Source organism: Variovorax sp. YR566, assembly GCF_051992195.1.
GTDB lineage: Bacteria > Pseudomonadota > Gammaproteobacteria > Burkholderiales > Burkholderiaceae_C > Variovorax.
This window is the reverse complement of the sequence record NZ_CP197092.1, coordinates 169,589-223,306: the sequence shown is the minus strand read 5'-3', so window position 1 is coordinate 223,306 and position 53,718 is coordinate 169,589. Positions and strand designations below refer to the sequence as shown.

Below are 53,718 nucleotides of genomic sequence, written 5' to 3'. Positions count from 1 at the left end.
GCCATCCGCTGCGGCAGCGAAGTCGATGCGCTGGTGCTCATGTCGACCACGCTGCGCTTCGACGGCTGGGCCATTCCACGCACGCAGTTCCTGCTGCCGCTGGCCTTCTACACGCCGCTCGGCCGGCTCTGGCAATACCGCGAACGCCCGCCCTACGGCGTGAAGAACGAACGCGTGCGCGCCTGGATCGAGCGCGAGCTGCGCCACCGCAAGGTCTCGCGCGCCGGCAGTTCCGTCATCGGCGTGGGCCATCTGCGCGAGCACGACCGGCTCATCCGCCACGTGCGCCGCAACCTCAACAGCGTGCGATGCGACAACGTGCTCGCACTGCACGCCCAGCAGGACGAAGTGGCCAGCGTGGCCAACCTCGACATCCTCGCGCGCGGCCTGCGCTGCCGCGCCTTCCGCACTGTGGTGGTCGCCAACAGCTACCACATGATCACAATCGACAACGATCGTCAACAGGTTGTGCGCGAAACAGTGTCGTTCGTCGATGCCGTGGCGCATGGCACGATGCCCGAGCATCCGCTGTACGCCTGACACCTTCGACAACGTTCGATCACGCCCGAAAGGAAAGCATTTCCATGTCTTCTTCCAACGCTTCTTCGCCCACCTTCAACAGCATCGCCGCGATCCTGGAAACCGACTTCCGCGTCGAGCGCTCGGCCATCTCGCCGGACACCGCGCTGTCCGACCTCGGCCTTGACTCGCTCGCGCTGATGGAGTTCGTCTTTGCCGTCGAAGACGCCTTCCACCTGCGCATTCCCGAAGACCGCCTTGACCCGCGCGAAGCCGGCATCACGCTGCAGCGCCTGTGCGAAGTGATCGACACGGAAAGTGCCGGCAGCGCAGCCGCCGCCCAGCCCGCCGAAGCCACCGCATGAGCAGCGGTGCAGCCCACGCCGCACTCGCCGCTTCGGCCGCACGCGCCGCCTCCGCGCCGGTGCGCGTGAGCGGCATCGGTTTCGTCACGCCCATCGGCCGCACCGTCGAAGCCTTCGACGAGGCGCTGTTCGCGGGTCGCTCGGCCGTGCGCGCGCAGACGCTGGAGATCAAGGGCATGGACCCGATGCTGCTCGCCGTTGCCGCCTGCGACTTCGACTCGAACGGCGTGCGCAGCACCTCGCGCCTGCCGCTGGACCGCGGCACCGCCATGGCGCTGGCCGCCGCACAGGACGCCGCCAGCGAAGCCAGGCTCGACCTCGACACCATCGACCGCGACCGCCTCGGCATCTTCTGGGGCAGCGGCCTCGCGGGCGCCGGCACCTTCGACAACACCACCAGCGCGCTCTACGGCGAACAGCGCCGCATGCGCCCGACGACAGTGCTCACCGTGATGCCCAACGCCGCCGTGGCCGAACTCGCGCTGCACTTCGGCGCGCGCGGTTCGGCCATTGCCTACGCCTGTGCCTGCGCCTCCTCGGCCGTGGCCATTGGCGAGGCGATGCGCGCCATTCGCGGTGGCTGGATCGACGTTGCCATCGTCGGTGGCCACGACGCCATGCTCACGCCAGGCGTGATGGCCAGCTGGCACGCGATGCGCGTAATGGCTCCGCCGCCGGCGGATGCGCCCTCTTCGGCCTGCCGCCCGTTCTCGGGTGACCGCGCGGGCTTTGCCATTGGCGAAGGCGCGGCCGCGCTGGTGCTCGAATCCGAAGCGCATGCAGCCGCACGCGGCGCCGAGGCCGCGCCCTTCGTGCTTGCGGGCTACGCCACCAACTGCGACGGCACACACATCACCAACCCCGACGCCCCGGGCCAGGTGCGCGCGATGCGCGCCGCACTGCGCGACGCGGGCATCGAAGCCTCTGACGTCGGCCACATCAACGCGCACGGCACGGCCACTTCCGCAGGCGATGCGGCCGAAGCCAAATCTATCCGAGAGGTGTTCGGCAACCACACACCGGTCAGCGCGACCAAGGCCATCCACGGCCACGTGCTCGGCGGTGGTGGCGCGATCGAGCTCGTTGCAGCGCTGCGCGCACTGGCGCGCGAGACGCTGCCGCCCATCGCCAACCTGCAGACGCCTGATGCCGCATTCGATCTCGACTTCGTGCAAGGCGAGGCGCGCGAGGCCAAGGGCATCCGCTATGTGCTGTCCAATTCCTTCGCCTTTGGCGGCACCAACGCGGTCATCGTGGCCGGCCGCGCGTCCTGACGCTGAAGATTCGCTGAACCCTTCCTGAAAAACGAACGCGGTGCACCGGCTGGTTGTTTTCGTCGTGCCCGTGTTCGCGCTGCTCATGGCGTGCGAGTTCGCATGGGGTTGGCTCAAGCGGCGCAACACCTACCGCTTCAGCGACACGCTCGGCAGCCTGAGCCAAGGGCTGCTGAGCCAGGCACTGTCGGTGTGCACGCAGCTGTTCCAGATCGGTCTCTACGCGATGGTCTATCCGCTGGTCGCGATCTGGACGCGGCCGAGCTTCTGGGACAGCGTTGTGGGCTGGATCGTCGCCGTGCTGCTGTTCGACTTCTTCGACTACTGGCTGCATCGCGCAGGCCATGAATCGGCCGTGTTCTGGGCTGCGCACTCGGTGCACCACCAGAGCCAGCACTTCAATTTTTCCACTGCGCTGCGGCAGGAAAGCACCGTGGCCTTTCTGGGCTGGGCCTTCTACCTGCCGATGGCGGTGGTGGGGGTGCCGCCCGAGCAGTTCGGCCTTGCGGGGCTGATCGTGCTGGTCTACCAGTTCTGGATCCACACCGAGCACATCGGCAAGCTCGGCTGGTTCGACCGCGTGTTCTCGTCACCGTCGAACCATCGCGTGCATCACGCGGTGAACGACGGCTACGTGGACCGCAACTACGGCGGCATGCTCGTGGTGTGGGACCGCATGTTCGGCACCTTCGCCGAAGAGAAAGAGCGCTGCGTCTACGGCACGCGCAAGACGCTTGCGAGCTTCGACCCGATGCGCGCGATCCTCGGCCCGTATGCGCCACTGTTGCGAGACTCCTGGTACACGCGGCGCTGGCAGGACAAGATTGCCGTGTGGTTCAAGCCGCCGGGCTGGCGGCCGGCCGACGTGGCGCAACGGTTTCCCGATGCACCCTTTTCGCTGGAAGAAGCGATGCACATTCACGATCCGGTGCTGACGCGCCCGCAGGTGGCTTCGGCCTCGATTCACTTCGCGTGCTGGGTCGGCGTGACGCTGGCCTTTCTGTGGCGCGCCGACGACCTCGCGTTCCAGACGGGACTGGGACTGCTTGCGCTGGCCGTTGGTGGCTTCTGGTCCATTGGCGCCGTGCTCGACTCGCAACTGCGGCTGCGATGGGCCTGGTGCGCACAGCTGGCCTTGCTGGGAGTTTCGGCGGTACTGCTCGCCTGACGGCCTCGCTATGTATGCTCGGCGCTCTCATCGCACCGGGAGCATTCCATCATCATGCGCAGGCTGGCCACACCCGAAGACATCGACGCCGTTTTTGCCCTCTACATGCACGAGAAGGTCGTGCGTTTCCTCGGCTACGACCCGATGCCGATCGAAGACTTTCGCGCCATCTACCAGGCACTGCTCGACACCCGGTGCTTCTATGTCTATGAACGCGAAGGACGCATCGCCGGCTTCTACCGCGCCACGCGCTATCCGGGTCGCATTCAGCATGTGGCCGGCCTCGGTACGCTCGCTGTCGATCCCGCATTCCATGGCCAGGGCGTTGCGCTCGCCATGGTCAGCGAGGCCATCGACGCACTGAAGACTGCCGGCGTCAAGCGCATCGAACTCTTCGCCGAAAGCGACAACGCGCCCGCGCTGCGCTTCTACGAGAAGCTGGGCTTCGAGCGCGAAGGTACGCTGCGCAAGTACTACAAGCGGGCCGGCGAAGATAACTACGTCGACGAGTACGTGATGGCGCTGCTGTTCGACTGAAAAGGCATCGTCAGGGCTTCCAGCGCCGCAGCAGCAGCGCGTTGGCCATCACACTCACGCTCGACAGCGCCATGGCTGCGCCGGCCACCACCGGGCTCAGCAAGCCGAAAGCCGCGAGTGGAATGCCGGCCACGTTGTAGGCAAAGGCCCAGAACAGGTTCTGCCGGATCTTCGCGACCGTGCGTGCAGAGAGCTCGAAGGCCTGTGCCACCAGCGCGAGATCGCCACGCATCAGCGTGATGCCGGCCGCTTCCATCGCCACGTCGGTGCCGCCACCCGAAGGCGCCATCGCGATGCCCACGTCGGCCGCGGCCAGCGCGGGCGCATCGTTCGCGCCGTCGCCGACCATCGCCACGACGTGCCCGTTCTTCCTCAATGCTGAAACCTGCGCCGCCTTGTCGGCCGGCAGCACATCGGCGCGTACGTCTTCGGCCGCGATGCCCAGCCGCGCCGCCATGGCTTGAGCCGCACGCAGGTTGTCGCCCGAAATCATCACCACGCGCAGGCCGCGTGCACGCAGCGTGCGGATGGCTTCTGCAGCTTGCGGCTTGGGCTCGTCGGCGAAGGCGAACAATGCCTGCACGTGCGCGGCACCGGCTTCATCGAAGCGCAACAGCGCGGACACCGTGGCGCCTCGAGACTGCAGACGATCGACTTCCGCAGCGTCGGGCATCGCGTCGAGTTCACGACACCAACGCAGGCTGGCGATGGCCCAGTGCACGCCGTCGACTTCACCACGCACACCACGACCCGGCCACGCCTGCATCACACCCAGCGCAGGCGCCTGCACGTTGCGCTGCGCCGCAGCGGCCAGCACCGCCTTGGCCAGCGGATGCTCACTGCCGCTCTGCAGGCTGGCGGCCGTCGCCAGCAATTGGTCTTCACTGGCATCGGTGCCTACCACGGGTACCAGCGCAGTGAGCACCGGCCGGCCGATTGTCAGCGTGCCGGTCTTGTCGAATGCAACGGTGTCGACGCGGTGCGCGACTTCCAACGCACGCGCATCCTTGATCAGGATGCCGTGACGCGCCGCCACGCCCGTACCCGCCATCACCGCGACAGGCGTTGCGAGGCCCAGCGCACACGGGCAGGCAATGACGAGCACCGCCACGGCATGGATCAACGCAGTCTCGATGCCCGCGCCCACAACCAGCCAACTGGCCAGTGTGACAAGCGCAATCACCAGCACCACTGGCACGAACACGGCCGCAACCTTGTCCACCAGCCGCTGGATCGGCGCCTTCGCTGCTTGTGCGTCTTCGACCAGCCGGATGATCCGCGCGAGCACGCTCTCGGCGCCGATCGCGCTCACTTCGATGACCATGCGGCCATCGCCGTTCACCGCGCCGCCGGTCAATGCATCGCCCGGCCCTTTGGCCACGGGCAGCGGCTCGCCGGTGAGCATCGATTCATCGACTTCGGATTGCCCTTCGATCACGCGTGCGTCGGCCGGCACGCGTTCGCCGGGCCGCACCGCGAGGCGGTCGCCCACCATCACTTCGGCCAGCGGCACATCGCTTTCCTTGCCGCGCGCGCCGACCAGGTGCGCCACTTCGGGCCGCAACTGCTGCAACGCACGGATCGCCGACGTGGCCTGGCGCTTGGCACGCGCCTCCAGCCACTTGCCGAGCAGCACCAGCGTGATCACCACCGCCGAAGCCTCGAAGTACAGGTGCGGCATCGCACCGTGGCCCGCATGCTCGCCGGTGGCCGCGCGCCACCAGAGCCAGAGCGACAAGCCAAAGGCCGCGCTGGTGCCGAGCGCCACCAGCAGATCCATATTGCCGGTGCGCGCTTTTGCCGCATGCCAGCCCGCGCGATAGAAGCGCACACCCAGCCAGAACTGCACCGGCGTCGCGAGCAGCAGTTGCAACCATGGCGGCAGCATCCAGTCTTGCCCGAAAGGATCGCCGAGCATCGGTGCCAGCAAGGGAATCGAAAGTGCCAGGCCGACAGCGACCGGGCCGAAACCGTGCCACGGCGACAGCGCGGCTTCTTCGGCCGCTGTGCTCGCCGCGCGCGGCTCGTAGCCTGCGGCCCGTACGGCTCGGCGCAGCAGGACGTCCATGTCTTCGTTGCCGCCTGTCACCACGCGGGCCGATTCGGTCGCGAGATTCACGCTCACGTCTTGCACGCCCGGCACGTTTTTCAGAGCACGCTCGACACGCATCACGCATGAGGCGCAAGTCATGCCGCCGACCGAGAGGTCGAGCGTGGTGGTGCCGGGGATTTGCTGCTGCAGAACTTTTTCCATGCGCCAAGGCTAAAGCCTCACACCATGGCAAGGTCAAGCGAAAAAACTCAGTGCCCCTGCGCTGGACATTGACATCGTGAGAGGGTTCAAACTTGCGTCCTCAGTCAATCACTTTCAAGGAGCTACCACGATGAGCCAGAAATTCCAGGTCACGGGCATGAGTTGCGGCCACTGCGTGAGCGCGGTGCAGAACGCGGTGCAAACGGTGGACCCCGAAGCGCAGGTCACGGTCGATCTGGAAACGGGTCATGTCGACGTACTGAGCGAACAGCCGCGCAAGGACATCGTGGCCGCGATCGAGAACGCGGGCTACGCGGTTCAATGACGACGGGCCACGTCGCCATCGGCGAAGCGGCGCAGCGCTCCGGCGTGTCGGCCCGCATGGTCCGCCACTACGAAGGGCTGGGCCTGCTGCCGGCGGTGGCGCGCACCGAGAGCGGCTACCGCCAATATGGGGAGGCCGACATCCACACGCTGCGCTTCATCAAGCGCTCGCGCGACCTGGGCTTCTCGATGGAAGAAATCGCGGAGCTGGTCGGGCTGTGGAACAACCGTCGGCGCGCAAGCTCGAGCGTGAAGCGCATCGCCGAAAAGCATCTTGGTGAACTGGAGCAGCGCATTGCCGACATGCAATCCATGCGCAACACGCTGGCCCACCTGGTTCATTGCTGCCACGGCGACGCAAGGCCGGACTGCCCCATCCTCGACGACCTGAGCAAGGTCTAGATCAGGCGCCCCGCACCAGCGACAGCACCTTGCCTGCATCCAGCGTGCGGGCCTTTTCCTGGATGGCCGGCAGGTACTGCGTCTGCAGGCTCTGCCCTTCCTTCACCACGCCCGAGAACGCGTCCTTCAGCATCTGCGTAGAGAGCGTGCGGCCGCCGGCGTAGTAGCGCTTGGCCACATGGCCCAGTGCGTAGGTCGAAGCAAAGCTCATCCCCGAGCTCACGGCCTGGTTGCCCAGCCCGCGAAGCAATCCACCGCCAACCTTGCCAAGGAGGCCACCGAGCAGCTTGCGCCCGGCCTGCTCCAGGTACTGCGAAGTCAGGCCCACGCCGACCGTGGCCAGGAAATCCTTGATGTGGCCGCTGTCGAGCTGATAGCCGTACGACTGGCCGATGCGGTAGACCAGCTTCATCTGCAGCGGAATGATCGCCATGGTCGAGAGCGTCTCGGGCAGCAGCTCCAGCGCGCCGTTGAGGATGGCGGCGTTGAGGATCGACTTGTCGAGCTCGGTGGTGTCGGGCGTATTCGGCGTCGATGGCGCCGCGACCGCGGTGCCGGCAGCAGCAGCAACAGGCACCGCCGCAATGTCTTCGGCCTGCTGCGAAAACGCGGCCGCTGAAGCATCCAGCCCCAGCGACGTGCGCACATCGGCCAGGAACATGCGCTCCGCCTCCGACTGCGTGCCGTCCGCATCGCACACGCACACCGCCATCTCGTAGGCGAGTTGCCTGGCTTCGCTGCTTTTCAGCTCTCCGGCCACCGAGGCCAGCGACACGCGCTTCATCAGCACGTCCTGGTACAGCGTCGGCAGGTTCAGGCCATCGGCTTGCGACAGGCCCTCGGCAATCCGCTTGATCTCGGCCCGTTCACGCTCGTGCTTCTCACCATCGACAAAGGCAGCCAGCAGGCTCAGGGTAACTATCGACTTTGTTTCTGAAGGTGTCATGTTCAACATTTCGCAATATGAAGGATCAGGTTCGGTCGTCGAAGGGGCCGGAAGGTTCCGGCGAGCTTCTCCCCACAAACCTTGAGTAACTCTGTGGATAACGTTGGTACTTCTGTGTAGCTGAGTTGCAAGTCTTTGATTTAAAAGGGAAATCTACAGATCGCCCAAATTTTCAGCAATGAATTTCTCCGGGGAAAAACCGCCTTTCGCAGATTTTCCGGAAGGAGTCAAAGCACAACTCTGGGGACAGTTTTTGAACAAGCCATGGCTTATCCACAGGCCGGATCGGTTACCCAATGTTGTTCATGTGGCGGGTACAAACCGGAAGCGCAGCTGCGCACAGTGACAGAGCCATGACAAGTGCTTGTCACATAACGAAAAAAGCGGCATGTCCACAGAAGAGGGCAACCCTTATCTACTACTACTAATTTGAATAAGAAGAATAAGAAGACAGGGAAAGGGAAAGCTGCGCGCGAAAAAAAAGCCGCGAACGGCCGCGCCGGTCGATGGCGCCTTTGAACAAAACCAGTCCTCCCGGTCCACTCCCCTCGGTAACATTCGTGGATGAGCTTCAAACCCCGGATCCTGATTGCCGAAGACGAATCAGGCATCGCCGACACGCTGCAGTACGTCCTCAAGAGCGACGGGTTCATTCCGGTCTGGTGCGCCACGGCCGAAGAAGCCATCGCCCAGTTCGCGCAGGAACCCCCGGCGCTGGCTATCCTGGACATCGGATTGCCCGATCTCAATGGTTTCGAGCTCTTCAAGCGCCTCCAGGCACTGAACCAGTCCATGGGCGGCCCGGAGGTGCCCATGGTGTTCCTGACGGCCCGCAGCGACGAAATAGACCGCGTGGTGGGCCTCGAACTGGGCGCGGACGACTACATCGCCAAGCCGTTTTCGCCGCGCGAACTCGTCGCCCGCGTGCGGACCATCCTGCGGCGCAGCGCCAGAAACGGCGCAGGAGCCTCCACAGCGGGCGCGGCTCCAAACCATGGGATACCCCATCAAATCCAGGCCCAGACGCCTCCAGCGAGCTCACAGGCACCCGCACTGCCCTTTTCGCTCGACAACGAGCGCATGCAGATTCGTTATTACGGACGCCTGCTGGAACTCTCCCGTTACGAATACGGGTTGCTCAGACTGCTGGTGCAACGGCCCGGCCGCGTCTTCACGCGCGACGAACTGCTCGAACTTGTCTGGGACGATTCCAGCGACAGCTTCGACCGGACGGTAGACGCGCACATCAAGACCCTGCGCGCCAAGCTCAAGGCAATCGCGCCGGAAGTGGAGCCGATCCGCACGCTGCGCGGCACCGGCTACGCACTGAACGAAGAACTGCCCGCCAAGGCGTCGTGACCCGGCGCACGCGGATCTTCATCGGCATCCTGCTGATCTACACGGCGGGCATCGCCTTCCTGCTGTACCGCGTCGTTTCCGACATCGACCCGCGCTACCGCGAGTCGGCCGAGGAATCGCTGGTCGAAACCTCGCAGTTGGTGGCCAGTCTGGTCGAGCAGGACGTGATCGCCGGTGCCATCAACACGGCGCGGCTCGAGCCTCTGTTCCGAACGGTCTACGCGCGCGAGTTCTCCGCCCAGATCTACAACCTGCACAAAAGCCGTGTCGAACTGCGCGTGTACGTCACCGACCGCAACGGCCGTGTGATGTTCGATTCGCTCGGCAGGCATCTGGGCGCCGACTATTCGCAGTGGGCCGACGTGAGCCGCACGCTCGCCGGCTTGTACGGCGCGCGCACTTCGCGCGATGTCGACGGCGACCCGCGCACTTCGGTCATGTACGTGGGCGCGCCGATCCGCTGGAACAACGAGATCGTCGGCATGGTCAGCGTAGGCAAGCCGGTGCAGAGCTTCGGCCAGTTCGTGGAAGACGCCCGCGTGCGAACCATCTGGGTGGGCGTCGGCTCGGCACTCGCGTTGCTGCTGCTCACGCTCATTGTCTCGATCTGGCTGGTGCGGCCCTTCGGCCTGATCCGCGACTACTGGGCCTGGGTGCGCGCGCAGCGCAGCCTGAGCCTCGTGCGCATGGCGCGGCGCGCAGTCGACGGCGTACGCACCGGCTTCAGCGAAATGCGCGATGCCCTCACCGGCCGCAACTACGTGGCGGACTACGTGCAGACCTTCACGCACGAAGTGAAAAGCCCGCTCTCGGCCATCCGCGGCGCGGCCGAGCTGCTGCAGGAGCCGTCGATGCCGCATGCCGAGCGCGAACGATTCCTGAAGAACATCGAACGCGAGACGCAACGCATCCAGGAAATCGTCGACCGCATGATGGAGCTCACCGCGCTCGAGACGAGGCGCACGCTGGACCGCACAGAACCGGTGGCGCTGGCTTCGCTGATCGACGACATCGCCGCCAGCGCACAACCCGCGGCAGCCAAGCGCAACATCAAACTGCTCGTGAACATCCGCGACGATGCCCGCGCCGAAGGCGACCCGTTCCTCCTGCGCCGCGCCATCAGCAACCTGCTCGACAACGCCATCGATTTTTCACCGCGCGACAGCGAAGTGCTGCTCACGCTGGAAACGACCTCGAAGCTGGCCCGCGTGAGCGTGCGCGACCACGGCCCGGGCATTCCGGAATACGCGCAGGAAAAAGTCTTCGAGAAGTTCTATTCGCTCGCCAGGCCGCACAGCCAGAAGAAGAGCACGGGGCTGGGGCTGGCGTTCGTGAAGGAGATCGCGGCATTGCACCGCGGCCGGATCGATCTGGGCAACGCGTCGCGCGGTGGCGCCGTGGCGACGCTCACGCTGCCGTTGTTGTCACATCACTGAGGGCGGCCGATCAGCGCGCAATAGGCGCTGCGAGTTTCCGGACTCACAGCCCCGAGCGCCTGCAGGTACTGCGTCTGGTGCTGCCCGATCATGCGAGCCGACGCCACCGTCTTCGAGCGGCAATACCAGTGGCAGGTGTGCTGCATCAGGAACAGCTCGGCCGACATGGTGAAGGCTTTCGATTTAGGCGTGCGCCCGGCTTCGTTGCGCATCACGCCGGCAACGCCGCGTGCGTGGATGAGCAGGGCCTGGCGCACATCGAAGGTCGAACCCGGAAAGAACTGCGTGAACAGCGGAATGGCCACCGGCAGCTTGCTCACGCGCGTGGCGGGTTCGGGCATGCGCGAGAACTCGGTGGCGAAGCTGTCGAACTGGGCGGAGAGCTTTTCCTCGGTGGCGTCGAGCAGGTGCCAGATCTGCTGGCGGCGCTCGGCGTCGTCTTCGCCGAGGCAGCGCATGTAGCCGGAGGTGAGGCTCTCCATCAGCCTTTCGATCTGGTAGCGGCCGAGGTGGCTGGCCAGCAGCGCGATGCGCATGCGCTGTTCCCTGGACTTGAGGATGTAGAAGCCGGCGGCAAAGAGTGCCACCAGAGTAAGAATTTCCATGGATGCGTGGAGAAGAAAAAGAGAAGGCGGGAAGCAGCACCGAGTGTAGGCACCGCGACCCGCCTTCTCTTTTCAGCTTTGCGACTTACCGGAAGAAATCGAGGATCCTGTTGCGTTCTTCCGGTACTGGCGGCGCTCCGATGGGCGCACCCGTGAGTTCTTCGGCCGGCGGTGGCGGCGCTTCGCTTTCCAGACCCAGGCTCGCTACGTTGTGGCCCGGCGTGAAGTCGTCGAAGTACCACTCGCCGTCGACGTTCACCACGCCAGGCGGTTCCGCGGGCTGCGTCACCGGCACGCCCTGCAGCGCGGTCTGCATGTAGCCGATCCAGATCGGCAGGCTCAGGCTGCCGCCGGTTTCACCGCGCACGCCGAGCTGGCGCGGTGTGTCGTAGCCGATCCACGCGATGCCGACCATGGTCGGCTGGAAGCCCGCGAACCAGGTGTCGAATGAGTCGTTGGTGGTGCCGGTCTTGCCGTAGAGGTCGTCGCGCTTCAGGGCCTGGTGCGCCTTGAAGCCGGTGCCGTTCTTCACCACGCTCTGCAGCAGCGAATCCATGATGAAGGCGTTGCGCTGCGGAATGGCGCGGCGCGCTTCGTCGAGCACAGGCGGCTCGGTTTCCATGATGATCTTGTCCCTCATGTCGGTGACGCGCGTGACCAGGTACGGATTGACGCGGTAGCCGCCATTGGCGAACACCGAATAGCCCACCGCCATCTGCATCGGCGTGACCGAGCCGGCGCCCAGGCCCATCGGCAGGTTGGCAGGATGCTTGTCCTTGTCGAAGCCGAACTTGGTGATCCAGTCTTGCGCATAGGGCGCGCCGATCGACTCCAGCACGCGCAACGTGACGAGGTTCTTCGACTTCATCAGCGCGGTGCGCAGCGGCATGGGGCCTTCGTAGGTGCCTTCGAAGTTCTTCGGCTCCCAAGGCTGGCCGCCGTTGGCGCTGGCATCGAAGTACAGCGGCGCGTCGTTCACCACGGTTGCGGGCGTGAAGCCTTTTTCAAGCGCGGCCGAATAGATGAAGGGCTTGAAGCTCGAACCCGGCTGGCGCCAGGCCTGCGTCACGTGATTGAACTTGTTCTTGCCGAAATCGAAACCGCCGACCAGCGCCTTGATGGCACCGCTGCGCGGATCCATGCCGATGAAGGCGCCTTCGACCTCGGGCAACTGCGTGATCTCCCAGGTGTTCTTCGGCGTCTTCGCCACGCGGATGACTGCGCCGCGGCGGATCTTGATGTTCGGCGGCGCCTTCGCCGCGAGGCCCGACTGCGCGGGTTTCAGGCCATCGCCCGTGATCTGGATGGTTTCGCCGTTCGCGCGCACGGCGCTGATTTCCTTCGCGTTCGCGTCGAGCACCACGGCCGCGACCACATCGCCGTTGTCGGGGTGTTCGGCCAGTGCATCGTCCACGGCTTCATCGATTTCCTTCTGCTCGGTCGGCAGGTCGACGAACCTCTCGGGGCCGCGGTAGGGCTGGCGGCGCTCGTAGTCCATGATGCCCTTGCGCAGCGACCTGTAGGCAGCTGCCTGGTCGGCCGCCACGAGCGAGGTATAGACCTTCATGCCGCTGGTGTAGATGCTGTCGCCGTACTGCGCGTACATCATCTGGCGCACCGTCTCGGCCACGTACTCGGCATGCAGGCGGTTCGGATCGGCGGCGTCGCGCAGGTGCAGTTCTTCCTTCTTGGCTTCTGCAGCCTGGTCGGCGGTGATGAAGCCGGTTTCCTGCATGCGGTCGATCACGTAGAGCTGGCGCGCCCGCGCGCGGCGCGGGTTGGCCACGGGGTTGTTGGCGCCGGGCGCCTTCGGCAGGCCGGCCAGCATTGCGGCTTCGGCGATGGTGACGTTCTGCAGCGGCTTGCCGAAATAGGTTTCGGCGGCGGCCGCAAAGCCGTAGGCGCGATTGCCCAGGTAGATCTGGTTCAGGTAGATCTCGAGAATCTGGTCTTTGGTGAGCTGCCGTTCGAGCCGCAGTGCCAGCAGGATCTCGTAGGTCTTGCGGCTCATCGTCCGCTCCGAGCTCAGGTACACGTTGCGCGCCACCTGCATCGTGATGGTCGACGCGCCCTGCTTGCGGCCGCCCTTCAGGCTGGCCACCGCTGCGCGCAGGAAGCCCTTGTAGTCCACACCGCCGTGGTCGTAGAAGCGCGCGTCTTCCACAGCCAGTACCGCGTCTTTCATGACCTTCGGAATGTTGGCGAAGGGCGTGAGGTTGCGGCGCTCTTCACCGAACTCGCCGATCAGCTGGCCTTCGGTCGAGTACACGCGCAGCGGCAGCTTGGGCCGGTAGTCGGAGAGCTCCGACACATCGGGCAGCTTTGGATAGATGGCGACCACAGCGACGATGGCGGCAACCAGCACCACGAGCGCGCCGGAGCCGACCGCGATGGCGCCCCAGCCGGCAATGCGCTTCCATGGCGCGCGGGGTTCGTTGGACGCCGCGTTGCCGTCGTCGGAAGGTTTGGAGCTTGAGCGTTTGAACATAAGAGTTGGCTGCTTACTGGCTAGCGAAAGAATTGGAGCCGCCGCGCGCTGCTGCGTTCCTGCATCGGGAGGTCGAGCGTGCCTTGCCGCGCAGCCTGCAGCGCGCAATGCATGGCATCGAAATACTTGTCGTGGTCGAAGGCGATCAGCAACAGGTCCACGCCGGCGCCAAGGGCGCGAACGGTGGCATCGCAAAGACCGCGGTTGTAGGCTGCGCCCATCGTGAGATCGTCGGTGACGAGCAGGCCCTGGTAGTCCCATTCGCCTCGAATCACCCGCTGCACGATTTTGCGCGAGAAAGAGACCGGATATTCGGCGTCGAACTCTATAAGGATGACATGGCCGAGCATGATCGCGGCATCCGAATGTTTCGACACGTCTTGAAACGGCTTCCAGTCGTGCGCCGCGAGTTGGGCGACAGGCGTGCGCAGTTCGGCGGCGAAATGGTGGGTGTCCTCGGCCACGCCGCCCAGGCCGGGAAAGTGCTTGAGCGTGCCGCGAACGCCTGCGGATTCAAGGCCCAGCTCGTAAGCGAGCGCCACCTGCGCAGTGATGGCGGGGTCGGCCGAGATCGCGCGTTCGTCGATGCGGGTGTGGAAGTCCCAGCGGCCCGGTGCGCGGCCGGGCCGCAAGTCGACCACCGGGCTGAAATTGAGCGTGATGCCAAGAGCCGCGAGCGCCTTGCCCTGTTGCGCGCCGTAGGCATGGGCGCGTTGTGTGAGCTCGTTGTCGGGCACATCGGCGTCGAGCAGCGAGGCGAGTGCAGGCTGGCGTTCGACCAGTGGCGAGAGACGCGAAACCGAGCCGCCTTCCTGGTCGGTTGCGACGATCAGCGGTGGCAGGCCGGCTTCGCGGCGCAATGCCTGCAGGCCCTCGATTTCATCGCGCAGTTCAGCGGCCGTGCGGCCCTTTACATTGCGGCCGGTTACGAAGATTCCGCCGATCAGCCCCTTCCTGGCCAGCTTTCGCAGGTTTTTCGCATCGTCGTACCCGACGATGAAATGCGCGCCCAGCGCCTGTGCGAGCGGGCCCTCCGATTCATTCACTTCGGCCCGGTGCTGGTGCGAGGCCGCCTCGTTGCACAGGGCAGTCAGCAAGGCCGCGAATGCCAGGCCCAGAGCGACCGGGCGCAAGTTGCCCCGTGCAAACCGCCAGGCGATTGCGATGCCGGCCACCAGCATCGCCAGCAGCAAGGGCAGTTCCCACGCGCGCATGAAGCGCAGATGCGGGTCCTTCAGGTGCCAGGCCCAGAACCACAGTGTGGCCAGGGCCAGCCAGCCCGATGCACTCGCGATGACCCGCAGCAGTCTCATGCCGCCTGCGCTTCCGGTGCCGGTTCCACGCGCCGCGAGAGCGCATACCAGTCGACCTTGCGCGTGACGAGCATCAGCGTGGCCAGCATGCCGAAGATCAGCAGCGCGCCGAGCAGCAGTGCGTTGCTTTCGGAAGCCAGCAGGCCGTAGAGCGCGCCATAGAGCAGCGCCACGAAGGCGCCGAAGGACAGGCCGCGCCGCCAGCCTCCCAGCACCGCGCTGAAGTACACGGCCAGCAGCGCGACGCTCGCCGTGGCGGCACCCGCATACGCCATCCAGAACGCGAACTTCTCCGACAGCGCGAGCAGCAGCAGGAAGAACAGCGCGATCGACAAGCCGACCAGGCCGTACTGGATCGGATGCAGGCGCAGCTTGCGGAACAGCTCGAACATGAAGGCGGCCATCAGCACGAGCCCGATGAACAGCGCACCGTACTTGCCGGCGCGCGTGCTCATCGAATACACGTTGATGGGTTGCGCGAGAGACACGTCGAAGGTCTGCAGCGGACCTATGTTCTGGCGTGCCTGGGTGGTGGCGGCTTCAGCGGCGTTGCCGCGACCCGAGAGACCCGCGCGTACCTGTTCGCGCGCAGAAGTCACGAGCGACGACACACGCCAGTGCGCGTCGAAGCCCTGCGGCGTCACGCTGCGCTCGGCCGCGAGAAAGCGGCCGCCGAAACTGGGGTGCGCCCAGGGCGAGGTCAGGTGCGCGGTCGTTTCCTCGGCGATGGGCGCGATGGAGAGCGTGTCCTGCCCGACCAGGCCGAGCTTCATTTCGAACGCGATCGGTGTGCTGGCCTGCCATGCACTGAGCGCTGCACCGGTGAGTGGCGCGTGGATGCCGTCTGCAAACCACGCACCGTCGGCCAGGCCCGGCACGCGTTGCTTGAAGCGCAGTGTCTCGCTGCCCACCGTCATCGCGGGCGAGCCGTCGAGGCCACGAAGGTCGCTCACGTTGAAAGCAATGAAGGGAGCCTTGAATTCGATGCTCGAATCGGACTCGCTGTGCGGAACGGCCTTCGGGTCGAAGGCCGTGAAGCCGCCAGTGAGCGCGGCGTTGAGCGTGTAGAACGGAATCTTGAAGATGCCGCGATAGCGCTCCTGCGGCGCCATCGTGCCTTCGATGTGCAGCTTGTCAGGGAACACCACGTGGGCCATTTCCTTGCTGCGCGGCTCCTGGCCGATCACCTTGCCCTGTGCGTCGCGCAGCGGCTCCATCCAGCGTTCCACATACGGCACCAGCAGCAGCGGCCCGACCATCGTCTGGCGGCCTGCATAGGTGGCGGCGAGCTCGTCGGCTGCTTCGCGCTGGCTCTCGCCGCGGGCGCGGTTGATCGAGTCGATCTCCCCCAGCGGAATGCACAGGAGCAACAGCAGGAAGAACAGGCCGGCGACCTTGGCCAGCATCGAGCTCTGAAGGGCCTTCAACAACTGAAGCATTTTTTCTCTCCTCGTCTGTAGCGAAGCCGCGATGCTCGCCGCGCGATCCGAAGGCCGTGTGAAGCGTGCGCGCCGCTTCGCTTCACACAGACTTCACAGAGCCGGGCACGGGTGTTTTCGACTTCAAGAAGCCTTCCAACTGCCTTCTCGTGTGGTGCCGACAGTTGCGGCTGTGCAAGTTCGCACGGACAAGGACCCCCGCCATGGATGCCCACATCACCACCCCACGTCCCGGCCGCTGGCTCTGGCTCGCCACCGTGAGCCTGGCGACCGCGGGCTTCATCGCCATGGGCGTGCGCCCGGCGCATGCGCAGGAAGCCCCCGCCGGCCCGCGCCTGAAGACCGAAAGCCCTTATTTCTTCGTGAAGAGCGACGATCCCTCGGTCGACCGCCTGCCGTTGAAGGGCACCGAGGTCTCGGTGAAGATCTCGGGCGTGATCGCCGACGTGACGGTCACGCAGACCTACCGCAACGAAGGCCAGCGCGCCATTGAAGCGAAATACGTTTTCCCCGGCTCGACCAAGGCTGCCGTGAGCGGCCTCAACGTGCGCCTGGCCGACCGGCTCATCACCGCGCAGATCCGCGAGAAGCAGCAGGCGCAGATCGAGTACGACACCGCCAAGAAGGAAGGCAAGACCGCCGCGCTGCTCGAGCAGCACCTGCCCAATGTGTTCCAGATGAACGTCGCCAACATCCTGCCCGGCGACGACGTGAAGGTGGAGCTGCGCTACACCGAGCTGCTGGTGCCGCAGTCGGGCAATTACCAGTTCGTGTTTCCGACCGTGGTCGGGCCGCGCTACAACTCGCCGCAATCGGAGAACGCGCAGGCCAAGTGGGTCGCGCAGCCCACGCTGCCTGCTGGCGTGGCGCCGAGCACGAGCTTCAAGCTCAAGGCCAGTATCGACACGCCGATGGGCATCAAGGAAATCCGCTCGGCCACGCACACCATCGACGTGAAGAAGAGCGACGAAGACCAGCACGCCGACATCGCGCTCAAGGCCGACGGTCGCCCCGCCGACAACCGCGACTTCGTGCTCGACTACCGCCTGGCGGGCGAGAAGATCGAATCGGGCCTGATGCTCTACAAGGGCCAAGGCGAGAACGCAGAGAACTTCTTCCTCGCGATGGTCGAACCGCCCAAGGCCGTGGCCGCCAGCGCCATCTCGCCGCGCGACTACATCTTCGTGGTGGACATCTCGGGCTCGATGCACGGCTTTCCGCTCGACACCGCGAAGACGGTGCTCGAACGCCTGATCGGCGGGCTGCGCCCCAGCGACACCTTCAACGTGCTGCTGTTCTCCGGCAGCAACAAGATGCTCTCGCCCAAGTCGGTGCCGGCCACGCGCGCCAACATCGAACAGGCGCTCGCCACCATCCAGAACTACAGCGGCAGCGGCAGCACCGAACTCATTCCTGCGCTCAAGCGCGCGTACGCCGAGCCCAAGGAAGAAAACGTATCGCGAAGCATCGTGGTGGTGACCGACGGCTACGTGACGGTCGAGCGCGAAGCCTTCGAGCTGGTGCGCAACAACCTCTCGAAGGCCAATGTGTTCGCTTTCGGGATCGGTTCGTCGGTCAACCGCAGCCTGATGGAAGGCATTGCACGCGCCGGCATGGGCGAGCCCTTCATCATCACCGACCCGGTGCAGGCGCCTGAGCAGGCCGCGCGGTTTCGTCGCATGGTCGAGTCGCCGGTGCTCACCAGCGTGAAGGCCACTTTCGGCGGGCTCGATGTGTACGACGTGGAACCTCAAGCCCTGCCCGACGTGCTCGGCGAACGCCCGGTGATCGTGTTCGGCAAATGGCGTGGCGAAGCCAAGGGCCGCGTGATCATCGAAGGCCAGGGCGCCAGCGGCCCGTACCGCCAGGAAGTCCGCATCGACGACCGCACCCGCCAGGACACCGCCGCGCTGCGCACGCTGTGGGCCCGCCACCGCATCCAGAGCCTGAGCGACCAGGAAACGCTGGAAGGCGGCACGGCCTTCAAGGAACGCATCACCGAGCTCGGCCTGAAGTACAGCCTGCTCACGCAGTACACGAGCTTCATCGCCGTCGACAAGGTGGTGCGCAACGTGGCGCCGCAAGACAGCGTGGGCGTGAACCAGCCGCTGCCGATGCCGCAGGGCGTGAGCAATCTCGCGCTGGGCGCCGAAGTGCCGAGCACGCCCGAACCCGAATCGCTGGGCGCCATCGCCGTCGTGCTGTCGATGCTCGCGATGCTGCGCCGCCGCGCGCGCCGCAATGACGCGCGTCGTTTCACTGCCTGAACAAAAGCAAAAGAGAGAGAAGAAAAATGTCTTTGGCAACGCTCGCCCACCGCCACCCGCGCATCGTGGACTGGGGCATCCACATCGACCGCACGCCGGCCGCCGGCTGGCTGGGGCTGCAGTCCATCGCGCTGATGCCGACCTGGGTCTGGATGGTGCAGCGCATGCGCGACGGCTCCGACGATCCGATGGGCCTTCTGGCGCTGGTTGCCCTCGCGGCGCTGACCTGGAGCCGCCGGCATGAACTGCGCGCCTCGCCGCGGCTGGGCTGGCTCGCGTTGGCAGGCGTCGGCACAGTGCTCGCGACGCTGCTGCGCACGGGGCTCGGCTTCGTGCCCGCGCTGCCGCCGCTTGCGGCCGGGCTGGTGGCCGTGCTGGCGCTGGCTTGCGGGCTGCTGGCTTTTCTGCCGCGCCGCGTGGCGGCGTTTCCGGTGGCCGGCCTTGCGGTGCTCGCGCTGCCGCTGCTGTCGTCGCTGCAGTTCTACGCCGGCTATCCGCTGCGGGTGCTGACGGCCGAAGTCAGCCGCTGGTTGCTGGCGCCGGGCTTCGACGTGGCGCGCGAGGGCACGAGCCTGATGATCGATGGCCGCCTGGTGATCGTCGATGCGCCCTGCTCGGGCGTGCAGATGGTGTGGCTCGGCTACTTCACGGCCTGCGCCGTCGCGCTGTGGGCACGCCGCAGCGACCGCGCCTTCATGCAACGCCTGCCGATGGTCGGCCTCTTCGTGCTGGCCGGGAACATCGTGCGCAACAGCGTGCTGATCGCCTTCGAAGGCGCTGGCCATCCGCTTGCGCCGTGGGCACACAACGCGCTGGGCCTGCTGGTGCTGGCCGTGGTGTGCGGCGCCATCGCCCGCCTCATGGTGCCGGCGCAGTCCGAACCCCAAGCTGCCGAACACCCCATTCCAGGCCTGATCACCACCCAAGGAAGCCGCCATGTCGACACCGTTCTTTGAACGTTGGTTTGCAAACCATTTCATCAACCGCATCGGCCACAAGACAGCCTTTGCGCTGGCGATGGTGCTGTGCGTGCTGTGGTCGGCAACCGCGGCCATGCGCGCACCAGCCGAACCGGTTGCTGCCGTGATGTCGCACGAATGGCCTAGCGAGTGGGATGGCGTTCCGTTGCGCCCGCTGGCCCTGAGCGACGTGGAGCAGCGCTTTGCCGATCGTTTCCCCGGCGCCATCGGCCGCATGACCGATGGCACGCAGACCCTGGTGATGCGCGAGGTGGCGCAGCCCACGCGCATGCTGCACCCGGCGACCGATTGCTATCGCGCGTTGGGCTACCGCATCGAACAGGCGCGCCTGGAACGCGACGCGCAGGAGCGCATGTGGCGCTGTTTTGTTGCGCAACGGCACGGCGCGCAAAAAATCCGCGTTTGCGAGCGCATCGTCGATGCCCGGGGCACTGCTTTCACAGACACTTCAAGCTGGTACTGGGCAGCGGCCAGCGGCCAGTCCCATGGGCCGTGGCAAGCTGTCACGGTGGCAAAACCGATCTGATGATCCGAGAACGTGCCTTGAAGAAGATCCTGCGATTCGTGCTCTATGGCCTGCTGGCCTTGGTCATTACAGCGTGTGTAGCTATCTTTTTGATAGTCAAGCTGGCGCTCGCGCCGGCTGCGGGTGAGTGGAGCACCACGGTGAAGACGGGCCCGCTGAATTTCGAGATCGGCATTCCGACCGCAGTGCGCGTGGCCACCTCGTCGTGGTTCGCGCCCTACCTCGACGGGCGCTCGCTCGACACCAGCTTCGGCACCGTGCGCTTCGCCTGGAAGCCGGCCGGCGAGCTGCTCGAGATGCAGTGCGCGCCTTGCAGTGCAGAGGTGCCGGCGCTCGGCACCCAGCCGATCAGGGTCGACCGCCTGGTCGCCACCGTGAAGCGCGACGGCAACACGCTCAACGGCACCTTCGAGGCCACGCCCCAAGGCACAGACACCACCCGGCTGCAAGGCAACTGGGACGGCAGGCTCGCGCCGAAGAACATTCACCTGAACGCAAGCGTGCAGGACGCACCTATCGCGCGCTGGTACGCGGTGCTGGTGCCCACCCTGCCCGAACTGCAGCGCGCACGCATCGGCGGCACGCTGGCGCTGCGCGGCCAGCTCGTGCTGCCCGAGGCCACCTTCGCCGTGCAACCCGTCATCAGCCAGTTCACCGTCGAGGGGCTGGGCACCGAGGCCATGCTCAACGCGCGCACCAGTTGCGGCCCCTCGGCCAAGCTCGCCAACGACAGCTGGCTGGCGCGCGCCGTCATCGCCGCAGAAGACCAGCGCTTCTTCACCCACAGCGGCTACGACCTGACCGAGATCCTCGCGTCGATCGACAACAACCAGAAGCCCGGCCAGATCCGGCGCGGCGGCAGCACGCTCACGCAGCAGCTGGCCAAGCTGCTGGTGACGGGCAGCGACCGCACGGCCGAGCGCAAGCTGCGCGAGCTGCTCTACGCGGTCGAGATGGAGCAGACGCTGGGCAAGGCCCGCATCCTGCAGCTGTACCTGGACAACGCGCCCTGGGGCGGCAACATCTGCGGCGCCGAGGCCGCGGCGCGCCGCTACTTCAAGCGCAGCGCACGCACGCTCGAACCGGCGCAGGCCGTGTGGCTCGCCGCCATGCTGCACAAGCCGCAGGCCGTGCTCGAGCAATGGCGGCGCGACGGCCACATCGACGCCGACCGCATCAAGTGGGTTGCCGAGGGCATCCGCGGGATCAGCCGGAACCAGCGCGAAACGCTGCTCAAGGGCGTGGCCGCGGCGAAGTTCACGGCGCCGGAGGCCACGCCATGAACACCATGACACTGAACGTCACCGACATCGAAGCCATCGAGCGCGCCACCATCGCGGCCGTGTCGCCCGACCTGACCGAGGAACTCGACGGCTGGCTGCTGCCCTTTGCCGGCGGCACCGTGAAGCGCGCCAGATCGGCCGTGCCGCTGCACCGCAGCGCGGTCGATCACGCAACGCTCGACCGCATCGAAGACCGCTACGACAGCCGCCAGGTCGTGCCCGCGCTGCGGCTGGCCGACGCGCCCTGCTTCGACGGGCTGCGCGCCGAGCTGGAGCGGCGGCACTACATCGGCGACAGCCCGACCTGCGTGCAGATCGGGTCGGTGCAGCGCATGCGGCAGGTGGTCGCGCCGGGCGGCGCATTGGCCGATGTCGACCGCGCGCCCGACGACGCGTGGTCGGCGCTGTTCCTCGGCGAGGGCTTCGATCCGGTGGACGGCGCCCATCGCGTGCGGATGCTGTCGCGGGCCAAGGGCACGCTCTATGCCAGCGTGCGCGAAGGCGGCCGCACGCTGGCGGCCGGCGCAATGGCGTTCGGCCACGGCTGGGCCAGCGTGCACGGCATGCGCACCGACCAGGCGCAACGCGGGCGCGGCCTTGCGGGGCGCGTGCTCGCCGGGCTGGCGCAGGCCGCATCGGCGCGCGGCTTCGAGCGGGTGTTCCTGCAGGTCGATGCACACAACCACCCGGCGCTGTCGCTCTACCGCCGGGCCGGCTTCGAGACGCATTGGAAGTACAACTACTGGCAGCGCCAGCAGTGGCCTTGACGGGGCGGGTGGCGCGGCGGGCGCGTTAGTGCCACCATGGACGCATGATGAATGCCAACCACCACGCCAACCACCCCACCGATCCCGTCGCCACGCCACGCGGCATCGACCACATCGTGGCCGGTGTTTCCACCAGCGACGGCGACGGCGTGAAACTCACCCGCGTGCTGCAGCAGCCCCTGCAGAAGCGGCTAGACCCGTACCTGATGCTCGATGCCTTCGGCAGCGACAACCCGGGCGACTACATCGGCGGCTTTCCCAACCATCCGCACCGCGGCTTCGAGACCGTCACGTACATGATCGCGGGCCGCATGCGCCACCGCGACAGCGAGGGCCACGAAGGGCTGCTCGAAAACGGCGGCGTGCAGTGGATGACCGCCGGCCGCGGCCTCGTGCACAGCGAGCTGCCCGAGCAGGAAGAAGGCCTGATGGAAGGCTTTCAGCTGTGGCTCAACCTGCCTGCCAAAGACAAGATGCGCGAGCCCTGGTATCGCGACGTCCAGAGCGAAGAGATTCCCGAGTTCACCACCACCGGCGGCGCGCACGTGCGCGTGATTGCTGGCGCAAGCCACGGCATCGAGGGTGCGGTGCGGCGCGAGCACACCGAGCCCCTGTACCTCGACATCACGCTGCCGCCGGGCGCCGAGTTCGCGCAGCCGCTGCCGGACGATCACAACGCGCTGGTCTACGTGTTCCGCGAATCGCTGTGGATCGCGGGCAGCGAAATTCCGACGCGGCGCATGGCGATCCTGGCCAACGACGCGGGCAGCGACGGCGTGGTGCTGCGCGCCGGCGCAACCAACCACAGCCCGGCGCGCGCGCTGCTCATCGCCGGCAAGCCGCTGCACGAACCCATCGTGCAATACGGGCCCTTCGTGATGAACACGCAGGAGCAGGTGAAGCAGGCGGTGCACGATTTCCAGAATGGCAAGCTGGGCTGAGCCTGTTCACCCCCGAAGCGACTGTGGCCGGCCAATCGAGGCAATAAGTCACGCCATGCGTTGTGCCCACGGTCGCGGTTCATCATTCTTTACGCAAGCTCACGCAGGGCTAACTGGCGCGACACAGAGCTCTTCCACACTTCGTCTCACCTGCTGCCCATCGGTGGCGGGCTTCTTCGAAAGGAAGCAACTCTCATGATTTCTCTTCGCCAACGCATCGTCTGGGCCAGCCTGCTGGGTTCGGCCGCCCTCGCCTCTTCGGGCGCCTTTGCTCAAGCGCCGGCCGCTGCTCCCTCCGCACCCGCCGCCGCCGCGGTGGCCCAGGCCGACAGCGCCGCCGCGCCCAAGGCGCAGCACAAGCGCATGGACCCCGCCAAGCGCATGGAGCGCATGCAGGAGCACCGCGCCAAGCGTCTTGCCGCCCTGAAGGAAAAGCTCAAGCTCACTTCGGCACAGGAAGGCGCGTGGAGCTCCTTCACCACCGCGACGCAGCCGCCCGCCGGTCCGCGCCCGCACATGGACCGCGCCGAGTTCGCCAAGCTGACCACGCCGGAGCGCCTGGAACGCATGCAGACCCGCCAGGCCGAGCGCAGCGCGATGTTCGCCAAGCGTGCCGACGCCACGAAGACCTTCTATGCCGCGCTGACGCCCGAGCAGCAGAAGACCTTCGACGCCGAGACCGCGCACTTCGGCGGCCCCCGTGGCCACGATGGCCATCGCGGTCATGACGGCCACCGCGGTGCGCCGGCACCCGCCAAGGGCTGACCCCCGCCCGCGACGCGCCGGTGACGGCGCTGTCGAAGAAAAAGCCCGCAACGCTTTCGCGCTGCGGGCTTTTTCTTCGACGGGCGGCCTTGCCGACTAGGGCGTGTTAACACTAATTGAGCCAACCATGAGGGATGCGAGACACTTCATGCATGGAGATCACTCAAGCCCAGTTCGCTCAGATCGAGCACTGCCTGCCCCTTCAGCGGGGCAATGTCAGCCTGTCGAATCTGAGTGTGTTGAACGCAATCCTGTATGTCGCCGAGCACGGCTGCAAGTGGCGCGGCCTGCCCAAGCGCTTTGGCAACTGGCACACCATCTACACGCGCATGAACCGCTGGTCCAAGAGCGGCGTGCTGGACCGCGTCTTCGCAGAGCTTCAGCAAGCCCAAGTCGTGCGTATCAGAATCGAGGCCGTGTCGCTGGACAGCACCATTGTGAAGGTGCATCCCGATGGCACGGGGGCGTTAAAAAAAACGGCCCCCAGTCGATCGGAAGATCCAGAGGCGGGTGGACCACCAAGATTCATATGGTTGCCGCGGATGCTCGAACGGCCGTAACGTTCTCGCTGTCACCGGGCCAAGTGCACGATGCGCCTGCAGGGCGCGCACTGCTCAGCCGCCTGGGCGCGCCGGATCGAGCGCTACATCTGCTCATGGACCGCGCCTATGAAGGCAATGAGACCCGGCAACTCGCGCTCGATCTGGGCTTCATCCCCGTCGTGCCGCCGCTGAAGACCCGGCTCCAGCCCTGGGAGTACGACCGTGAGATGTACAAACGCCGCAACGAGGTGGAGCGACTGTTCCGGCGCCTGAAGGGCTATCGCCGCATCTTCTCTCGCTTCGAGAAACTCGACGTGATGTTCGTCGGCTTCATCAGCTTCGCGCTGATCGCCGACGGACTTCGTTTGTGTTAACAGGCCCTAATCCGGCGTGCCGGTGCCGGCCTTGTCCGTCGGGTTGGTCACCACGTTCGGGCGCTCGCCCTTCTGGCCGAACTGCGGCTTGACCTTGCGCCCTGTCTGGCTGACTTCAGCGCGCGACATCTCGCCGGTCGGCTGCGGCATGGCGTTCGGCTGGTGGTTGATCATGGTCGTTGCCTCGCCCTTGGGCACCATCGTGGTGGCGTTGCTGCGGTTCTGCGCGCGGGCCTCGGCCTTCACCGCTTCGCGCGATGCGGGCATCGAGTTGTCGGGGCGCTGCGGCGGGTTGGCGACGCCGGCCGGCGTCATGGTGCTGGCCTCGCCGCCCGCCGAGGGATCGGGCTGGGCGGGAATGGACGTGGTCTGGGCCAGGGCGATGCCTGCCGTGCCCAGCAGCGCGGCGAGAACCGTGGCGCGAAAAGTGACTTGCTTCATGGCTTGCTCCTTGTGGCTTGTATCGGTATCGGTGGATGAAAACGCGGGCTGCTTTTCTCGAGCCCTGAATTCACCGTAGGAGCGGTGAAATCCCCGTCGTGTGGGGGTGCGGCAGGGCTGCCTGTAGGAGCTGGCCGCCATGGGGAGCCCGCCGCCGCGCAGCGAAAGGGGCGAATGGGTCCCAAGAAGGTGGCGCGTTCCTACAGTCAGCGCGCGCGGGGCCACGTACAACCCGCACAACGATGTCTTCTTCGCCCATTCCCGACGCCGCGGCGGCCACGCCGGTCTTGCCGACCTCGCTCAAGGTCATGACGGTGAATACCCACAAGGGCTTCACCGCGCTCAATCGCAAGTTCATCCTGCCCGAGTTGCGCGATGCCGTGCGCACCGTGGGCGCCGACGTCGTGTTCCTGCAGGAAGTGCTGGGCACCCACTCGCGCCATTCGCGCAGGGTGAACAACTGGCCCGAGGCGCCACACTACGAATTTCTGGCCGACACCATGTGGCCGCAGTTCGCCTACGGGCGCAACGCGGTGTACCCGAAAGGCCACCATGGCAATGCGGTGCTCTCGAAATTCCCGATCGTGCATTTCCGCAATCACGACGTGTCGGTGAGCGGCCCAGAGAAGCGCGGCCTGCTGCACTGCGTGCTGCGGCTGCCGGGCCGCGTCGTCGATGTGCATGTGATCTGCGCGCACCTCGGGCTGGCCGAGGCGCACCGGGAGCAGCAACTGGAGCTGCTGTGCCACATCGTGCGCGACGAGGTGCCGTCCGATGCGCCGTTGATCGTGGCGGGCGACTTCAACGACTGGCGCGGCCGCGCGCACGACATCCTGGAAAAAGGCGCCGCGTTGCGCGAGGTGTTCGTGCACGCCCACGGCCGCGCGGCCAGGACCTTTCCGGCGCGTTTCCCGGTGCTGCAGCTGGACCGCATCTACGTGCGCAATGCCGGCGTGCACGCGCCCGTGGTGCTGCCGCGCCGGCCGTGGTCGCACCTGTCGGACCACGCCCCGCTGGTGGCGGACATCGACCTGTGAGCGGGCAAGACATGAGCAACAACAACAACCGCTGGATCGGCGGCAACCGCATCGAGCTGCTGGAGAACGGCGAGGAGTTCTTCCCGCGCGTGTTCGACGCCATCCGGCAGGCGCAGCGCGAGGTGATCATCGAGACCTTCATCCTGTTCGAGGACAAGGTGGGCATGCAGCTTCATGCCGCCATGCGCGAAGCGGCGCAGCGCGGCGTGAAGATCGATGTGCTGATCGACGGCTTCGGCTCACCCGATCTCTCGCGGGAGTTCATCGAAGGCCTGACATCGGCCGGCGTGAAGGTGCGTGTGTTCGACCCGGGGCAGCGCTTCATGGGCCAGCGGCTCAACGTGTTTCGCCGCATGCACCGCAAGATCGTGGTGATCGACGGCGAGCGCGCCTTCGTCGGCGGCATCAACTATTCGGCGGACCACCTGCTCGACTTCGGCCCCAAGGCCAAGCAGGACTATGCGGTCGAACTCGCGGGGCCGATCGTGGCGGAGATCCATCAGTTCGTGCTGCGCGCCATCGCGCTCGGCGGCAAGGGCGCGGGCTGGTTCCGCCGCCGGCTGAAGCAGGCGCCTCGCGCCGGGCAAGTGCACGCCGGCGAGGCCGAAGCCATGTTCGTCACGCGCGACAACCGGCGCCACACCAACGACATCGAGCGCCACTACCGCGCCGCGATCCGGACGGCGCGCGAGCGCATCGTGATCGCCAATGCGTATTTCTTTCCGGGCTACCGCTTCATCAAGGAGTTGCGGCGCGCGGCGCGGCGCGGCGTGGACGTGCGGCTCATCCTGCAGGGCGAGCCCGACATGCCGATCGTGAAGACCGCCGCGAGCATGCTGTACCACCACCTGCTGCACGCCGGCGTGCGCATCTACGAATACTGCGACCGCCCGCTGCACGGCAAGGTCGCGCTGATGGACGACAAGTGGAGCACCGTGGGTTCGAGCAACCTCGACCCGCTGAGCCTGTCGCTCAACCTCGAGGCCAACGTGATCGTGCGCGACGAAGCCTTCAACAAGGTGCTGTGGGAGCGCATGGACCAGCTGATGCGGCACAGCTGCAAGCAGGTGGAGGCGGCCGACCTCGCCAGCGAATGGAGCGGCTGGCGGCTGGTGCGCAGCTTCTTCGTCTTCCACATCCTGCGCTGGTATCCGGCCCTGCTGGGCCGCCTGCCGCGCCACGTGCCGCGCCTGACGCCGGCCGAGGCCACCGACCTTGCGAGCCGGCGCGACACCGGGCGCAGCAATCCGGCCGGCGGTGCTACGCAGACGGAAACCGCCTGAGCGGAAAGGCCGTATCGCAATGAGCACGATGGCACTCTCCCGCCACAGCTGGTGGCCCTGGGCCCGCCGCGCGGCGATGTGGGGCTTTTTCGCGCTGATCGCCTGGCTGCTCGTGCGGCAGGCGCGCACCATCGATTGGGAAGAGGTGCTCGACGCCATTCGCGCGCTGCCTCTCATCTTCCTGCTCGCGGCCGGTGCGCTGGTGGCCTGCAGCTTTGCGCTCTACAGCACGTACGACCTGCTGGGCCGGCACCTGACGCGGCACCGGCTCGGCACGGGCACGGTGATGGGCGTGACCTTCATCAGCTACGCCTTCAACCTCAACCTCGGTTCGCTGGTGGGCGGCGTGGCGTTCCGCTACCGGCTCTATTCGCGCCTGGGGCTTGCGAACGACACCATCACGCGCGTGCTCGGCTTCAGCATGCTGACCAACTGGCTCGGCTACCTCGTGGTGGCCGGCACGGCCTTCTGCTTCTGGCCGATGACGCTGCCGCCCAACTGGAAGATCGATGGCGGGGGCTTGCGCATCCTCGGCGCGGTGCTGCTGACGGCGGCACTGGCCTACCTGGTGTTGTGCGCCACGGCACAGGGGCGCACCTGGCGCGTGCGCGGCCATGCGTTCAAGGTGCCGGGGCTGCCGATGGCGCTGCTGCAGCTGGCCATGTCGTGCACCAACTGGTCGCTGATGGGCGGCGTGATCTGGTTCCTGCTGCAGGGGCAGGTCGGCTACGCGCAGGTGCTCGCAGTGCTGCTGGTGGCGGCGGTGGCAGGCGTCATCACGCATGTGCCGGCGGGGCTCGGCGTGCTCGAGGCGGTGTTCGTGGCGCTGCTCGCGCACGAGGTGCCACAAGCGAAGCTGCTCGGCGCGCTGCTGGCCTATCGCGGCCTGTATTACCTGCTGCCGCTGGTGGTGGCCACGCTGGGCTATCTGGTCACCGAAGCGAGGGCCAGGCGGCTGCGCGTTCCGGCGAGGCCAGGGCGCTAAAAGTGATAGGTGTAGCGCAGCTTGACGAAGTTTTCGCCCGGGTTCGGCTTCTTGATGCCGCCGTTCGAGAAGTGCTGCAGGCGCAGTGACAGCTCGTGCTCGCCGTGTTCGCCAAAGCTGCGTCCAACGCCCAGCACCTCGGTGAACTGGAAGGCGGTGCTGAAGCTGCGGTCGGGCGTCTTGTAGACGTGGTCCATCACGCTGCCGCCGACGCCGCCTTCGGCAAACCAGGGCGAGCTGCCGTGGTCGAAGCGATAGCGCCAGGTGTAGATCGCGCCGATCTGCGCGTAGTCGTGCGGGCCGTTGCCCAGCGCGGGCGCGTGCCAGTTGCTCAGGAACACGTCCCAGTAGGTTGTGAGGGCACCTTCCTGAACCGGCTGGCGCAGCGACCACGGGAAGGTCATGCCCACCGTGGCCGAGTTGGTGCTGCCCATTTCGCCGTGCGGTGCACGGCCCCCTTCGAAATAAATACCGCGTGCGCTGTCTTCGAACGCATGGGCCGCCGTGCCCAGCAGGCCGAAAAGGCCCGCGAACACGGCGGCTCGAAGGGGTGCGGAAGCGTGGAATCTCATGATGCGACTTCTGGATGCATGAAGTGGAAATAAGTCGGCATCATTAATTTCCGCCGCGTCCGGCATTCGCACAGCACGTAATTTCCACATCGGAAAGTAGGACTTGATCAACAAAAATGCAGAGTCAGATTTGTTGCGCTGCAGCATTTGCAGCCAGCGAAGCCTATAGTGGTCCGACCTCCTACAACCGCCTTCGAGCGCACCGCCCCACATGTCGTCTCTTACCTCCGCCGCCCGTCTGGCCAATCCGCTCATGCAGTGGCTCGACCTGGCGCTCAAGACCAACGAGATGCTGCTGTCCTCCGGCTCGGTGATCCGCATCCGGACCGAACGCATCGCCAAGGCCGGGCTCGCGCCCAGTGCGGCCGACCTGGCGGAATTCCAGCTCATGGGCGACGAGAAGCTCGCGGCCGCGAGCGAATCGGGCATTGCGATGGTGAAGCAGTGGCACCGCAGCCATTTCTCGCTCGCCAACCGCGTGCTGCAGCAATGGGTTCAGAGCACGACGGCTTTCTTCTCGCTGGCGGGCAGCGTCACGCCGGCCCAGGCGGCAGCGCATGGCGACGCATTCGTGCAGTCGGCAGCCGGCACGGTCAACGCCGCGAGCCAGTTCCCAGGCATTGCGGTACGCATAGCGCGCGAAGGCCTCAAGCCTATTCACGCAGCAGCCACCTCCAACGCCCGCCGGCTGGCCGAGCTGGAATCCTGATCGAGGAAGCCCCTCAGGGCTTTGCCGGTACCAGCGTCAGCAGAGTGATTTCAGAAGGCGCGCCAAAGCGCTTCGGCGGGCCCCAGTAGCCGGTGCCCCGGCTCACGTACACCCACATGTCGTGCAGTCGGTGCAGGCCCGCCGTAAAGGGCTGCTGCATCGGCACGAACAGGTTCCACGGAAAGAACTGGCCGCCGTGCGTGTGGCCCGACAGCTGCAGCTGGTAGCCGGCAGCTGCAGCCAGCACCGCGCTGCGCGGCTGGTGCGCGAGCAGCACGCGCGTGTGCACCAGCGGCGGTGCGTCATGCAGCGCCAGGTGTGGATCGCTGGCATGCGCGGCGTCGAAATGCCCGGCGGTGAAGTCGGTCACGCCGGCCAGCACCAGCGCGCTTTCGAACAGTTCTTCGTCGGTCTGCGCGCCGCGCACGTTGCGCGTCTGCAGCACCACGTGTTCATTGAGCAGCACCTTCAGGCCCAGCCGACGCAGCTCATCGATCCAGGCATGCGCGCCCGCGTAGTACTCGTGGTTGCCCGTGACCACAAAGGTGCCGTGGCGCGCGCGCAGCCCGGCCAGCGGCGCGATGTGCTCGCGCAGTTCCGGCACCGTGCCGTCGACCAGGTCGCCGGTGATCGCGATGGCGTCGGCGCCGAGGCGGTTCACCGCGTCGACGATGCGCTGGAGGTAGGCGCTGCGGATCGTCGGCCCCACGTGGATGTCGCTGAGCTGCGCGATGGTGAAGCCTTCGAGCGCCTGCGGCAGGCCCTGGATGGGCACGTCCACCCGCTTCACGCTGGCCGTTCGGCGCGCATTGAGAAAACCGATTACCGACGTGGCCGTGGCCATCGTCAGCACCGCCAGCGCGCTCCATGGCTGCAGGGCGTTCCAGTGCACCTGCACGCCGCCCAGCGCACTCGCGAGCCAGGTCAGCAGCAGGCCCGCATCGCGCACCAGCGTCAGCACGAACATCGACGAGAACCAGCCCATGCTGATCAGGCCGACCCACTTGAGTACCTCGCCCGCCGATGCGTCGCGCCCGATGCGGCGCGATGCAAAAGGCAGCGGAATCGTCACCGCCGACACCACCAGCGCGAGCAGCGCCAACGGCCATGCGGGCGTGAGCATGGCCAGCGCGGGCAGCAGGCGCAGCGCTATATAGACATGCAACAGCGCGGTCAGGGCGCTCAGGGGACGGATCGGCATCGGGGCAATGGGTTCGGGCACTGCCCGGGATACACCACCTGCAAGGCGCATGCCGCGCATTCAAGATACCGGGAGACGCCGCAATCGCTATTTTTTCTATAGCGCAAGGCGCCCGGATAGCAGGCGTTGTGGCCTGGTGGAGTTAACAAAGCGGGTGCCGGCCGGATGCGGTGCCGGCGCCCACTTTCGCCGCGCTACTGCACCGTGCGCGTGCTGGCCGAAGCCATGTCGGTGCCCGCCGGCCAGACGAAGGTCGCCTTGGTCGGCGCGCCCTGCAAAACGTGCAGCGGTTGCTTCAGCACCTGGCTGCCGAGTCGCGCCTCGACCTCGTAGTTGCCCGGGTCCAGCCGCGCCACCATGAACGGGCCGCCCGACACCACGTTGTCGAGCAGCGCGACACCGCTGCTGTCGCGCACCGTCACGTGCACATTGGCCGCGAAGTCGGCGCCTTTGCTGTCCTTGACAGCGAACTCGAAGGTGGCGGGCCAGCGCGGCGACACCGTCTCCATCAACTGGGCCTCGTCGCTGCCGATGCCGCCGCTCATGTACTCGACGCCGTGCGCCATGTAGATCGGCGGGTTCACCGCCGCTTGCGCAGACGAAAGCGCGCCGAGCAGAACGGCGCCGCAGAACACCGCGGCCGCCAGCGGCCGCATCGTGCGCGATGATGGAAAACGGGGGGTCATGGTCTGGATCCTTTCCTGGTCGTCGTGGCGAAGCCACGGTGCCACTGTGCGGCGCGTGGCTTAGGAAAGGCTGACCGGCCCGCCAGGCCAGGTAGCGGAGCGGCCGACCGCTCAGCGGGCGGCGGAAGTTTGCGCGAGGGCCTGCGTCTGCGGCAGCGCCGGCGTCACCGAAGCCATGTCGAAATTCGACGGCCAGACGAACGACGTGCGCGCCGGCATGCCGGCAATCACCACCAGCGACTGCGTCAGCGTGAGACCGCCGAGCGTCACGTTCACGTCATAGGCGCCCGGATTGAGGCGCGCCAGCATGTAGGGGCCTTGCGACTGCACGTCCATCACGACCTGGCCGGTGTATTTCTGGCGCACCTCGATCAGGGCCTTGGCCGGAAAGCCAGCCACCTGCGCGCCCTTGCCGTCGCTCACGCCGAATTCGATGGTCGCGGCCCAGCGCGGCGACACCATTTCCATGAATGCGGCTTCATCCCTGGCGGCGCCACCGCACATGTATTCGATGCCCTGCGCCACCTGGATGGGCGGGTTCGAGAACGCATGGGCCGAAGTCACGGCCCCGAGGAATGCTGCTGTACCGCCCAATACCAGCGCGGCCAGGGGCCGGCGGAGACGCGTAGGGTTCATTGCTGTGTGGTCCTCGATCTTGCGTGACGTGAAATCCGTCGAGGATTTTGCTTAGCAAGAGTCGGGCTAGATATAGCGTTTACGAGGAACGATCTTCGGATTGGAACTGAATGCTATTGTTTTCATAGCTGATGACGGCCGTGTGACGCGCGTGCGGGCTACTTTTATTAGCAGACCTCACGGAAACCCTGATCCGTGCTTTTCGCCGAGTCATGCGGCGTTTTGGCGTCTGAATCCGTAAACGTGCAGGGGTGCGCGCCTACAGCGGTGCATCGCGGCGCGCGATATGAACTGCTGAACGGATACACAGAGCTTCAGCCATGACCCTCGAATCGACGATCGAAGAGTTCAAGAAAGTGGACGCCCGGCGGGCGGGGACGTTGCAGAGCGGGGGCCTGGCATGGCCGCGGCACTGAGCGGGCGGCCGGAAACCGGCCTCGGGTCGCAACGCTATTGGGCGCCGTGCCTGGCGTTGGCGTTGCTGGCGGTGTTCCTCTTCTACGTGGCACTGACGGACTTGCTGAGGGAGCGCGCGGCGCGAGCGCCTGTCCAGGCGGTCGTGGTCCCTGCGGTCGTTCGGCAGCCGCCGGCGACCGCTCGCTCCGGCGATGCACTACCGGCGAGTTCGGCTGCCCTGCCCGTTCGGGCATCCGCCTTGCCGGCCTCGCCATCCACCCCTTCCGATGTGTTGCCAGTAGCGGCAGCGCCTGCTCGCTCTACGGTGACCAAGTGCGTCACGCCTTCCGGCACGGCCGAATATTCAGACGGCCCCTGCACCGAAGGCTCGCAGGTCTCGACTCTGCACCTCCAATGACAAGCGCCCGGCAGGACGTGTCCGCGGCGCCCGAAGCTAAGGCGAAATCGCTTCGCAAAACTCCGCCGTAGTGGCCACGGTCGCCTGTCTTGGAAAGATCTCGCGCAACAGGAACTCGTTCACCTTGGCATCCGGATCGGCGCACGCGTCCGACAGGACGATGACCCGATAGTCGAGGTCGTGCGCCTCGCGAACCGTGGAAAGCACCACGCCACTGGTGTGTACGCCGGCGAGCACCAGGGTCTCGATGCCCGCGCGCTGCAACTGGGCGTGAAGGTCGGTCGTCGAGAAGGCGCCCACCCGCGTCTTGCGAACAATGATGTCGCCCGGCGCGACGCCCAAATCCGGATGGACGGCAGTCGATGGGGAGTCGAGATGCATATGGGCGCCCGCCGCTTTGACGCGCACGCCCATGGCGCTGTGCCCGGGAAAGCGCTCGAGGTCGGCCGCATCGAAAGCCACGCGCACGAAGCCCACCTTCGCGCCTCGCGAGCGCATCAACTGCTGCACCGGCATGACCTTCGTGAACAGCGTTGCCGGATCAGGAAGGAAGCCCAGGATGCCGGGCTGGTAGTCCATGACCAGCAGCGCCGATCGCTGGATCTCCGCGGTTGAAAGCCTGTTCATGGCACTGCCTGGACCTAGATGTAGAGACGCTCGAGCGCGTCCCATTGGGGTTTGCCGACGAGGCGCTGGCGCTCGGCGAAAGGGGCTACCAGCGCGGGATCTTCCTCCAGGCGCTTGTCGTCCCGCAAGGCGGTGAGCGCCTTCTGCATGCCGGCCACCGCGCCCTGCAAGGCTGCGTTGGCGTACAGCACGAAGCCGTAGCCCAGCGCGCCCAGCTCCTGCGCGCCGAAGGTCGGCGTCTTGCCGCCGATCACCATGTTCATGAGCTGCGGCTTGTTCAAGCGTTGCGGCATCGCACGCACTTCGTCGGCCAGCGTCACGGCTTCGACGAACAGGATGTCGGCGCCGGCCTCGCTGAACTTCTGCGCGCGCTCGATGGCGGCCTCGAAGCCGTGCACGGCGGCCGCGTCGGTGCGGGCCATGACGAGCAGGTCGCTGTCCTGCCGGGCGTCGACAGCTGCCTTGATCTTGCCGAGCATCTCGTCGGTGTCGATCACCGCCTTGCCCGAGAAGTGGCCGCAGCGCTTGGGGCTGACCTGGTCTTCGAGCTGGATGCAGTCTGCCCCCGCCCGCTCGAGCACGCGCACCGTGTGGCGCACGTTCAGCGCATTGCCGAAGCCGGTGTCGGCGTCGACCAGCAGCGGCAGGTTCACCGCGTCGCGGATGCGCGCCGTGTGCTCGGCGATCTCGTGCAGGCCCATGAAGGCCTGGTCGGGCAGGCCGAGGTACATGTTGGTGACGCCCGCACCGGTGATGTAGATCGCCTCGAAGCCGAGGTCTTCGATCACGCGTGCCGACATCGCGTTGAACGCGCCCGGCACCAGCACGCCGCGGCGTGCCTCGGCCAACCGGCGCAGGGTTTTCTTCGGAGATTCGTTGGTCGTGCTCATGGGGTTCTCAGTCTTCCTTCATGCCGGTGGCCTTCACGACGCCACCGAGCCTTGCGCGTTCTTCGTCGACGAACTTGGTGAAGCTCGCACGCGTGCCGCCGATGGGCTCGATGCCCATGTCCTTCAGGCGCTTGGCCGTCTCCGGCGACTTCATGGCTGCGTCGATCGCAGCGGCCATCTTGTCGAGGATGGCGTCAGGTGTGCCGCGCGGCGCATGCACGCCGGCCCAGTGCGCGATGCGGATCTCGGGAAAGCCCTCTTCAGTCGCCGTCGGCAGCTCGGGGTAGGCCGAGATGCGCTGCGTCCACGTGCCTGCCAGTGCCTTGAGCTTGCCGCTCTTGATGTACGGCAGCACCACGATGCTGGCCTCCGACGTCGCCTCGACCTGGTTGCCGAGCACCGCGGTGATCGACTCCGAGCCGCTCTTGTAGGGCACCACGTCGAGCTTGCTGCCGTATTTCGTCTCGAGAATGCCTTCGACGAAATGCGGCGTGCTGCCCGTACCCGCCGTGGCCCAGTGGAAGCCGTTGCCAGCCTTCTTCGACGCGGCGACGAACTCCTTCAGATCCTTGTAGGGCGCATTGGCCGGCACCACCACCACCGAGGGCGCCAGCGCGATCATGGCCACCGGCACCAGTGCCTCGTCTTTGTAGGGCATGTTCTTCTTGATCATGCTGTTCGACACCACGCCGGCCGCGCTCACCAGGAAGGTGTAACCGTCGGGCGCGCTCTTGGCGACCACGTCGGCGCCGAGGATGGCGCCCGCACCGGGCTTGTTGTCGATGATCACCGGCTGGCCCAGTTGCTTCGATGCTCCTTCGGCCGCGGCGCGCGCCATCAGGTCGTTGGCACCGCCCGCAGAGAACGGCACGACCAGCCGGATCGGCTTGGTGGGCCATGTCTGTGCCTGGACGCTCAGAGATAGCGTGCAAGCCAGGGCGGCGGCGGTTGCGCATGTCACTGCAGAAAGGCGACGGAAGTTCACGGTTGGCTCCTGGTTATTTGGGAAAACAAGACCACGGGGGTCTTATCCAGGGTGCGCAAGCGCTATGCCATAGACCGGATTCGCAAGTCGTTGGATATAAGTCATTGATCCAAAAGGAATTTATGACTTTCCTCGGCAGTCCGTCCACGCGCGATGTTTCAAATTCATTTCACTTTTGAAATCATAAAATCCGTCGAATGAACGCACTCGTCCTGCCACCTGCCCATTCGTCCGCCGCGCCTCGCCGGCCTCGCATCGTGGCCGTAGCTCGCCACCGACTGGGCCGCGTGCTGGTGCGACTGGTACCCGAGGTGGCGGCGCAGGCGCAAATCGAACTGGTAGGTCTTGCCTTCGACGAGGCCGTCGAAGCGGTGCGCGAACTGCATGCGCGCGCACCGGTCGACGCGGTGGTGGCGGCAGGTGCCAGCGGCGAATGGCTGCGCCAGCATCTGGACATCCCGGTGGCCATGGTGGAGGTACGCGGCTTCGACCTGATGCGTGCGCTGGCGGCCGCGCGCGCCCTCTCGCCCCGGGTGGGGCTCGTGTCGTTCGACGGTCCCTCGGAGCATCTGGCGCAGCTCGACGCCCTGTTCGGCATGGGCATTGCCCAGTTCAGCTATCGGGGCGCCGACGATGCCCCCGCCTGCGTGGAGGCGCTGCGCGCGGCTGGCGTCCAGGCAGTGGTCGCGCCTGGCCTGGTCGCCGACCTGGCCGAGCAAGCCGGCATCGCCAGCGTGCTGATGTATTCGGACGATGCCGTGCGCCAGGCGCTTCAGGACGCCATCCATCTTGCGCGCCACAGCCTTGCCGAGCGGGCGCGCCATGAACGGCTAAACACTGTCCTCGGCCAGCTGCAGGACGGCGTGGTCGCGGTGGACTTGCAGCAGCGCATCGAGGCGCTGAACCCGGTCATGGCGGAACTGCTGGGAGCCTCCGTCCAGGAACTAGCGGGCCGCGTGCTGGGCGAAGTGGAGCCCGTGCTGGACCTCGGCGCCACGCTGCGCCTGCGCGAGGCCCCGGCCGAGGAGGTGCTGCAAATCGGCATGCGTACGTTGGTGGTCCGGCGCGCGCCCGTCATGGAAGGCGGCGAGGTCACCGGCGCGCTGCTCGTGTGCCGCGACCCGGCGGTGATCCAGCGCGCGGACCGCCACCTGCGCGCCAACCAGCGGCAGCGGGGCGCGCCCACGCGATACCGGCTTGAGGCATTCACAGGCAACAGCCCCCTGGCGCAGCGCGTGCGCGAGCTTGCCGCGCAATGCGCATCAAGCGAGGCCACGGTCCTTATCGTTGGGGAGAGCGGCACCGGCAAGGAGCTCGTGGCGCAGGGCATTCATACCGCCAGCCGGCGAGCGACGCAGCCGTTCCTGGCCGTGAACTGCGCCGCCCTGGGCGAGAGCCTGCTGGAGAGTGAGCTGTTCGGCTACGAGGAAGGCGCCTTCACTGGCGCGCGGCGCGGCGGCAAGACAGGCCTGGTCGAGGCCGCCCACACGGGCACTCTGTTTCTCGACGAGATCGGCGACATGCCGCTGGCGCTGCAGACCCGGCTGCTGCGCGTGCTGCAGGAGCGGGAGGTGCTTCGCCTCGGGGCGACCGCTGCCGTGCCGGTGGACCTGCGCGTGATCGCGGCCACCCATGCCGACCTCGCATCCCAGGTGGAGCGCGGCCTCTTCCGGCGCGACCTGTACTACCGGCTCGCGGTGCTGCGCATCGAGATGCCTCCCCTGCGCGATCGCGAAGCCGACATCGCGCTCCTGGCTGCCGAACTGATGGGCCGCCGCGCCGGCAGGGCTGGCGTACCGGCAGCACAGGCATCGGCCTGGCTCGCCGCTTTGCTGGAACTGGCCGCGGGCTACGGTTGGCCCGGCAACGTGCGCGAGCTGGAGAACCTGGTCGAGCGCCTGCTGGCTTGCCACAGCTACCTGGCGCCCGCCGGCAACCTGGACCGGGCCCGTCTGCTGGAGGTGTTTCCCGAATGCACCCAAGCTCGCCCGGCGCCCGTGCGCGAGCGCCTGCTGAAGGGTGCGCGCCGCGCCGCTGAACTACGTCGCGTGCGCGAGGTGCTTCAATCGGTGCAGGGCGACCAGGCCAAGGCCTGCGCCGTGCTCGGCATCAGCCGCGCCACGCTGTGGCGGCGGCTGCGCGATGAAGAGTCGGCGACGGACGCTGGTCCCACGCCAAAGAAAACGCGCGCCTAGTGACGGGTGCCAACATATGTGAAATCAGACCCGTTGATTTATAAGGGGGTTTTCATTTTCTGTGGCACAGCGGAGGCTTGTTTGTGCCACGGAAAATGAAAGGATCGGATTTTTGTGACACAGAAAATGAAATGAATTTTTCGCATTCTTTTGTGCTCAATTTCTGAGCATCGACGCCTGCAAATGCGGCGTCGATGCGCACCCTCTAAAAGCGCGGAAAAGCGAAGAGCGTGATGGCACCCACGATGACGATGGCTGACCCCATCAGTCGCCTGAGTCGACGGGTGGTCACCCCTTCCCATCTAAAGGCACCACTCCCCTTTGTGAAGTCGGCCTCCAAAAAGATTTTCATGACTCAACTCCTTCGCGATGCAGAAGCTCTCTGAAGTACTGGAAGGTCTTTGAATACTCTTGCGTTGCAACAATGCGGGCCCATTCCTTGGTCTCCTTAGCAACGGCAGACTCCGGAATCACATAGTCGTCCGGGTGCCACGAGATGTGGCGCGGATTGCGCCCAATGACTGTGGCGGGCAAGGCCTCACCGTTGATCAGAAGGTCATAGTCTGCGGGCGCAAGGTGCCTGCCGTTGACGTAGATGCCGAGGTGGTACGCAAAATAGACTACGAGCTTGATGTGCTCTCGGCACGGCTGGTATGACCAGCGCCCCTCGTCCCAGGCTTCGAATGTCTGGAGGGTTTCTCCACCTGGCAGCGCCTTGCTGCGAGTCAGCATCGGTAGAAAGTGCGGTTGCCGGCTCCAGTCGTGACTGTCGTCGACCATTTCAAGATCGGCGCCTTGCTTGATGAACAACGTCAACTCTGTCTCGGTGCAGGAATGCTTGGCCTCGACCAGCTTCTCTGCTGCAACCTCCATCGACTTGTACCAACAATGCGGCGTGGGTCGGAAGACCTGATCTCCCTTGCCAGCCAGCCAGTCATATTCGACATAGAAGCGCTCTGCAACGCTGCGCAGCACAGGAGACGATAGCTTGAGCTGCAGCGACTCCACCGAAGCCAGATCCGCGAGCGTAATGCCGAGATCGGATAGCGCTTCCACCGCCGCAGGGAAAGACAGGTCGTGCTCTTTGATCAGGATGCCGAAGCGCTCTGCGACCCCTCGCAGCGCCGCGGCCCCGCTGTCGCGCCCCTGCGTGGCCATGGCAACGCCATCAAGAATGGCCCCAGCCACCCCGGCAATGGAGCCACCCAGGTATGCGGCTTGCGCCTCTAGGAACGCCCGCGTCTCCGGACGAACGACGACAGGAAAACGACCAGGGTTTGCGGATGCCGGCTGCTTCAGCGAAGCGTCCGTCGCCGCGCCTACCAACCGGTAGAGAATTTCTTGCAGGGAGGGAACAAAGCGGGTTGCCATATGAGCGATTCATTTTGATTCATGCGAATCTAGGTGAATCAAATTGAATCGTCAAGCGTTTTTCGCCTTGCCGCACGACTTCGCATTCGGTCGTCTGCGTGCCGGTGACACACTTCATTGGGTACACGCCCGACATATGCAAGCAGCAAATAGCACGCCCGACATAGCCTCCGATCTGACTTTGGCCAAGGTCTTGATCAAGGGCTCAGAGGAACAGCACGCGCACTACGCCTCCTGGGATGCGCCATACCTGGGTACACCGGCCATCGTCGTCTTGGCAGTCAGCGCCAGAGCGCCTTCCACGGATGCGCCCGGTCCGACACCGCCCGCGCAGCGAGAACCCTTGCATTTCATCCTGGTCGAGCGGCGCCTCAGCTTCACGCGGGCGGAAAACGGCGAGGTTGAACAAGCCCGTATCGAGCTGCGGTACGCGCTGTCCGTGGCTGGTGCATTGTTCCGCTGGCTGATCCAGCAACGCTACGTGCTGGCCAATCCTTTTGCGGGCATCAAGGTTCGCGGGGCCTCGTCCACTGAGTCTTCGGCCCTCACGCGGGTCTTCAGTGAAGGGGAGTGGGGGATCGTGCAGGCCGTAGCTGTTGGCTTGGAATGGATGTATGGCTGGGAACCGGCCGCCGCGCAACGCTTGCGCTTTGTGCTGGACTTCTCCTACGCGACGGGGTTGCGCATTGGCGAACTGGTCAGCGCGAGGCTCGGTCAGCTCGAGACCGACGGCCACGGCGATCATTGGCTTCGGCTGATGAGCAAGGGCGGCAAGATTGGCAAGGTGGCCCTCCCGTCCCTGGCGCGTTCCGCTTTGGATCGATATCTCATGCAGCGGCAGCTGACGACGACGCCGTCCCGATGGAACCCGAAAACGCCTCTCGTCGGGAGCCTGGACCCGGACAGCGATGCCGGCATCACTGCGACGCGCATCTGGAACGTCATGCGACGATTTTTCACGCAGGTCGCAGAGGTCATTGAGGCGGACAGTCCTGCGCTCGCGGAAAAGCTTCGTCGCGCCAGCCCGCACTGGATGCGTCACACCCACGCGACCCATGCGCTGGCGCGAGGAGCCGAGCTGATAACCGTGCGCGACAACCTGCGTCACGCGTCGATCACGACCACCTCGCTCTATCTGCATGGCGACGAGGTCAACCGGGCGCGACAGATGGATGCGGCGTTTGCCGCGCGGGATGTCCAAGTCGCTCGTAGGTGAGCGTTTTGAAGCAACTGCTCCTTACCCCCCAAATGTCTGAGGCATGCCTCCCTGGCATGTGCAACCCGCAGTAGGTGGCACGAGGCCGACGAAGCCTGAGCCTGGTGGCACGTCGGCCGTCGCTGGACGTCCCGGGGCGCATAAAGGCTGAGACAGAGCAGCAGTGGTTGAAGTTGTTCAGCGTAGCCGCACCCACGCACTCAGGTAGGCCGCCGTTGTACGTCCGCTTTGAGCCCTTTCGCCGTGGCAGCGCGACCGGCTACAGTCGGCCAGCAGCGGACATAGGACGCGTGACCTTCTGCCTAACCTACTAACCAGCCGTAGCACATCACGAATGGAATTGATCCTCTATGTGCCGGGCGATCCGCCGGCGAATCGAATCGTCGCCGCCGGCGCTGCGGGAGAAGTCCCACTCATCGCTTCACTTCTGCAGCAAGGTGTCCCAATCGATGCGCAGCACACGCATTACAAACAGACCGCCTTGCACGCAGCCGCCGATGCCGGTCATCTACCTGCCGTCGGCTACCTGATCGACCAAGGGGCCGACCTCAATGCACTCGACAACATTGAAATGACGCCACTGATGCATGCCTGTTCTCGAGGCAGAAGCACGGTGGCGTTGAGACTTATGGCTGCAGGCGCGAATGTCGAGCATGAACGATCAGACGATCAGATGACCGCATTGAAGTTCGCGCTGTGGGGCAGGTGCTCGCGCACAGTGATCCGGCAACTTCTCGCTCAGGGTGCCAAGAGGCCGGAGGCTGGATTTCCCATCGTCCACCTGTCTTCCGAAGAGCCCCGTTTCAACCCTCCGATCCGCCTGCTGTTTCTCAGCCTGCTTTTGATCACGATCGTCGTCTCAGTGGTTTTCATCCTGAAGCATGTCGATGAAATGGGCTTGTGATGCCAAGCCTTGCCTCTCAGCAAACGCGGCTGCGACTGACTGCTTCGGAGCAAAGCGTAAGACGGCTCAGGGCCCGTTCACGACGGCGGCGCGACCGGCTACAGTCGGCCAGAAGCGGTCGGTCGCCTCACCAACCCATAAGTAACAAGATGGATGCTCTGCTGCACCTATTTGTCCGCGACGCCGAGGACGATGCGTTCGACCTGGAGCGAGAGGTCACGGCTTTTGCCTCACAGGCAGGCTGGGACGCGACGCTTGCGGAGCTGATGTTATTTTTGGCTAGGCCAGCCAGGAAGGAGTTCTGGTACTCGGCTGCGGCGGTGTTGTACTGGGCCGTTAGCGATAGACGACCGCTTCCCATGTCTTCCGCTGACTGCATCGCGCGGTTGTATCGCTGCCTAGAGATGCTTCCGAACCTTGGCGCCGACGCTCCCGGCGAGGGTGACAATCTCGTCTGGAGCATCGCTATCAAGCTCAAGGGAGTGAGCTACGAAACATCCTGGCAGCCGCTTGCTGACCCCGAAATCAAAGAGCGACTTGCTGCGCTTCGCCCGTCCTGAGCAACGGCTACAGTCGGCCACAAGCCGACCTTCGATAGCGGCTCACAGTTGTGTCAGAAATGAGGAGATTGGAACGGCATGGTGGCGCGTAAAGACGAGGTGACGGTAGAGCTGAGCGACGTGAGAAGCTCGCTCGAACTTCAGAATCGGCTAATGACCGCGCTCGACTTTCCAGGGTGGTACGGCCGGAACTGGGACGCCTTCTGGGACGCAATCGCAGGGTTGGTGGAAATGCCGCACCGGCTGCGATTTGCCGGCTGGGCCGACTTCGCAGACCGCCATCCGCGTGATGCCAAGCAGCTCCGTGAGTGCCTTGCCAGGATGCGAGCCGAACTGCCAACCCATGCCGCCGTGGTTGCCTATGACTAGGGGCGGGATGCGGTCACAGCCGGACTATTGCGTTGTTCACGTTAGGAGCACCCATTGAGCCTGCCTGATACGAAAGAGGCCATTCGCCGCCGGCTCTTCATCGCGGCTGTTCGCAGCGGCAACCAGACTCCACAGTTTGGCTTTCAGATCTGCCCCGACTGCGGCGGCCGAGGCTCCATTTGCGTGGAGCGAGAAGTGAGTGGGCGCCGGAGTGCGGCGTTCGAGGAGTGCCCGGAGTGCCACGGTGAGACCATAGTCCCTGCATAGCAACTCACGCGATACAGCCGATCAAATAGCCCGGCGGTGCATCCGTTTTTGAGTAGCGGCGACTTCTGCTCAGGGTTCGTTCACGACGGGAGCGCGACCGGCTACAGTCGGCCAGGAGCGGTCCTTCGGCTTGCCGAGCCAATTTGCGTGCGCACGACTTGCTCCTCCGCAATAATCGGGCGCAACCGGACGTTTTCGAGCACGGTCAGAAGCTCGCTTCGTATCAATAAAGCCGACTGCTTAAACAATCCGCCCCACAGATGCTCTACAAACTCGCGACACTACTTTTTCTTTGCTCTGCAGCCGTTACCGCTGGGGCTGAGCAAGTAACGCTTGGTGGCCGAACTCTGAACATTCCGACGCCGGCTGGCTACTGCGTAGCAGGCGCAACTAAGGACGAAAAAGAGGGCTTTGACCGCATCGCGTTTGGGATGGGCGCTGACAACAAGCTCCTCTTCTATTTCGTTGAGTGCAAAGAACTTGCCCGCGTTCGCGACGGCAGCGCTGGCTATCGTGGTGGATACAACTCGTATGTGACGGTGGCGGCAACTGCACCGAAGGGCGTAATTTACGTACACGACGAGGTCACTCGCCAGCAGTATGTCCAACTGCTCGCCAAGGGGATGGGCAAGGGCATCGCAGCCGAAGAGGGCATTGAGCGCGCCATGAAGCGAGTCAGGCAATTCGGTGCTGGCGATCAGGCGGTGCAGAACTTTGGTGTGGTTGGAGTCGACGAGAGTGCTGCATATGTCAGCGTAGTTACGGTCGGCGCGGCGCAGGATGGAAGCCGAGGGCTTGACTACGTTATGACCGTTGGCGGGCCGACCATCATCAAGGGTGTGCGTCTTGGCTATACGGCTGTTTGGTTGCGAAAGAGCCCTGATGAGTTGCCAGAAATGTTGAAGCAACTCAAAGCAGTATCTGCCTCACTCGTGGCTTCAAACAAATAGCCTCAGTGTCTACTTGGGACGCTTGGCGGTTTCCTCGGCTACGCCGGGTGGCTTATGCATGCACCCGCAACGATGCCAGGGGCTGACGTGATCGAACCGGCCAAGACAGGTCATTCGCTGCGCCTCTTTAACTGTTACGAGCCTCGCATATGTGGCCATTCAAAAAAGTCACGGCGGCCTCGCCGACAACAGTCGTTCCCGCGCCAGCAATGGTGGCGAAAGCCAAAACCAATGCTGACATCCGGACTAGTGGTCGTCGCTTCGCACACGGAGAGTGCTCGGGCTGCATAGATCAACACCAATTCTCGGAAAAGCTAGGGGCTCTCGGTCTTGAAGTTGAAGAGCGCAACTACAGCATCACCGTCTCAGAGTTCGAATGTCTGACCTTCGAGTTCGAATGGGATACGGATGACCTTGTGAGCATTGAGGGAACCGCGGCTACAGGTGCAGTTTTGCGAACAAACATATCTCGGCTTCACGAAGTTCTGACCCGAGGAGGGATACGACACTGGATAGAGATCACCGACGATGTTCAAAATCGGCTTGAGTATCTGCATCATCAGTGGCCCGACGAGGATTGCGCGCAACACGTCGATTGCTGCTGATGGCGGTTAATTTCGGTGGAGAGCGATGACCGCTTTGGAGAAATGTGACCGGCGGCTCAGGGCCCGTTGCAGTCTTTCCGTCTGCTCCATAGCTGACCTTAAGTTGCTCACGCTGGCCGCTGATCGCCGCTCGCTAACATCGTCCAAATGCACATTCAGCAGCAAACATTGATAACGATCGCCGACTGCCTCAACCAGGGCGCTCGGAATTATTCTGTTTTCCTGCAGACCTATCGAATTCCTCGCAGCGGTGAGACATCGTCGAGCCAGCTTATTTGCGATGCGTTTGGCAAGTCCAGCGTAATGGTCGGCGAGTTTCAGCAAGTGACGGCGGCGGACGTCATTTCCGAGGTGCGCGGCTCGCTCACCTACGTGGGCGACAGCGGTGTGGGCCCAGCGCCAGCGGCATTGCAAGCCCCTGTCTTTCAAGAGGCGATATCCGGATTGACCTCGCAGATCAATGCCACGGCCCAAGGTTCGATCACGATCGAGCGGTTCACATTGCCCGAATGGCATCCTGCCTATCCCGTGTTTTGGGATTTCGCATTTCTCTTTACTTCTCCAACTGAAGCCACCGTGCTCATCGGATCCAGTTCAGATTGACTGAAGTGCACAGCGTCTTCACCCTTGGAAGGCAAGCATAGAAGCCTGCCTATGGCCGACTGCAGGTGTTTCACTCAATGAGCTTGGGCCTACTTGCGGCTTGCATTTGGCATGCCCAAGGGAACGTAGTCCTTGCTCATGACCACCTTCAGCGCTTCCCTCTCCGACTCGGACATGGGCGCAGCAGACTTGATGATGATCTGCTCGGTAAGTTGAGTGTTGCATGCCAAGGTCACTTCGTCTCCAACTGCCGTTCCTGGCGGACGAGGATGAGTGAACACGTCCATTGCGACCAGCGCTACCAACTCCCTTGAGAAGTCCGGAACCTCCGGATTCGCCATCGCCTTGTCGAGTCCCAAACGAAGTTCCTCCAAACTCATACCCGCAGACCTCTTTTCATCGGTGGCACTCGCAAATCGACCCAATTCAGTGCAGATGCTCCCGCGAGACAGCATTGCTACCGACAAGGCCGACTCTGCTGCGAACAGACTGCGGAAATCTTGTGCCGCTACCTGCGGCAGGAAACAAGCGGAGACGAGAAACAAAGCGACTTGAGTGATTCTGCTGCTCATATGTTTGTATGGCACGGCCACGCGTCAGCGCTCTGCTATTGGCCCACTGTGCCGCAAGTAGTCAGGCACGCTCGGACATGAAAGGCTGCCGCACACTGTGCAGAAAGCGCGGGTCACTTGCGCCGCACGCTTTGAAGTTCTCCCGCGCTTGCTTCAAACTGAGACTGCCATTCGGGCCACCGCGAACCACCGTCGCATCATCATCTTGTCCATCGTCTTCCCAAAAGCATACGGGGCAGATTTCGAAGCCGCCTCGCTCCGCCAGAGTGAGATGTCGACAGCAAGGGCAGGATAGACCGGGCTTTTCGCTGGGCATGGTGTGGTCTGGGTGGTACTTCAGGTCAATGATTCAGGAAGTGTCCGCTCCTGAGCAAATTCTGCCTCGGCAACGAGCGGCCGGTTCTGGCCGACAGTCGCCTCTACTTCGGATTGACAGACGTCGACTTTATTGAGCCGTCAGCGCTGACGACAATAGAGATCTGGCCTCCCAATTGGGACTGCCGAGCACCAACATACCATTCCCCAGATTTGCGGCCGATAGAAAAAGCGGGGCCCCATCGGAGGCCCTCGCGCAGGGCGTGGCTTCTTGCCGCGAGAAAGGCTGCCACTGCATCCAAACCATCGGTATCGTCAATCAGCTGGCCATCGCTCTGACGAAATCGGAACGTCACTTCAGAATCAAATGTCACATTCCATTCGCCGCCTTCAAGACTCCACCAAAAGGTCGGTAGTGTGTCGCCCCAGCGGGAACGGCCCATCTCGATGGCTTTCGATAGCGCTTCTACTTCATCCATAGTGACTGTCCGCTCTTGATCTACATCGTGCCGTCACGACAAACGGCTGGTTCTGGCCGACTGTAGCCGGTCGCGCTGCCGCCGCTACGAACCCGTTGCCGACCTGTGCTTCGCGCAAGAGCAGCAGCCGTGCGGAACGTCAGCGTAGCTGTTCCGCACTACATGAGGCGCAGAAACTTGCAGCCGGCGTGCGAAGCGGTTTACCGCATTCATGGCACGGTGGGCCGTAAAGACTCATCCTGTGGTGGAGAAGAGCATTGGGATTCGTCTCCTTGAAACCGGTGATTCGCTCATATGCGGCCAACGATAGATAGCCAAGACCGGCTTTCTGCGCCTCCGCCAATGTGCATCCCGTCTCTTCTCGATATCTCTTCACCTGCTCGATGTAGCTGATCGGGTTGACTGCTTGCCATTCTTCCTCGGTCAGCATGGGCATGTCAGCCTTGCAGCGCCAACAATACATCGTGATCGCCATTGAATCCCTCCCTAACCGTTTCGAAAGTCTGCTTATGAGGGCGGATTCAACCGGTCGATGCAACACACTGATTGCTGCGTACGCAGAAGGAGTGTTGCAGATGAAGTACCGGACGCGAACCTACTACACGGACAGCCAAAAAGCATTGATGTGGGAGCGATGGAAGCAGGGGTGGACGCTCCATCAGATTGCGCAGCTGTTCAATCGGGCGCACACGTCGGTGCAGGGAATTCTGTCCCGCACTGGCGGCTTTCGACCACCGCCGCGCAGCCGTTCTGTAAGAGCGCTGACCTTGGCCGAGAGAGAAGGGATCTCTCGCGCCGTGGTGGCCGGCCAATCAATTCGCGCAATTGCTGCCCTGCTCGGGCGAGCGCCATCAACGATTAGCCGCGAGATCAAGCGCAATGGGGGGCGATCCAACTACCGGGCGACCGAAGCGGAGGGCGCTGCTTGGAATCGTGCGCTTCGCCCCAAGCAGTGCAGGCTGGCGGTAAACAGAGCTCTGGCGCAAATCGTGACTGACAAGCTTCGGCTGCTGTGGTCGCCGGAACAAATCGCCGGGTGGCTCAAGCATACTTATCCATGCGACGAGAGCCAACACGTGTCACACGAGACCATCTACCGCAGCCTTTTCATTCAAGCGCGTGGTGCCTTGAAGAAGGAACTGTTGCAGCATCTGAGACGCACGCGCGGCATGCGCCGGTCTCGGCATCACACTCAGAAGACCGACACCCACGGGCAGATCGTTGGCGCCGTCTCCATCAGCGAACGGCCCGCATCCATAGAGGATCGCGCGGTGCCTGGTCACTGGGAAGGAGACTTGGTCTTCGGCAGCCACAACAGCCAGATCGCAACGCTGGTTGAGCGTCAGACGCGGTACGTCATGCTCGTGAAAGTGGGTGGCAAGGACACCGAGACGGTCGTCAACGCCTTGATCAAGAACGCTCGAAAGCTTCCTCAAGAGCTCTACAAATCGCTGACATGGGATCGAGGCAAAGAGATGGCCGGACACAAGCGCTTCACGCTGGCAACAGACATCCAGGTCTACTTCTGTGATCCACGCAGCCCTTGGCAACGCGGCAGCAACGAGAACACGAACGGTCTGCTCAGGCAGTACCTGCCCAAGGGCATAGACATCTCAAGCTACTCACAAGCCAAGCTCAACGCCCTGGCGAGACAATTGAACGAGAGGCCGAGAAAAACTCTCGGCTTCCAGACCCCGGCTGAGATGTTCAGCCAGACCGTTGCATCGACCGGTTGAATCCGCCGGCAATTGAGGCGCGTCAGCGAGCGGCCGGTTCTGGCCGACTGAAGCCGCAAAGGTGCTCAGAGCGTTGGACCAGACGCGGCGAGAAACGACACCAGAAAGCAGTGGCTCAGCTACGGTTGATCTCAACGGCAATGGCATTCGCGAGGGCCATCCTTAGAGCCTGTCATTGTCCTTGGATACACAAGAGCCATCACACCCTCCTTGCTTTGAGTGGCACAAGAATCATGGCATCGCTGCGCAGGTGAGCCAAACCACTTGTCGCCATAGAGGGTGAAAAGTACGCCAGCTAAGCCAAATGTGACGACGACGAGAGCCGCAACCAAATCACGTGGCATGCCGCGCTTCTTTCTCTGGTGCTTTTGCAATCAACTGCTCCAGTATCAGTGCCACCGCCTTCAACGACTGTTCCTGGCCGAATTTTGCCCGACGCGGTGAACGCCCGGTTCTGGCCGGATTCTGCCGGAGGTCGCGATGGTCTGTCAGGGCGCCCAAAGCGACCAGGGGCCTTCTTAATCACGTTGACGGTCAGTGAGCGCTCGAGGTCATGTGGACATCATCTCTGTGCGGCGTACTGCTTACTTCATCGAGCAGAGCACCTTCTCGACAGTTTGCAAGACAGATTGGGGAACAACGGGGCGGCTCCGTGCGTATTTCGGCGAACGTGACCGCCCATTTCGGCCCATCGTGACCGGCACGCCGAGGGGTGAATTCGGCGTCATTTCGGCAACGTGACCACGCGTTTCGGTGATCGTGACCGCCCAGGTCGATGGCGGTGCTGCGCAGGGGGCAGAGTTTAGGGGGTCAGATTCGATCAGATCATTGGCTGGCCTCCTGAACTGCCTTTGTTGACTTGGCTGCTGCCCGCGCGGCCTTGCCTGTGCGACGCGACTCGCCCTCGAGATTGAAGCGCCGGCAGCTTTGCATCAATCGGTCGAGGATGGCGTCTGCGATGGTGGCGTCGCCCAGCCAGGCGTGCCAATGCTCGATGGGCAACTGGTGCGTGATGATCGTCGCGCGGTGGCCCACCCGGTCATCAATGACCTCCAGCAGGTCACCCCGGGTGACACTGTCCATCGGACCCGTTCCCCAATCGTCCAGGATCAACACGTCGACCTTGGCAAGCTGTTCGAGCCAACGTCGGAAGGTGCCTGCGCCGTGGAGGATGCGAAGCTCCTCGGCCAGACGTGGCACCCTCAAGTACAGCGCCGAGTGCCCCTGGCGACAGGCGTACTGGGCCAGCGCGCAGGCCAACCACGTCTTGCCCAGCCCGGTGGCGCCGGCGAAGGTCAGCGTCTCGCCCCGCTCGATCCAGGTCGACAGTGCGACGCCCATCAAGGTGGACCTGTCGATGCCGCGCACCGCCTCGAAGCTGGCGTCCTCCAAGGTAGCCGTGGGGTACTTCAGCTGGGCACGCTGCAGCAGCCGGGCCCGCTTGCGGTCACCTCGGGCATAGACCTCGCGCTCGACCAGCAGGGCCAGTCGCTCGTCGAACGACAGGTTCAGGCAGTCGGCCTGTTCTTGCTGCTGCTGCAAGGCGTCGGCAAAGCCCTGCAGCTTGAGTGCGCGCAGTTGGGTCAGGGTGGCGTTGTTGAGCATGGCGTGTGGGTGCAATGGATTGGATGAGTTCATGGTGGGCTCTGGGCTGGTGAGGTCGGTCGTCCTCACTGGTAGTAGCCCGGTCCGCGCAGGTTGGCGTGCGTCGGACTGGTCCATTCGGCTTCGGCATTCAGCGGCACCTGGTCACGGTTGTTGGCCAGCAGGTCGCGCACATGGCGGTAGCGGAAGGCGCCCAGTGCGAGGGCCCGCTCGCAGGCCGCCTCCAGCCGTGCCTCGCCATATCGGCGCGACAGGTTCAGCAGTCCCAGGCAGGAGCGGTAGCCGTGCTCGGGATGCTTGTAGGTCTGCAGCAGCCGGGTGATGAGTTCGCCGCAGGCCATGCCGATGCGTTGCCCCCAATCGATCAGACGCTGAGGCGTCCACTCCAGGTGGGCGCGGTGGGCAGCGGGCATGTGGGCCTCCACCGTGGTGTAGCCGCCGCGGCGCTCGTTGCGGGCGTGGGCGGCCACGCGCTGGCCGCGCAGCAGCAGCTCTACGCCGTGGCGGGTGAGGCGCGCCTCCAGGGTCTGGCCGACGAGCGCGTGAGGCACGCTGTAGCGGTGGCCCTCCAGCTCGACGTGGTAGTCGATGTGGACCTTCACCGTCTTGAAGCGGGCAAGCTCATAGGGTTGGCGCGGCAGCGCCATCAGAGCCGGCGCATCCAGTTCGGCGAACACGCTGGCGCGGCTGCCGGGCAGCTTCTGGAACGGCCGGTCGTTCACGCTCGATAGCAGCTCGGTGATGGCGGTATCGACCTGGGCGACGGTGTCGAAGCGATGGTGGCGCAGCCGCGCCAGCACCCAACGGGTGACGACTTGCACTGAAGACTCGGCAGTGGCCTTATCCCTTGGGGTTCGTGGGCGGGCGGCCAGCACCGAGGTACCGTAGTAGCGGGCGAAGTCGAGCACGGTGTCGTTAGCGCGTGGTTCGTAGCGGTCGGGCGAGGCGATGACCGCGCGTGCGTTGTCCGGCACGATCAACTGCGGCACACCGCCGTAGAAGTGCAACGCACGCACCATGCAGTCGATCCAGTCATCCAGGCGCTGGGCCGGGGTGGCGCAGGCGAAGACGTAACTGGAGGCGGCCATGGCCGAGACGAACACCTGGGCGCGGGCGCCGTCACTCAGTGGCACGGTGGGGCCGGCGAAGTCGATAAACAGCTTCTCGCCGGCGCGCCGGTGTTGGCGCATGGAGCGCTTGAGCGTGCGGGCGAACTCCTTGTAGTGCTCGCAGAACTGCGTGTAGCGCCAGGTGCGGCCATCGGGATGGGCGGCCACGTACTCCTGCCACAGCAGCATGAGCGTCATGCCCTTGCGGTCGAGCTCCCGATGAATGCGGCCCCAGTCGGGTTCGACGAAGGGCTGCGAGGTGGAGGCCCGGGGAAGCAGCGCGCTCGAGAGCTGCCGCTCGTTCCAATGCTGCACGCTCTCCCAGTCCAGGCCGGCGACTGTGGCCAGGCTGACGTACTTGGCGACGACGCCTTTGGAGACCTTGAGGGTAGTGGCGATCTGCTCGTAAGAGAGCTGGGCGTGCCACTTCAGGCGGATGACATCCTTGATCATGGGTAGAGACATTCGTTGCTTGGGCATCCCGCTCCTTCGACGGCAAAGCCGCCGAGGCTACGGTGCCCAGGGGTTGAGTTCTCTACGCAGCGCCGCCGACGCCCGGGCGCCTCCTCAGGAAGGCTCCGGACCGGCGGTCATGAACGCCGAAACGGGCGGTCACGATGCCGAAACGGCCGGTCACGATGGTCCGAAACGCGGACCGGTCACGATGCGCCGGAATGACCGGTCACGATGCCGAAATCGGCGGTCACGATGCCCCGAAATACGCAGCTCCGCTTGTCGCTGAAGTCGAGCATGTCTAGAGGCAGGCCAGTGCCCATCTTCTCCGTCATGATTACCAAGTATTGCATCGCAAGGGTGTCCTGCTTACAGTCAAAGTCCATGAAGACCTTATCGGACCAGTACGGCTTACCGTTGTACGACTGGACGGCCATGTGCTCACGCAGAGTCCAGGCCGAGACATGGCTACCTTTACTTTTGACCGAAGCCTTGTCGATGTAGACGGTGTGGTCGGCGCCCGTGGCGACGTGGGTCCATTCCGCGTGAGCCACGCTGCACATCACAACGCCCAGCACAAGAAGCAGTTTTTTCATTGATGGTTTTGGGTCATGAGCGTTGAAACTGAGGGGCGCGGTGAAGGTCGGCTTCCGGCCGCATTCTGCCTTCGCCCTACCGCGCCGCAACGAGGCAGCGCGCTTGGTCGTGGTCCCACGCTCCTCCGCGGTCCAAGCACTTGTCTATCGACACCTCTCGTGCAAGCCAGATTCCGGCGGCTGCGACGGCGGCCACAATAAGCAACAAGGCGATTCCGAAGCGAAGCCGGGTGGTCATGGGGAAGGTCTGCTCCTAGCCGTCTGCTGCTTAAACGGTTTTCACTCGACGCCGAGCGACTCGAGCACCTGCCCGCACTCCTTCTGAACCACGACCGCAGGCGAGCGATTGAGCTTGTCGACCGTCAGTCGGACAACGCTGTCGTAGTCGACACCTTGGCTCTTGCCCACAGCTTCTAGTGCCGTAGGGCCTCGCTCAAGTTGTGCTGCCCGACGTGTTTGCCATTTCGCAAAAGCGGGCGCAAACCTTTGCGCGAATCCCGGAAACCGATCCGAACAGACCGCCGAAGCTTCCCTCATTACAAGATAGTCAAGAAACACTCCGCCGTCAGCGAACTGCGTAGTTGCCGAATATCCGCTGCCGCTGATGACGAGCGCGCTCAGCGCCAGGACGCGCTTGACGTTTGCGAAGACTTTGTTCTTGGGAAGCATGATCGAAAGACTGGTCTTGGCCGTCACGAGCCGGCAAAAGAAAGGTCTGAACTATGCCTTCTTGGCTCGCACAAACGGAGCGATCCGAGTGGTGATCGAAGGCCAGTAGATAAAGGGCGTCAGCCCACTTGAAGTAGCCTCCCGCTTGATGCCAGTGGTTGATCCGAAGCCGTAGAGGTGCAGCTCAGTCGCACCAGTTTCAATCGCTTGAAGAAGTGCCATGCGGCATGCCGCAATCTTCGTGGCGTGCACAGAAACGCGATATGACGATGGGTCCGCAATAGCAGCATTTTCCTCGCAATGTGGAACAAACCAGTAGCCATCAGCATCCTCAAAAACGGTGAACTCTGCTTTCATCTGTTCTCCTCTCGTCATTGATGCACCGAGTCACGGACCAAACCGCTTGGAACAGCTCGGCGGATATCGCTGCAACTGTGCCGTACTCCCTCATTGTTGATTCCGCTTCCTCCCATTTACCTTCAGGAAGGATTCCGTACTGATCCGCGGCACGTTCGGTGTCGTACCGGAGCGCCGTTCCATCTGACTTTATTTCGACGTAACGTGCCCAAAAGCCGTCGGCTCCGATCTCCGAGTAACAGACGTACTCGTCGACTCCGACCGTATTTCCGCTTGAGCAATAAAGGCGATGCATCATTCGTAGGTCCAAGGTGCGAGGGGGCGGCGCAAACCGTCGGGTCACCACGTTCGCGCCCTTTCGAACGGACTGTGCCGAAGCCGCGAACGTCCGCTAGTTGGCGCATTGCGCCGGCACGGCGAACGGCCGGTTCTGGCCAAAGTTAGCCCTCGAACGCCAGCCATGCCTCTGCGTAGGTGCGCGACTTCGGGCCAAGAGCGGAGACAAACTGGGGAAGAACCTCGTACCGGCTTGCAGACGCTGTCAGCCCTTCGACAAACCCGGTCGCTGCGGCGTTTACCAACTCCGTATCGTCACTCTCCATTGCGGCCTCGACAAGGACCATTGCTCGTTTCGTCTCAGCAGCAGTCGGATCTTTTGAGGCGTCCAGCAACCGTTCAGCGAAGGTTGCCAACAAGGTCGTCGCAGGCGGCTCGTCCGGTGCCCAGTATTCGTCGGCCTCCTGGAGAGCTGGGTTCAGCAATTCGGATTGAGCGGCCAAAGCCTCGATGAACTTGCGAGATGACTTCTTCATGGGTGAACAGGGTTTGTGTGTCCGGTTCTGGCCGACTGTAGTCCTAGTCGTCAACCAGGGCGCTGCGCAGGAACGCGAGCATTCTGGGCCACGACTCCCGTCGTGCACGTGCCGTACCTTCAGGCGTCCCACCCATGTCCATTGCTTCGCCGGACACAGGATGCTTCGACTTGAGCATTGTTGTCGGAGCATTCGGCCAGGCAATGCTGTGTCCCGCACTCGCGTACGCCAGATG

General features: G+C 64.5%; 57 protein-coding genes and 1 pseudogene (2 of these 58 only partly in view). 31 read left to right on the top strand and 27 right to left on the bottom strand.

The window, feature by feature from the left end; translation table 11 throughout:
• The 5 genes in view from ACTG4X_RS01100 to ACTG4X_RS01080 are tightly spaced (at most 54 nt apart) and all read left to right on the top strand, a layout consistent with a single transcriptional unit that may run on beyond the window.
• Positions 1-540: the 3' portion of an alpha/beta hydrolase gene (locus tag ACTG4X_RS01100; RefSeq protein WP_307614826.1), read on the top strand. The gene continues 321 nt to the left of window position 1, outside the view; 540 of the gene's 861 nt are visible here — the last part of the coding sequence; its start codon lies beyond the left edge, outside the window; it ends in the stop codon at positions 538-540.
• A gap of 44 nt (positions 541-584) precedes the next feature.
• Positions 585-884, top strand: coding sequence for an acyl carrier protein (locus ACTG4X_RS01095; RefSeq protein ID WP_093057120.1), 300 nt, complete (start codon positions 585-587; stop codon positions 882-884).
• The gene (locus ACTG4X_RS01090; RefSeq protein WP_440533095.1) at positions 881-2,158 is read left to right on the top strand and encodes a beta-ketoacyl-[acyl-carrier-protein] synthase family protein; all 1,278 of its coding nucleotides are present in this window, start codon (positions 881-883) and stop codon (positions 2,156-2,158) included. Before ACTG4X_RS01095 ends, ACTG4X_RS01090 begins: the two co-directional genes overlap by 4 nt.
• Before the next feature lie 40 nt (positions 2,159-2,198).
• Complete coding sequence (locus ACTG4X_RS01085) at positions 2,199-3,326, top strand: sterol desaturase family protein (protein WP_440533094.1); 1,128 nt, start codon at positions 2,199-2,201, stop codon at positions 3,324-3,326.
• Between the two features lie 54 nt (positions 3,327-3,380).
• Positions 3,381-3,863, top strand: a complete 483-nt coding sequence (locus ACTG4X_RS01080; RefSeq protein WP_440533093.1) for an N-acetyltransferase family protein — start codon at positions 3,381-3,383, stop codon at positions 3,861-3,863.
• Positions 3,864-3,873: 10 nt separating this feature from the next.
• On the opposite strand, the gene ACTG4X_RS01075 is transcribed toward ACTG4X_RS01080, so the two are convergent.
• Positions 3,874-6,117, bottom strand: a complete 2,244-nt coding sequence (locus ACTG4X_RS01075; RefSeq protein ID WP_440533092.1) for a heavy metal translocating P-type ATPase — start codon at positions 6,115-6,117, stop codon at positions 3,874-3,876.
• A 130-nt stretch (positions 6,118-6,247) separates the two neighbouring features.
• On the opposite strand from ACTG4X_RS01075, the gene ACTG4X_RS01070 reads away from it, so the two are divergent.
• Together ACTG4X_RS01070 and cueR are read left to right on the top strand one after the other, a co-directional pair.
• Positions 6,248-6,442, top strand: coding sequence for a heavy-metal-associated domain-containing protein (locus ACTG4X_RS01070; protein WP_007833622.1), 195 nt, complete (start codon positions 6,248-6,250; stop codon positions 6,440-6,442).
• Complete coding sequence (cueR, locus tag ACTG4X_RS01065) at positions 6,439-6,843, top strand: Cu(I)-responsive transcriptional regulator (RefSeq protein WP_093057125.1); 405 nt, start codon at positions 6,439-6,441, stop codon at positions 6,841-6,843. The genes ACTG4X_RS01070 and cueR overlap by 4 nt, the downstream gene beginning before the upstream one ends.
• Position 6,844: 1 nt before the next feature.
• Here cueR and ACTG4X_RS01060 read toward each other — a convergent pair whose 3' ends face one another.
• On the bottom strand, positions 6,845-7,789 hold the full coding sequence (locus tag ACTG4X_RS01060; RefSeq protein ID WP_440533091.1) for a YcjF family protein: 945 nt from the start codon (positions 7,787-7,789) through the stop codon (positions 6,845-6,847).
• A 564-nt stretch (positions 7,790-8,353) separates the two neighbouring features.
• Between ACTG4X_RS01060 and creB the strand changes: the two genes are divergently transcribed.
• Together creB and creC are read left to right on the top strand one after the other, a co-directional pair.
• Positions 8,354-9,148, top strand: coding sequence for a two-component system response regulator CreB (gene creB / locus ACTG4X_RS01055; RefSeq protein ID WP_093057126.1), 795 nt, complete (start codon positions 8,354-8,356; stop codon positions 9,146-9,148).
• Complete coding sequence (creC, locus tag ACTG4X_RS01050; protein WP_440533090.1) at positions 9,145-10,584, top strand: two-component system sensor histidine kinase CreC; 1,440 nt, start codon at positions 9,145-9,147, stop codon at positions 10,582-10,584. The genes creB and creC overlap by 4 nt, the downstream gene beginning before the upstream one ends.
• On the opposite strand, the gene ACTG4X_RS01045 is transcribed toward creC, so the two are convergent.
• From ACTG4X_RS01045 to creD, 4 genes are all read right to left on the bottom strand, one after another.
• Positions 10,578-11,189 carry a hypothetical protein gene (locus ACTG4X_RS01045; RefSeq protein ID WP_440533089.1) on the bottom strand — a complete coding sequence of 204 codons (612 nt, stop codon included), beginning with the start codon at positions 11,187-11,189 and terminating at the stop codon, positions 10,578-10,580. The two genes, creC and ACTG4X_RS01045, sit on opposite strands and share 7 nt — an antisense overlap.
• An 85-nt stretch (positions 11,190-11,274) precedes the next feature.
• Positions 11,275-13,677, bottom strand: coding sequence for a penicillin-binding protein 1A (locus tag ACTG4X_RS01040; RefSeq protein ID WP_440533088.1), 2,403 nt, complete (start codon positions 13,675-13,677; stop codon positions 11,275-11,277).
• A 20-nt stretch (positions 13,678-13,697) separates the two neighbouring features.
• The gene (locus tag ACTG4X_RS01035) at positions 13,698-14,990 is read right to left on the bottom strand and encodes a glycoside hydrolase family 3 N-terminal domain-containing protein (RefSeq protein WP_440533087.1); all 1,293 of its coding nucleotides are present in this window, start codon (positions 14,988-14,990) and stop codon (positions 13,698-13,700) included.
• Positions 14,987-16,429 carry a cell envelope integrity protein CreD gene (creD, locus tag ACTG4X_RS01030; RefSeq protein WP_440533086.1) on the bottom strand — a complete coding sequence of 481 codons (1,443 nt, stop codon included), beginning with the start codon at positions 16,427-16,429 and terminating at the stop codon, positions 14,987-14,989. Before creD ends, ACTG4X_RS01035 begins: the two co-directional genes overlap by 4 nt.
• A gap of 203 nt (positions 16,430-16,632) precedes the next feature.
• Between creD and ACTG4X_RS01025 the strand changes: the two genes are divergently transcribed.
• The 8 genes from ACTG4X_RS01025 (at position 16,633) to ACTG4X_RS00990 (ending at position 24,874) form a co-directional block, all read left to right on the top strand.
• Complete coding sequence (locus ACTG4X_RS01025) at positions 16,633-18,696, top strand: VIT and vWA domain-containing protein (RefSeq protein WP_440533085.1); 2,064 nt, start codon at positions 16,633-16,635, stop codon at positions 18,694-18,696.
• A 26-nt stretch (positions 18,697-18,722) separates the two neighbouring features.
• The gene (xrtQ, locus tag ACTG4X_RS01020; protein ID WP_440533084.1) at positions 18,723-19,652 is read left to right on the top strand and encodes an exosortase Q; all 930 of its coding nucleotides are present in this window, start codon (positions 18,723-18,725) and stop codon (positions 19,650-19,652) included.
• Positions 19,633-20,202: a hypothetical protein gene (locus ACTG4X_RS01015; protein ID WP_093057134.1), complete on the top strand. Its 570-nt coding sequence runs from the start codon at positions 19,633-19,635 to the stop codon at positions 20,200-20,202. Before xrtQ ends, ACTG4X_RS01015 begins: the two co-directional genes overlap by 20 nt.
• 17 nt (positions 20,203-20,219) lie before the next feature.
• The gene (locus ACTG4X_RS01010) at positions 20,220-21,485 is read left to right on the top strand and encodes a biosynthetic peptidoglycan transglycosylase (RefSeq protein ID WP_440533083.1); all 1,266 of its coding nucleotides are present in this window, start codon (positions 20,220-20,222) and stop codon (positions 21,483-21,485) included.
• A complete protein-coding gene (locus ACTG4X_RS01005) occupies positions 21,482-22,252 on the top strand; it encodes a GNAT family N-acetyltransferase (protein ID WP_258352064.1) in 771 nt (256 codons plus the stop codon). The genes ACTG4X_RS01010 and ACTG4X_RS01005 overlap by 4 nt, the downstream gene beginning before the upstream one ends.
• A 44-nt stretch (positions 22,253-22,296) precedes the next feature.
• On the top strand, positions 22,297-23,193 hold the full coding sequence (locus tag ACTG4X_RS01000) for a pirin family protein (protein WP_093057137.1): 897 nt from the start codon (positions 22,297-22,299) through the stop codon (positions 23,191-23,193).
• Between the two features lie 195 nt (positions 23,194-23,388).
• Entirely contained in the window at positions 23,389-23,958 is a 570-nt protein-coding gene (locus ACTG4X_RS00995) for a Spy/CpxP family protein refolding chaperone (protein ID WP_440533082.1), read from the top strand.
• A 152-nt stretch (positions 23,959-24,110) separates the two neighbouring features.
• Positions 24,111-24,874 (top strand): IS5 family transposase gene (locus tag ACTG4X_RS00990; protein WP_097198224.1). Its coding sequence is split into 2 segments (ribosomal slippage): positions 24,111-24,426 and positions 24,426-24,874, totalling 765 coding nucleotides; the frame shifts between segments, so codons are not numbered across the junction.
• 6 nt (positions 24,875-24,880) lie between these two features.
• Here the strand turns inward: ACTG4X_RS00990 and ACTG4X_RS00985 are convergent.
• Positions 24,881-25,315: a serine/threonine protein kinase gene (locus ACTG4X_RS00985; protein WP_093057139.1), complete on the bottom strand. Its 435-nt coding sequence runs from the start codon at positions 25,313-25,315 to the stop codon at positions 24,881-24,883.
• A gap of 242 nt (positions 25,316-25,557) precedes the next feature.
• Here ACTG4X_RS00985 and ACTG4X_RS00980 point away from each other — a divergent pair, with 242 nt between their 5' ends.
• Genes ACTG4X_RS00980 through ACTG4X_RS00970 form a run of 3 tightly spaced genes read left to right on the top strand, consistent with a single transcriptional unit; the run spans position 25,558 to position 28,620 of the window.
• The gene (locus ACTG4X_RS00980) at positions 25,558-26,352 is read left to right on the top strand and encodes an endonuclease/exonuclease/phosphatase family protein (protein ID WP_093057140.1); all 795 of its coding nucleotides are present in this window, start codon (positions 25,558-25,560) and stop codon (positions 26,350-26,352) included.
• 11 nt (positions 26,353-26,363) lie between these two features.
• Positions 26,364-27,635 (top strand): cardiolipin synthase ClsB, encoded by a 1,272-nt coding sequence (gene clsB, locus ACTG4X_RS00975; RefSeq protein ID WP_440533081.1) that lies wholly within the window; start codon positions 26,364-26,366, stop codon positions 27,633-27,635.
• A gap of 19 nt (positions 27,636-27,654) precedes the next feature.
• On the top strand, positions 27,655-28,620 hold the full coding sequence (locus ACTG4X_RS00970) for a lysylphosphatidylglycerol synthase domain-containing protein (RefSeq protein ID WP_440533080.1): 966 nt from the start codon (positions 27,655-27,657) through the stop codon (positions 28,618-28,620).
• Here ACTG4X_RS00970 and ACTG4X_RS00965 read toward each other — a convergent pair.
• On the bottom strand, positions 28,617-29,192 hold the full coding sequence (locus ACTG4X_RS00965) for an acyloxyacyl hydrolase (protein WP_097197548.1): 576 nt from the start codon (positions 29,190-29,192) through the stop codon (positions 28,617-28,619). The two genes, ACTG4X_RS00970 and ACTG4X_RS00965, sit on opposite strands and share 4 nt — an antisense overlap.
• 211 nt (positions 29,193-29,403) lie before the next feature.
• Here ACTG4X_RS00965 and ACTG4X_RS00960 point away from each other — a divergent pair, with 211 nt between their 5' ends.
• Positions 29,404-29,901 carry a polyhydroxyalkanoate granule-associated phasin gene (locus ACTG4X_RS00960; RefSeq protein WP_093057143.1) on the top strand — a complete coding sequence of 166 codons (498 nt, stop codon included), beginning with the start codon at positions 29,404-29,406 and terminating at the stop codon, positions 29,899-29,901.
• A gap of 13 nt (positions 29,902-29,914) precedes the next feature.
• Here ACTG4X_RS00960 and ACTG4X_RS00955 read toward each other — a convergent pair whose 3' ends face one another.
• The 3 genes from ACTG4X_RS00955 to ACTG4X_RS00945 form a co-directional block, all read right to left on the bottom strand.
• Positions 29,915-31,162, bottom strand: coding sequence for a metallophosphoesterase (locus ACTG4X_RS00955; protein WP_440533079.1), 1,248 nt, complete (start codon positions 31,160-31,162; stop codon positions 29,915-29,917).
• Positions 31,163-31,296: 134 nt separating this feature from the next.
• Complete coding sequence (locus ACTG4X_RS00950) at positions 31,297-31,788, bottom strand: hypothetical protein (protein ID WP_440533078.1); 492 nt, start codon at positions 31,786-31,788, stop codon at positions 31,297-31,299.
• Positions 31,789-31,899: 111 nt separating this feature from the next.
• Entirely contained in the window at positions 31,900-32,424 is a 525-nt protein-coding gene (locus ACTG4X_RS00945; RefSeq protein ID WP_093057146.1) for a hypothetical protein, read from the bottom strand.
• Between the two features lie 400 nt (positions 32,425-32,824).
• Here ACTG4X_RS00945 and ACTG4X_RS00940 point away from each other — a divergent pair, with 400 nt between their 5' ends.
• Positions 32,825-33,238 carry a DUF4124 domain-containing protein gene (locus ACTG4X_RS00940; RefSeq protein WP_440533077.1) on the top strand — a complete coding sequence of 138 codons (414 nt, stop codon included), beginning with the start codon at positions 32,825-32,827 and terminating at the stop codon, positions 33,236-33,238.
• Between the two features lie 36 nt (positions 33,239-33,274).
• On the opposite strand, the gene ACTG4X_RS00935 is transcribed toward ACTG4X_RS00940, so the two are convergent.
• Genes ACTG4X_RS00935 through ACTG4X_RS00925 form a run of 3 tightly spaced genes read right to left on the bottom strand, consistent with a single transcriptional unit; the run spans position 33,275 to position 35,716 of the window.
• Complete coding sequence (locus tag ACTG4X_RS00935) at positions 33,275-33,865, bottom strand: cysteine hydrolase family protein (protein WP_440533076.1); 591 nt, start codon at positions 33,863-33,865, stop codon at positions 33,275-33,277.
• Positions 33,866-33,879: 14 nt separating this feature from the next.
• Positions 33,880-34,755: an isocitrate lyase/PEP mutase family protein gene (locus ACTG4X_RS00930; RefSeq protein ID WP_093174637.1), complete on the bottom strand. Its 876-nt coding sequence runs from the start codon at positions 34,753-34,755 to the stop codon at positions 33,880-33,882.
• A 7-nt stretch (positions 34,756-34,762) separates the two neighbouring features.
• Positions 34,763-35,716, bottom strand: a complete 954-nt coding sequence (locus tag ACTG4X_RS00925) for a tripartite tricarboxylate transporter substrate binding protein (protein ID WP_093057153.1) — start codon at positions 35,714-35,716, stop codon at positions 34,763-34,765.
• Between the two features lie 221 nt (positions 35,717-35,937).
• Between ACTG4X_RS00925 and prpR the strand changes: the two genes are divergently transcribed.
• Positions 35,938-37,935, top strand: a complete 1,998-nt coding sequence (gene prpR, locus ACTG4X_RS00920; protein ID WP_440533075.1) for a propionate catabolism operon regulatory protein PrpR — start codon at positions 35,938-35,940, stop codon at positions 37,933-37,935.
• A gap of 205 nt (positions 37,936-38,140) precedes the next feature.
• Here prpR and ACTG4X_RS00915 read toward each other — a convergent pair whose 3' ends face one another.
• Entirely contained in the window at positions 38,141-38,287 is a 147-nt protein-coding gene (locus tag ACTG4X_RS00915) for a hypothetical protein (protein ID WP_298704825.1), read from the bottom strand.
• Positions 38,284-39,306, bottom strand: a complete 1,023-nt coding sequence (locus ACTG4X_RS00910) for a hypothetical protein (protein WP_125950222.1) — start codon at positions 39,304-39,306, stop codon at positions 38,284-38,286. Before ACTG4X_RS00910 ends, ACTG4X_RS00915 begins: the two co-directional genes overlap by 4 nt.
• Before the next feature lie 427 nt (positions 39,307-39,733).
• Here ACTG4X_RS00910 and ACTG4X_RS00905 point away from each other — a divergent pair.
• The 7 genes and pseudogenes from ACTG4X_RS00905 to ACTG4X_RS00875 form a co-directional block, all read left to right on the top strand.
• Positions 39,734-40,522: pseudogene (locus tag ACTG4X_RS00905) on the top strand (tyrosine-type recombinase/integrase); the annotation flags it as partial.
• A gap of 334 nt (positions 40,523-40,856) precedes the next feature.
• Positions 40,857-41,426, top strand: a complete 570-nt coding sequence (locus ACTG4X_RS00900; protein ID WP_440533074.1) for an ankyrin repeat domain-containing protein — start codon at positions 40,857-40,859, stop codon at positions 41,424-41,426.
• A gap of 149 nt (positions 41,427-41,575) precedes the next feature.
• A complete protein-coding gene (locus ACTG4X_RS00895; RefSeq protein ID WP_093083024.1) occupies positions 41,576-41,986 on the top strand; it encodes a hypothetical protein in 411 nt (136 codons plus the stop codon).
• 153 nt (positions 41,987-42,139) lie between these two features.
• Complete coding sequence (locus ACTG4X_RS00890; RefSeq protein ID WP_440533073.1) at positions 42,140-42,355, top strand: barstar family protein; 216 nt, start codon at positions 42,140-42,142, stop codon at positions 42,353-42,355.
• Positions 42,356-42,882: 527 nt separating this feature from the next.
• The gene (locus tag ACTG4X_RS00885; protein ID WP_440533072.1) at positions 42,883-43,572 is read left to right on the top strand and encodes a hypothetical protein; all 690 of its coding nucleotides are present in this window, start codon (positions 42,883-42,885) and stop codon (positions 43,570-43,572) included.
• A 149-nt stretch (positions 43,573-43,721) separates the two neighbouring features.
• Entirely contained in the window at positions 43,722-44,177 is a 456-nt protein-coding gene (locus tag ACTG4X_RS00880; RefSeq protein WP_440533071.1) for a hypothetical protein, read from the top strand.
• A gap of 147 nt (positions 44,178-44,324) precedes the next feature.
• A complete protein-coding gene (locus ACTG4X_RS00875) occupies positions 44,325-44,780 on the top strand; it encodes a hypothetical protein (RefSeq protein ID WP_440533070.1) in 456 nt (151 codons plus the stop codon).
• An 89-nt stretch (positions 44,781-44,869) separates the two neighbouring features.
• On the opposite strand, the gene ACTG4X_RS00870 is transcribed toward ACTG4X_RS00875, so the two are convergent.
• The 4 genes from ACTG4X_RS00870 to ACTG4X_RS00855 form a co-directional block, all read right to left on the bottom strand.
• A complete protein-coding gene (locus tag ACTG4X_RS00870; RefSeq protein ID WP_440533069.1) occupies positions 44,870-45,352 on the bottom strand; it encodes a hypothetical protein in 483 nt (160 codons plus the stop codon).
• A gap of 61 nt (positions 45,353-45,413) precedes the next feature.
• Positions 45,414-45,668 carry a CPCC family cysteine-rich protein gene (locus ACTG4X_RS00865; RefSeq protein ID WP_440533068.1) on the bottom strand — a complete coding sequence of 85 codons (255 nt, stop codon included), beginning with the start codon at positions 45,666-45,668 and terminating at the stop codon, positions 45,414-45,416.
• A gap of 103 nt (positions 45,669-45,771) precedes the next feature.
• Positions 45,772-46,146, bottom strand: a complete 375-nt coding sequence (locus tag ACTG4X_RS00860) for a hypothetical protein (RefSeq protein ID WP_440533067.1) — start codon at positions 46,144-46,146, stop codon at positions 45,772-45,774.
• A 139-nt stretch (positions 46,147-46,285) separates the two neighbouring features.
• On the bottom strand, positions 46,286-46,621 hold the full coding sequence (locus ACTG4X_RS00855) for a hypothetical protein (protein ID WP_440533066.1): 336 nt from the start codon (positions 46,619-46,621) through the stop codon (positions 46,286-46,288).
• A 100-nt stretch (positions 46,622-46,721) separates the two neighbouring features.
• On the opposite strand from ACTG4X_RS00855, the gene ACTG4X_RS00850 reads away from it, so the two are divergent.
• The gene (locus ACTG4X_RS00850) at positions 46,722-47,882 is read left to right on the top strand and encodes an IS30 family transposase (protein WP_354337951.1); all 1,161 of its coding nucleotides are present in this window, start codon (positions 46,722-46,724) and stop codon (positions 47,880-47,882) included.
• Positions 47,883-48,707: 825 nt separating this feature from the next.
• Here the strand turns inward: ACTG4X_RS00850 and istB are convergent.
• From istB to ACTG4X_RS00815, 7 genes are all read right to left on the bottom strand, one after another.
• Entirely contained in the window at positions 48,708-49,487 is a 780-nt protein-coding gene (gene istB / locus ACTG4X_RS00845) for an IS21-like element helper ATPase IstB (protein WP_440532734.1), read from the bottom strand.
• Positions 49,488-49,552: 65 nt separating this feature from the next.
• The gene (istA, locus tag ACTG4X_RS00840) at positions 49,553-51,076 is read right to left on the bottom strand and encodes an IS21 family transposase (RefSeq protein ID WP_440532735.1); all 1,524 of its coding nucleotides are present in this window, start codon (positions 51,074-51,076) and stop codon (positions 49,553-49,555) included.
• Between the two features lie 179 nt (positions 51,077-51,255).
• Positions 51,256-51,645 (bottom strand): surface-adhesin E family protein, encoded by a 390-nt coding sequence (locus ACTG4X_RS00835; RefSeq protein ID WP_440533065.1) that lies wholly within the window; start codon positions 51,643-51,645, stop codon positions 51,256-51,258.
• Positions 51,646-51,924: 279 nt separating this feature from the next.
• Positions 51,925-52,341 (bottom strand): hypothetical protein, encoded by a 417-nt coding sequence (locus ACTG4X_RS00830; RefSeq protein WP_440533064.1) that lies wholly within the window; start codon positions 52,339-52,341, stop codon positions 51,925-51,927.
• Positions 52,342-52,365: 24 nt separating this feature from the next.
• Entirely contained in the window at positions 52,366-52,671 is a 306-nt protein-coding gene (locus ACTG4X_RS00825) for a hypothetical protein (protein WP_440533063.1), read from the bottom strand.
• Between the two features lie 440 nt (positions 52,672-53,111).
• The gene (locus ACTG4X_RS00820) at positions 53,112-53,483 is read right to left on the bottom strand and encodes a DUF7674 family protein (protein ID WP_440533062.1); all 372 of its coding nucleotides are present in this window, start codon (positions 53,481-53,483) and stop codon (positions 53,112-53,114) included.
• 43 nt (positions 53,484-53,526) lie between these two features.
• Positions 53,527-53,718, bottom strand: the 3' portion of a protein-coding gene (locus ACTG4X_RS00815) for an acyl-CoA thioesterase/bile acid-CoA:amino acid N-acyltransferase family protein (RefSeq protein ID WP_440533061.1). Its footprint extends 1,080 nt past the window's final position; 192 of the gene's 1,272 nt are visible here — the last part of the coding sequence; its start codon lies off the right edge, out of view; its stop codon occupies positions 53,527-53,529.

Excerpts from the sequence above, each read along its gene's own strand:
- ACTG4X_RS01005 (WP_258352064.1), top strand. The coding sequence starts at position 21,482 with ATGAACACCATGACACTGAACGTCACCGACATCGAAGCCATCGAGCGC.
- ACTG4X_RS00835 (WP_440533065.1), bottom strand. The coding sequence starts at position 51,645 with ATGAAAAAACTGCTTCTTGTGCTGGGCGTTGTGATGTGCAGCGTGGCT.
- clsB (WP_440533081.1), top strand. The coding sequence starts at position 26,364 with ATGAGCAACAACAACAACCGCTGGATCGGCGGCAACCGCATCGAGCTG.
- ACTG4X_RS01025 (WP_440533085.1), top strand. The coding sequence starts at position 16,633 with ATGGATGCCCACATCACCACCCCACGTCCCGGCCGCTGGCTCTGGCTC.
- creB (WP_093057126.1), top strand. The coding sequence starts at position 8,354 with ATGAGCTTCAAACCCCGGATCCTGATTGCCGAAGACGAATCAGGCATC.
- ACTG4X_RS00955 (WP_440533079.1), bottom strand. The coding sequence starts at position 31,162 with ATGCGCGGCATGCGCCTTGCAGGTGGTGTATCCCGGGCAGTGCCCGAA.
- prpR (WP_440533075.1), top strand. The coding sequence starts at position 35,938 with ATGAACGCACTCGTCCTGCCACCTGCCCATTCGTCCGCCGCGCCTCGC.
- ACTG4X_RS01040 (WP_440533088.1), bottom strand. The coding sequence starts at position 13,677 with ATGTTCAAACGCTCAAGCTCCAAACCTTCCGACGACGGCAACGCGGCG.
- ACTG4X_RS01035 (WP_440533087.1), bottom strand. The coding sequence starts at position 14,990 with ATGAGACTGCTGCGGGTCATCGCGAGTGCATCGGGCTGGCTGGCCCTG.
- istA (WP_440532735.1), bottom strand. The coding sequence starts at position 51,076 with ATGCCCAAGCAACGAATGTCTCTACCCATGATCAAGGATGTCATCCGC.
- istB (WP_440532734.1), bottom strand. The coding sequence starts at position 49,487 with ATGCTCAACAACGCCACCCTGACCCAACTGCGCGCACTCAAGCTGCAG.
- ACTG4X_RS01080 (WP_440533093.1), top strand. The coding sequence starts at position 3,381 with ATGCGCAGGCTGGCCACACCCGAAGACATCGACGCCGTTTTTGCCCTC.
- ACTG4X_RS00880 (WP_440533071.1), top strand. The coding sequence starts at position 43,722 with ATGTGGCCATTCAAAAAAGTCACGGCGGCCTCGCCGACAACAGTCGTT.
- ACTG4X_RS01095 (WP_093057120.1), top strand. The coding sequence starts at position 585 with ATGTCTTCTTCCAACGCTTCTTCGCCCACCTTCAACAGCATCGCCGCG.
- ACTG4X_RS00980 (WP_093057140.1), top strand. The coding sequence starts at position 25,558 with ATGTCTTCTTCGCCCATTCCCGACGCCGCGGCGGCCACGCCGGTCTTG.
- ACTG4X_RS00970 (WP_440533080.1), top strand. The coding sequence starts at position 27,655 with ATGAGCACGATGGCACTCTCCCGCCACAGCTGGTGGCCCTGGGCCCGC.
- ACTG4X_RS01000 (WP_093057137.1), top strand. The coding sequence starts at position 22,297 with ATGATGAATGCCAACCACCACGCCAACCACCCCACCGATCCCGTCGCC.
- ACTG4X_RS00985 (WP_093057139.1), bottom strand. The coding sequence starts at position 25,315 with ATGAAGCAAGTCACTTTTCGCGCCACGGTTCTCGCCGCGCTGCTGGGC.
- ACTG4X_RS01060 (WP_440533091.1), bottom strand. The coding sequence starts at position 7,789 with ATGACACCTTCAGAAACAAAGTCGATAGTTACCCTGAGCCTGCTGGCT.
- ACTG4X_RS00930 (WP_093174637.1), bottom strand. The coding sequence starts at position 34,755 with ATGAGCACGACCAACGAATCTCCGAAGAAAACCCTGCGCCGGTTGGCC.
- ACTG4X_RS01090 (WP_440533095.1), top strand. The coding sequence starts at position 881 with ATGAGCAGCGGTGCAGCCCACGCCGCACTCGCCGCTTCGGCCGCACGC.
- ACTG4X_RS00885 (WP_440533072.1), top strand. The coding sequence starts at position 42,883 with ATGCTCTACAAACTCGCGACACTACTTTTTCTTTGCTCTGCAGCCGTT.
- ACTG4X_RS00875 (WP_440533070.1), top strand. The coding sequence starts at position 44,325 with ATGCACATTCAGCAGCAAACATTGATAACGATCGCCGACTGCCTCAAC.
- ACTG4X_RS01015 (WP_093057134.1), top strand. The coding sequence starts at position 19,633 with ATGTCGACACCGTTCTTTGAACGTTGGTTTGCAAACCATTTCATCAAC.
- ACTG4X_RS00935 (WP_440533076.1), bottom strand. The coding sequence starts at position 33,865 with ATGAACAGGCTTTCAACCGCGGAGATCCAGCGATCGGCGCTGCTGGTC.
- ACTG4X_RS00945 (WP_093057146.1), bottom strand. The coding sequence starts at position 32,424 with ATGAACCCTACGCGTCTCCGCCGGCCCCTGGCCGCGCTGGTATTGGGC.
- ACTG4X_RS00950 (WP_440533078.1), bottom strand. The coding sequence starts at position 31,788 with ATGACCCCCCGTTTTCCATCATCGCGCACGATGCGGCCGCTGGCGGCC.
- ACTG4X_RS00850 (WP_354337951.1), top strand. The coding sequence starts at position 46,722 with ATGAAGTACCGGACGCGAACCTACTACACGGACAGCCAAAAAGCATTG.
- ACTG4X_RS00860 (WP_440533067.1), bottom strand. The coding sequence starts at position 46,146 with ATGGATGAAGTAGAAGCGCTATCGAAAGCCATCGAGATGGGCCGTTCC.
- xrtQ (WP_440533084.1), top strand. The coding sequence starts at position 18,723 with ATGTCTTTGGCAACGCTCGCCCACCGCCACCCGCGCATCGTGGACTGG.
- ACTG4X_RS00915 (WP_298704825.1), bottom strand. The coding sequence starts at position 38,287 with ATGAAAATCTTTTTGGAGGCCGACTTCACAAAGGGGAGTGGTGCCTTT.
- ACTG4X_RS00825 (WP_440533063.1), bottom strand. The coding sequence starts at position 52,671 with ATGAAAGCAGAGTTCACCGTTTTTGAGGATGCTGATGGCTACTGGTTT.
- ACTG4X_RS00965 (WP_097197548.1), bottom strand. The coding sequence starts at position 29,192 with ATGAGATTCCACGCTTCCGCACCCCTTCGAGCCGCCGTGTTCGCGGGC.
- ACTG4X_RS00855 (WP_440533066.1), bottom strand. The coding sequence starts at position 46,621 with ATGGCGATCACGATGTATTGTTGGCGCTGCAAGGCTGACATGCCCATG.
- ACTG4X_RS01045 (WP_440533089.1), bottom strand. The coding sequence starts at position 11,189 with ATGGAAATTCTTACTCTGGTGGCACTCTTTGCCGCCGGCTTCTACATC.
- ACTG4X_RS01070 (WP_007833622.1), top strand. The coding sequence starts at position 6,248 with ATGAGCCAGAAATTCCAGGTCACGGGCATGAGTTGCGGCCACTGCGTG.
- ACTG4X_RS00900 (WP_440533074.1), top strand. The coding sequence starts at position 40,857 with ATGGAATTGATCCTCTATGTGCCGGGCGATCCGCCGGCGAATCGAATC.
- cueR (WP_093057125.1), top strand. The coding sequence starts at position 6,439 with ATGACGACGGGCCACGTCGCCATCGGCGAAGCGGCGCAGCGCTCCGGC.
- ACTG4X_RS00995 (WP_440533082.1), top strand. The coding sequence starts at position 23,389 with ATGATTTCTCTTCGCCAACGCATCGTCTGGGCCAGCCTGCTGGGTTCG.
- ACTG4X_RS00890 (WP_440533073.1), top strand. The coding sequence starts at position 42,140 with ATGACCGCGCTCGACTTTCCAGGGTGGTACGGCCGGAACTGGGACGCC.
- ACTG4X_RS00820 (WP_440533062.1), bottom strand. The coding sequence starts at position 53,483 with ATGAAGAAGTCATCTCGCAAGTTCATCGAGGCTTTGGCCGCTCAATCC.
- ACTG4X_RS00960 (WP_093057143.1), top strand. The coding sequence starts at position 29,404 with ATGTCGTCTCTTACCTCCGCCGCCCGTCTGGCCAATCCGCTCATGCAG.
- ACTG4X_RS00940 (WP_440533077.1), top strand. The coding sequence starts at position 32,825 with ATGGCCGCGGCACTGAGCGGGCGGCCGGAAACCGGCCTCGGGTCGCAA.
- ACTG4X_RS00895 (WP_093083024.1), top strand. The coding sequence starts at position 41,576 with ATGGATGCTCTGCTGCACCTATTTGTCCGCGACGCCGAGGACGATGCG.
- ACTG4X_RS00870 (WP_440533069.1), bottom strand. The coding sequence starts at position 45,352 with ATGAGCAGCAGAATCACTCAAGTCGCTTTGTTTCTCGTCTCCGCTTGT.
- creD (WP_440533086.1), bottom strand. The coding sequence starts at position 16,429 with ATGCTTCAGTTGTTGAAGGCCCTTCAGAGCTCGATGCTGGCCAAGGTC.
- ACTG4X_RS00865 (WP_440533068.1), bottom strand. The coding sequence starts at position 45,668 with ATGCCCAGCGAAAAGCCCGGTCTATCCTGCCCTTGCTGTCGACATCTC.
- ACTG4X_RS01075 (WP_440533092.1), bottom strand. The coding sequence starts at position 6,117 with ATGGAAAAAGTTCTGCAGCAGCAAATCCCCGGCACCACCACGCTCGAC.
- ACTG4X_RS00910 (WP_125950222.1), bottom strand. The coding sequence starts at position 39,306 with ATGGCAACCCGCTTTGTTCCCTCCCTGCAAGAAATTCTCTACCGGTTG.